Source organism: Pseudonocardia zijingensis (genome assembly GCF_042657305.1).
Classification (GTDB): domain Bacteria; phylum Actinomycetota; class Actinomycetes; order Mycobacteriales; family Pseudonocardiaceae; genus Pseudonocardia; species Pseudonocardia zijingensis.
Map to the genome: position 1 here is coordinate 339103 of NZ_JBHSKO010000004.1, position 57671 is coordinate 396773.

The window sequence follows — 57671 nt, forward strand, 5'->3', positions numbered from 1 at the left end:
CCGACGCCGAGCCGGTGCTCGGCCCGCAGCCCGGACACGAACTCCCGCACGGGCTCGGACAGCCCCGCGTAGGCGGCGGCGAGGTTGGCCCAGGTGGTGTCGCCGCCGTAGGGCGGCACGGCCTCGGCGCGCAGGATGCTCGCGGCGGGCGGGTCGACCCGGGCGCCGTGGTCGCAGTGCCAGCCGCGCAGCAGGGAGGAGCGGCGCCGCTGCAGCCACTCGTCGTGCTCCATCCCGTACCGCCCGCCCAGCTCCAACCGGTCGGCGGTGGTCTCGATCTCCGGGAAGCCGGCCGGGGACGCGCTGCCGCGCCGGGGCAGCACCACCGGCTGCCCGAACCGCCGCGCGAACGCCACCTGCCCCGCGTGCTCCAGCCGCTGCCCGCGGAAGAACACCACCTTCCAGCGCAGCACCGCCGCCCGGATCGCCGCGACCTGGTCGTCGTGCAGCTCCTCCGCGAGGTCGACCCCCGTGATCTCGGCACCGATGTGCCCGGCGACCGGCTCCACCCCGATCTGCGTCGCTGCCCGGTCCGTCGTCATGCGCCTCCGTTCGCAGTGCCTGCTCCACCGGGATCGTGGCAGCGTTCGCCGCGGACGGCGACATGCCCCGGAGTCCGCGGCCGACATGATCGGGACTATCGGTTGTCCATTGCTGTTGCCGCAGCCATGGACGACCGAAACTCGCCACCAGGTCGGATCAGGTCGCGGCGCCGCTGCGGGGGCGCGCCCAGCGGCGCAGCGCGTCGATCGTGGTGTCGGGTGAGGTGTTGAAGCAGAACCGGATGCCGGGCACGCGCTCGACGAGCAGGTTCACGGCCCGCTCGAAGAGCAGTGTGTGCTCCTCCGCCATCCGCAGGCCCGCGCCGATCACCACGACGGTCACGTCGTGCTCGGCGAGGCAGGCGCGGATGCGCTGCTCGCCGTCGTCGGGGTCGGCCGACATCAGCCGGCACGGCACGATGTCGAACCCGGCGTCGCGCAGGGCCTGCTCGCCCGCCTCGATGCGCTCCGCGAGCATCTGCTCGGTGATGCCCGGGTAGCGGCTGAAGTCGATCGCGCTCGGGTGCATCCCGAGCGAGAGGACCGTGTCGCCGTCGCTGGTCACGGACTCCCCTTCCGTGGTTTTCTTACACTCGTAAGATAACCGCGGCCCGGTGACCGGTCAAGGCGTCACCGGTCGCGCCACGAGTACCGGGGCACGTATCCGAGCTGCTCGGCGGCCTTGTCGATCGACAGCAACGTCTCGAACTCCCCCAGCTCCTTGCGCAGCGGCACACCCGGGAACCAGGCCGCCGCGAGCTCCGCGGACGGAATGGTCAGCCCGGTGTCCGCGGCCGAGACCGCGTAGACCTCGAAGCCCGGAGCGCCCTTCTCCAGCGCGAGCGCCACCGCGAGCGCGGCGTCGCGCGCGTCGACGTAGGAGCCGATCAGGTCGCGGCGGTAGTCCAGCTCCCCGGCCCGCTCGAACGAGCCGTACCCGTCCTCGGCCACGACGTTGGTGAAGCGCAGCGCGCTGATCGACAGCTCCGGGTCCCAGCGCACGAGCTGGCCCGCGATCGTCTCCTCCACGACCTTCCCCAGCCCGTACGTGTTGTTCGCGGCCGTGTAGCCCTCGTCGACCGGCAGGTACGGCGGCGGCTCGTCGAACGGGAACCCCATCGCGTTGATGCTCGAGGCGTAGACGATCTTCTTGATACCGGCCCGGTGGGCGCCGTGGAGGACGTTGAAGGTGACGGCCGTGTTGTGCTGGAACGTGGCGGCGTCGGGGACGAGCCCGTTGACGGGGATCGCGGCGAGGTGGACGAGCGCGTCGACGCCGTCGTGGCGGAAGGTGACGCCGAGGAGCGCATCGAGCGCCTGCCCGTAGTCGCTCAGGTCGACCCGGGTGAACGCGGGGCCGCGCGGTCCGTCGACGTCGAACCCGACCACGTCGTGCCCGTCGGCCTCCAGCCGTGCGGTGACGGCGCGCCCGATCTTGCCAGTGCTCCCGGTGACAGCGATGTGCATGAGCTGATCGTCGACCACGCGCGGGACGCACCACGGCGGATGTGACGGCCGGCACAGACCCCCGCCCTGGCCCAACGCGGGGCCCACCCGATCCCGTCTCCCCTGACATGGGGATTCGCCGGTGGTGCGCCGCGCTGGGACTGCTCGCCGTGCTCGCCGGGTGCGCCGATCCGGTCAGCCGGACGCCCGCGCCGCCCTACGACGCCGTCCCGGCCGGCGTCGTGGTGCTCGAGCTCCTCGACATGCGGACGACGCACGCGGACGCGGTGCTGGGCGACCGGCACGACGTCATCGCCTTCGCCGGGCGGCTCGTCACCTACGACCCCGAGGCCGCCGGCACCCTGCGCGAACAGGCCGACACCCACGACTTCGGCGCGACCACGCTGCTGGCGTTCCTCTCGGGCGTGGGGTGCGACGTCCCGCAGGACGCCCAGTTGACCCGGGCCCGTGGCGGCTCCGACTTCACGTTCCGGTTCCGGGACGTGACCGAGTACGACAACTGCACCGAGCCCAAGGGGTCCCTCGTGGTGTTCGCGCTCCCGAAGGAGGACGTGCCCCCGGACGTCACGCTCGGCGGCTACCCGCCGCGCCCGCCCGGGGCGGGCAGGCTCGTCGAGTTCGTGCCGCTCGGCACCCGCTCCCCCGCGCCGGAGGTGCTCGCGGCCGAGGTCAGCCAACCCGACCAGGCGCAGCGGTTCCTCGCGCAGTTCCCCGACCAGCTCCCCTCGCACCGCAGCGGGTGGGAACGGCCGTACGAGGGAAGGCTCTTCGCGTTCGTGCTGCCCGGCTGCCCCGAGGAGGAGGCCGTGGCGCTCGTCGTGGAACCCGAACGGCTGGCCGCCGAGCCGACCGAAGGCAGGCGCCCGGACTGCGGACCGGACGAGTACGTGCTCGCGGTGTTCGCGCTCGACGCCGGGGACGTCCCACCGCAGGCGCGCATCGGCGGCACCTGACGTGCGGATCAGCCGGGGTTGCCGAAATCCTCGGGCGAGGCGTTGTCGAGGAAGCGGCGGAACTGCTCCAGCTCCTCGTGCTCCGAGGACGTGTCCCCCGCATCGTCGTCCTCGTCGTCCGCCCCCACCATGCCGACCTCGGCCACCGCCGCCTCGTCGAGCACGGCGTCCTCGGCCTCGATCCGCGCGTCGACCTGCAGCGCCATCGCCACCGCGTCGCTCACGCGGGCCGACACCCGCACGTCGTCGTCGAACACGAGCTCGGCGTGGAACACGCTGTCGCGCAGCATCGTGATGCGCACGAGCTGCAACGTGCGGTTGAACGCGCGCACGACGTCGAGGATCAGCTGGTGGGTCTGCGGCCGGGGCAGCTCCACGCGGCGGCGTGCGAGCTCGATCGCCGTGGCCTCCGGCACGCCCACCCACACCGGCAGCACGCGGCGACGCCCGCCCGCCTCCTGCAGCAGCAGCACCGGCTGCACCGCCATCGGGTCCCTGCCGAGCGCGACCACCCGCATCTCCTGCACGGCGACCCCCTTCCGGCTCCCGCTCCCACGGTTCCGCGCCGGGCACGCTCCGTCAACCGAGTCGGGGGTATCCGCCGCATCTCAGCGAGCCACGACAGGCCGCGAATCCAGCGCCCGCTGTTTCCGGACCGCGAGCGCCATCAGCGCGAGCCGGTGCAACGCACACGGGTGCTTGGCCGCCGGGTAGCCGGTACCACCGCGGGTGCACCCGCGGCAGCGGCCACTCGCGTCCGCCCCGTGCGCGACCAGCAGGCGGGCGATCACGTCCGGCATCAGGGCCAGCTGCTCGGCCATCCGCTCGTACCGCCGGTGGGTCTCGGTGCTGATCGGTTGCACAGTCCACTCCTCGCTCGCCGATTCGGAGGCGACACCAGCCTATCGCGAACGATGCGACCGATGCGACATACGGGCCCGATCCGACGACCACCCGACCTAGCGTGCGGGTGTGGGCAACGAGGAGCCGCTGATCAGCTCCGGGGACGTGGCGCGCCGACTGGGCGTGACCACGCGCGCCGTCGGGCGGTGGGTCGCCCGCGGCATGCTCACGCCCGCAGTGACGACTCCGGGCGGGCGCTACCGGTTCCGCTGGTCCGAGGTGCAGGCGCAGCTGCGCGAACTCCGTCAGAAGGACGAGTAGCCGCTCACGCGGCAGCCGCGGCGCGGCGCAGGGCGCGGTAGAGCATCTTCGGCTCCCCCAGCCGCCTGCGCAGCTCGCGCTCCAGCCCGGCGATGGGGTAGAGGTTCTGCGGGGCGCGGGAGTCCTTGTACTCGGTGGAGGCGAAGCGCGGCAGGGTGGCCTGGCTGCGCGCGGCCTGCGCCACAGCCTCGGCGGGTGGGAGGTCGGCGCTGCACTCGACCCGCACGATGCCGGCCCACGGCGCGCCCGGCCGGCACGGCAGGCGCAGGTACCAGGTGTGGCGCTCCCACGAGCTGCCGAGCCGGAACACCGGGGTGCGTTGCCCCGTGCGCAGCGCCGACACGACGCCGCCGAGCTGCGGGGGCAGGTAGTCGCTGCGGTGGGTCTTCACGAAGCCGACGGCCCGGGGCAGGTGCTGGCGCCCGCGCAGGGGGCCGTCGACGACGAGGAGGTCGTCGGCCACGCCGTGCTCGCCGCGGGCGGCGGCCGCCGCGGCGAGTTCGGTGTCGGCGAGCTCGCGCTGCAGGGCGAGGCTGAGCAGCTGGGCCGGGGCGACGTCAGGGTGCGGCGCGGTGCGGGTGGCCCGGTAGGTGCCCGCGGTGGTGCGCACGTCCTCGGCGGCGTCGGCGGTGGTGAACATGCCCCGCCGGACGTCGGCCGCCACCAGGTGCGCTCCGCCGTCGCGGCAGCAGCAGATCACGCCGGCCGCGTACGACGCGCAGAGGGCAGGCGCGGCGTCGGGTGTGCCGTCCTCCAGCCACAGTTGCGCGTCGACCCGGCGCACGCCGTCGACGAACAGCACGGCCTCCGGCGCGACGGCGGCGGGATCGGCGTCGATCGGCTGCCATTCGGCCGAGGGCAGCTCGACGTCCAGCGCCACCTGGGCGGCCGACTCACCGCGCTCGGCGTCCAGGCTGGTGCCGTAGGAGGGGTCCCACGGGTCGACGGCGAACTTCACGGCGCCTCCCGGGTGACGCGCGAGGTGCGCTGGTCGCGGGTGACGGCGAAGCGCACCGGCACGCGCTCGGCGAGCGCCGGCACGTGCGTGACCACGCCGACCATGCGGTCGCCGCGGGTGGCGAGGTTCTCCAGGGTGCTCGCGACGACGTCGAGGTTGGCCTCGTCGAGGGTGCCGAAGCCCTCGTCCAGGAAGATCGACTCCAGGTGGGCGGCGCCCTCCGCGGCCAGGCCCGCCATCTGCGCCGACAGCGCCAGGGCGAGCGCAAGGCTCGCCTGGAACGTCTCGCCGCCGGACAGGGTCTTGACCGGCCGGCGCGCGTCGGCGTCGGCGTGGTCGATCACGAGGAACTCGCCGCCCTCGTGGGTGAGCGCGAACTGCCCGCCCGACAGCTCCGCGAGGCTCTCCGAGGCATCGGCCACCAGCGCGTCCAGCGCGGAGGCGACGAGCCAGCGCGGGAAGCCGTCGGAGCGCAGCAGCTGGCCGAGGAGCTTGGCGACCTGCTGGGCCGACTCGGCCTCGTCGCGGTCGGCCCGGATCCGCGCCGCGGCGGCCCGCCGCTCGGCCACCCGCTCCCGGGCCGCCCGCGCCCGTTCCAGCGCCGCAGCCACCGCTGCCGGGGCCGTCTCGCCGAGCGGGTCGGCGGCGGGCACCCGATGGGCGTCCAGGTCGTCGGCGATGCGGCGCTCGACGGCGGCACGGGCCGCGCGCGCGTCCCGTGCGGCGGTGGCCGCGTCCGCGAGGCGCCCGGCGCGGGCCTCGGCCTCCCGGTGGGCCCAGCCGGTGAGCTCCTGCCAGGCCGTGAGCAGCTCGTCGCCGCCGACGGCGGGGGCGCCGAGCGGCACCAGCGGGTCGCGGGCGGCGCGCAGCCCGTCCCACGCGGCGGTGACCTCGCGGGCCACCTCGTCGGCCGTGCGTTCCGCGGAACGCGCCTCCGTGCGGGCCGTGCGCAGCTGCGCGTCGGCCTGCCGGACGGCGGCCTCGAGCGCGTCGAGCCGTTCCAGCTCCGCGGCGGCGTCCTGGTCGGACGGCGCCCCGCGCAGTGCCTCGTGCAGCTGGGCGGCCCGCCGCTCGGCCGCGTCGACGGCGCTGCGGGCCTCCTGCTCGGCACGGGCGGCCGCGGTCTCGTCGCGGTGCCGTTCGGCGGCGGCGCGTTCGGCGGCCCGCCACGCCTGCTCGGCGGTGTGGCGCTCACGCTCGGCCGCGGCGACGGCCGCCCGGGCGGCGGGCAGGGTGCTCTCCCGCGTGGCCGCTTCGGCCCGGGCCCACCCGACTAACGCGGTCCAACCCGCGAGCACGTCGCTGCCGGCGGGCGCGGGGGCGCCGAAGGGCACGAGCGGGTCGCGCGCGGCGCGCAGCCCGGCCGCGGCCGCGTCGACCTCGGCGCGCAACTCCTCGACCGCTGCCGCGGCGGCGTCCCGGTGGCGACGCGCGGTGCGCACGGCCTCGGCGGCGGCCTCGGCCTCGGCGCCCAGGCGGTCGAGCTCGGCGAGCGCCGCGTCGAGCTCCGCCGCCTCCCCACCCCCCGTGAGTGGATACGAGTGCTGGAGCACTCGTATCCACTCACGGCTGGGAGCGGGCAGGGCCTCGGTGAGCGCCGCGCGGAGCCGGTCGCGCGCCGCGTCGAGCCGCTCCAGCTCGCCGCGGGCGCGTTCCCGCACGGAGATCGCGGTGGCCTCCTCCCGGCGCGCCTCGTCGTGGATGCGCCCGGCCTCGGCCACGGCCTCCTCGGCGGCGGCGAGATCGCCGCCCGGCGCGGCGGGCGGCGGCAGGGTGGCCACGGTCTGCGCGCACACGGGGCACGCGTCGCCCACGTCGAGGGCGGGCCGCAGCGTGGCCGCGAGGTCGGCGCGCAGGGCCAGCCGGTGGCGTTCCTGGGCGTGGTCGAGCCGGTGCCGCGCCTCCGCGACGGCCGCGGCTGCCGCCTGCACCGCCTCCTCGGCCCGGGTGACCTGCGTGGCAGCCGTGCCGCGCTCGACCTCGATCCGGTCGAGCTCGCGCCGGTCGCGCACGGCCTGCTCGAGCGGGCCACGGGCGGGGGCGGCGGCGAGTGCGGTGCGCGCGGCGGCGTCGGCGCTCTCCGAGCGTTCCAGTGCGGCCGTGGCCGCGGCCAGCGCGGTGTCGGCGGCGGCCCGGCGCTCCTGGAGCGCGTCCAGCCCGGCAGGCACGGCCAGCGCGGCGAGCGCGTCGCGCTCGGCCACCAGCCTGCGCACCGCCTCCTGTCGCTCGGCGAGCAGCGCGGAGGCGGCGTCGCGCGCGGTGCGGGCCTCCTCCATCCCCGCACGTGCGTCGGCGGCGTCGCCCGCGGCCGTGGTGTACGCCGCGGCGGCCTTCTCGTGGCGCTCCCGCGCCCCGGGCAGCTCCGCGGTGATCGTGGCGAGTTCGGCGTGGTCGCGGCGCGCCTGTTCGAGGGGTCCGCGGGCGGGCGCGGCGGCGAGCCGCTCCCGGGCGGCGGTGTCGGCGGCCTCGGCCGCGGCGGCCCGCTCGGCGGCGACCGCCCGCTGCTCGACGGCGGTGCGACGGCGGGCGTCGAGGTCCTCGAGGCCGTCCGGCACCGCGAGGGCGGCGAGCCGGGCCTGCTCCGCGCGCAGTTGCCCGGCCCCCGCCTCGGCCGACTCGAGCGCCGCCGACGCCGCGGCGAGCTCCGGCACGGCCGCGCCGACGCGGTCGGCCAGCTCCGCGAGCTCGGCCACCCGGGCTGCTGCCTCCTCCTCGGCCTCCTCGGTGGAGTCGGCGTAGGCGGACAGCTGCTCGGCCAGCACCTCGGCGCGCTGGCGCTGGGCCGCCGCCTCGCTGTTGGCCTCGCGGGCGATCACGTCGTAGACGCCGAGCCCGAGGATGCGCACCAGCTTCTCCTGGCGCTTGCGGGGCTCGGTGTGCAGGAACTCGGCGAACTCGCCCTGCGGCAGCACCACGCACGTGCAGAAGTCGCCGAAGGGCAGCCCGAGCAGCTCCTCCACGGCCTTGGTGACGGGGCCGGCGCCGTCGGCGAGCGGCTCGCTCTCCTCGTCGACACCCCCCGTGCCCGACGGGTCGCGCAGCCGCTCCAGCCGCGCGCCGCGCACGGACACGCTCCCGCTCGCCGCCCGCCGCAGCTCCCGCGCCACGACGTAGCGGGCGCCGCCGACGTCGAACACGAGGCGGACGGTGCCGCGGTTGACGGTGGGCGCGAGCGCGAGCGCCACGGTGCGGCTGTTGTCCCAGCGCGGCACCGACCCGTAGAGCGCGAACGTGAGGGCGTCGATCACGGTGGACTTGCCCGCGCCGGTGGGTCCGACGAAGGCGAAGTAGTCGGCGCCGGTGAAGTCGACGGTGGTGGGTTCGCGGAACGAGCCGAACCCGGCCATCTCCAGCAGGACCGGACGCATCAGCTCGCTCCCGTGACGCGGTCGTGCAGGCGGGCGAACAGCTGCTCGACCCGTGGGTCGGCCACCCCCCGGGTGCCGAGGTACTCGCGGAACAGCTCCGACGGGGAGCGCTCCGGGCCGGTGGCGGGCCGGGCGGTGGCCACGGGAGCGGCGAACTCCGGGTCGATCCGCACCTCGAGGGCGCCCGGGAGCAGCGCCACCACCTCCTCGCGCAGCCCGGCGCGCGCGGGCTCGCGCACCCAGACGCGCAGGTAGTCGTCCCCCGCCTGCTCGGCGAGCGCGGCCAGCTCGGCGACCGTGCCGCGGACGGTGCGCAGCCTGCGCCCGGACGTGATCGGGATGTCGGTGACCTTCGCGGGCGTGCCGGGCGAGGCCTCGACGAGGCAGACGACCGGGGTGTTGTCCTGCTCGCCGAAGTCGATGGCGAGCGGCGCCCCGCAGTAGTGCACCGGGCAGGGCGCGTCGATGCGCTGGCGGCGGTGCAGGTGCCCGAGGGCCACGTAGTGGGACTCGACGGGGAAGATCGTGGCGGGCACCGCGTACTCGAAGATCGACTGCGCGGCGCGCTCGCCACCGCCGAACACGCCGTTGAGCACGGTGAGGTGGGCCATCACGAGGTTGACCGCGTCGTCGCGGAACCCGGCGGTGAGGGCGCCGAGGATGTCGCGCAGGTGCTGGTCGTACTCGTTGGTGTTCTCGGCGGGCGTGTTGGCCACCAGCTCGGCGGCGCGCACCGCGTAGCGCTGCGAGAGGAACGGCAGCACGGCCACCGTGGCCCGCTCCCCCGTGGACCGCGCGGTGAACTCCACGACGCCGCCGCGCGCCGCCGTGCGCACGGTGCCGACCAGCGTGATACCCGCGGCGCCCGCGAGCGGCCGGTAGGCGTCGATGGCGGCGGGGTGGTCGTGGTTGCCCGCGATCGCGATGACCGCGGCGCCGTCGCGGGCGAGCCCCATCAGGGTGCGGACCACGAGCTGCTGGGCCTGCGCGGAGGGCGCCGCGGTGTCGTAGAGATCGCCGGCCACGAGCACCGCGTCGACCTCGTGCTCCCGCGCGATGCCCACGATCTCGCGGAGCACCTGCTCCTGCTCCTCGAGCCGGGAGCGGCCCTTGAGCGTCTTGCCGACGTGCCAGTCGGACGTGTGCAGCAGTCGCATCGAGCGGATCGTAAGGGTGGCACCCGACGGGTCCGGGGACGCGCGCCGGTGCGTCGGCCGAACAGACGTTCGCGTGCGCCGAGAGGCTCGGCTACTCCGGCGTGTTGGGCCCGCCGACGCGGTACGGCGTGCTGACGCCCTCGTACATCAGGTGCGCCAGCAGCCCCTCCACGGCGTGCGGCAGGTTGTGGCAGTGGTCGGTCCAGACCCCGGGGTTGTCGGCCACGAACGCGATCTCGTAGGTCTCGCCGTCGCCGACCTGCAGGGTGTCGACCCACCACGGGCTGCCGGTGGCGGGCACGCCGTCGCGCGAGAGCACCACGGCGTGGTGGCCGTGCAGGTGCATGGGGTGGCCGTCGCCGCTGCGGTTCTCCAGCCGCATCCGCACGACGTCGCCCTCGGCGACCGTGAACATCGGGACGTCCGGGTAGGTGTGGCCGTTGATCGTCCACCACATCCCCGGCACGCCGTCGAGGAAGCCGGGGCTGCGCCCGATCACGTACCGGAACGACCGGGAGGCGGCGGCCGGATCGACGCCCAGCGGGGCCGGGGTGCCGTAGGTGAGCAGGTCCAGCTCGGCGACCGGGCGCGGCGCCGGGGCCGGGACCCGCTCGCCCACCAGCACGGCCGCCCCGCCCAGCTCGACGCGCGCGGGTGCCACGACCTCCAGGTCGGCACGGGCGCCACCGGTGATCTCGACGGCGACGTCGCGGAGCTCGCCGGGCTCGTGCACGTCGGTACCGTCCACGGCCACCACCCGCACCGGCGAGCCGGGCACCCACGCCGACATCGGCGCGTTGTCGGTGTTGATCACGCGGACGCGTACCCGCTCGCCGTCCACCGCGTCCACGTGGGTCTCGCCGCCGCGCCCGTTCACGGTGCGGGTGCCGTCGTAGAGGTGCACGAGGGCGAGCTCGTCCCGCGTGCCCACCCCGCCCGGTGGCGTCACGACGAGAGCGCCGAGCAGACCCCGCCGCACCTGCTCGTGGGAGACCTGGTGGGAGTGGTACCAGAACGTGCCCGCCCGGTTCACCCGGAACCGGTAGGTGTGGGAGCCCCCGACCGGCACCGCGTCCTGGGTCACCCCGGCGACGCCGTCCTCGGCGTTCGGGACGTCGACGCCGTGCCAGTGCAGCGTGGTGCCGTCCGCCACCGACTCGTTGACCAGGCGCACCTGCACGAGCTGCCCGAGCTCGGCGCGGATCACCGGTCCCGGCGACGTGCCGTTGAGCGTGTAGCCCGCGGGGCCCTCGCGCACCACCAGCTCCACGTCGACGTCGGCGGGCTCCCCGACCGGCCCGGTGAGCGTCTCCACGCTGCGCCCGCCCGCGTGGACGCCGTGCCCGGCGTGCCCGGTGGAACCGCGCCCGTCGTCGGGGATCCCCATGTCCGTCACCGCGTAGGTGGCGGGCAGCAGGCTCGCCTGCCAGAGCCAGGCGAGCGGCACGAGCACGACGCCGGTGGCGAGGAGGGCGGCGAGCAGACGCCGCGCGGGCACCTACGCGACGCCCGCGGTGCCGGGCGCCACGACGTCGTCCGCTGCGCGCAGAGCGGTCTCGGACCGGCGGGCGGCGACCACCGCGAGCGAGAACAGCACGAGCGCCACGGCACCGTGCAGCAGCCCGAGCACGGGAGCGCCGTGACCGAAGATCCCCAGCAGCACCTGGACGACGACGGTCAGCAGTACCAGCCCGGCCCAGAGGACGCCGCCGGGGATCCCGGCGAAGAACGAGCTGAGCAGCAGGAGCAGCGCGATCAGCGGGAGGATCATCTGGCCGTTGATGCCGTGGACCATGAAGCCGGCCACGCCGGTGAACTCCGTCGACTCGCTCTCCATCGCGGCGGCGTCGAGCACCCCGCCCTGGCTGATCCAGGCGCCGAGCCCGGCGACGGCGAACGCGATCGCGGCGGCCTGGACGACGACCTCGAGCGCGACGAGGTAGGCGAGCACGCGGTAGACCGACTTCATGGCGATTCCTCCCGCCGCGGGGTGTCGGCGGGCAACTCGCCTGCGGCCGGTTCGCCGTTACCGCAGCTCTTCTGCCGTCGTGAGTGGATACGAGTGCTGGAGCACTCGTATCCACTCACGGCTCTACTCGGCCAGCCGGGCGAGCATGAGCATGGCGACGTCGTCGGCCGCCCGGTCGGGCCCGAGGAGCTGGAACATCACCTCGCCGCACACGAGCTCGGCCGACCCCGCCCGCACGGCGTCGCACAGCCTGTCGAACCCCTCGTCGAGCGACACACCCCGGCGCTCGACGAGGCCGTCGGTGTAGAGCAGCAGGCCCTGCCCGGGCGCCAGCGCGAGTTTCGTGGTGCGCCGGCGGCGTGCGGGCCCGACGCCCACCGGCAGGTCGGGCGGGAGGTCGACCAGCTCGGCCGGCCGGTCGGGCGCCACCGTGACGGGCGGAGGGTGGCCGGCGCAGGACATCACGACCTCGTCGCGCCGCGGGGACACGACGGCGCACAGGACCGTGGCCATCACCCCGGGCTCGAAGTGCCGGACGTGCTCGTCGAGGCGGTCGAGCAGGTCGGAGGGGTCGTCGGTCTGCAGGGCGAACGCGCGCAGCGCCGTACGGAGCCTGCCCATCGACACGGCGGCGCCTATTCCGCGCCCCGCCACGTCGCCGACCACCACGAAGATGCTCCCGGACGGCACCTCGAAGACGTCGTACCAGTCTCCGCCGACCTCGCCGCCGCCCCCGGGCACGTAGCGGGCGGCGAACTCCATCCCGGGCACGGTGGGCAGGCCCGCGGGCAGGAGGCTGCGCTGCAGCACTGCCGCGGCGGTGCGCGAGACGTACGTCTGCCGACTCTGGGTGGCGATGGCCACCCGGTCGCCGGCGAGCACGAGCAGGTCGACCTCCTCCTGCGTGAACCGGCGGGTGCTGAGGCTGCCGACGTGCATCACGCCGATCACCTCGCCCGCCGACAGCAGCGGCACGCCGAGCATCGAGCGGATGCCCTTCTCACGCAGGATCGGGTTGAGGACGTTGGTGTGGTCGACGCTCTCCAGCGTCACGGGCGCCTTCTCCGCGGCGATCCGGCCCGCGAAGCCCTTGCCGAGCGGGATCCGGACGCCCTGGCGCACCTCCTCCTCGATGCCGCGGGCGGCCGTCGCGACGAGGTACTGCCCGGACGGGTCCAGCAGGAGCACGGCGGCCGTGTCGACGTCGAGCAGTCCGATCACGCGGTCGAGCAGTTCCAACAGCAGCTCTTCGACGCTGAGGTGGCTGAGGCTGGAATCGGTGATCGCCTCGATGCGACGCATCCGCTCTTGCGGAACCGCAGTGCCCTTCACCATCCGCGGAGCCTATCCCCCCGACGGCCGATGCAGCGCGAGTCCGCCACCCGGGGCACGGGGCTGGTCAAGGTGGCACAGCAGGAGTAGAAGCGACCCACCCCACGGAAGGAGAGCGGGATGCATGGCGTCGTGCACTTCGAGATCCCCGCGGACGACGTCCCCCGGGCGAAGGAGTTCTACGGCTCGGTCTTCGGCTGGCAGCTGCAGGACATGCCCGAGATGGACTACACGATCGTCCACACGGCCGACGTCGACGAGCAGACCCAGATGCCCACCGCGCCGGGCGCGATCAACGGCGGGCTCATGCGCCGCACCGCGGAGACCCCGGCCCCGGTCCTCACGATCGACGTCGAGTCGATCGACGAGGCGCTCGCCCAGGTGGAGGCCGCGGGCGGGCGGGTGGTGCGCCCGCGCACCGAGATCCCGGGCATGGGTGCGTTCGCCTACTTCACCGACCCGGAGGGCAACACGCTGGGGCTGTGGGAGAACGCCTGATCCAAGGGCTGGGTCGGCCGGTCAGAAGGGGGCGTCGTCGTCCTCGTCGGGCGGGGCGGCCGGGAGCCGGGCGAACGGGTCGCGCGGCGCGTGGCCGTTGGCCGCGCCTGTGCTGCCGTTCGTGCCGTTCGCGCTCCCGTTCGGAGTCGTCGGCGGTCCGGCCGACTCCGACAGCCGGGTGGCCCACGCCGGGAACGGGAACTCGACGGCGAGCGGCACCGGGATCTCCGGCTGCGAGACGAACATCGTGCCGGGCTTGGCGAGCGTGGCCCGCTGGCGCTGCGAGGGCGGGAGGAAGCCGTACTCCGGCCGTCCGGCCTCCGCGGGGTCGAGCCTCCCGACGACCTTGACCGACGAGTTGGAGACGATCCGCCGCTCGACCTCGCTGGCCGTCTGCTGGGCCCCGATGAGGATGATGCCCAGCGACCGGCCGCGTTCGGCGATGTCGAGCAGCACCTCCTTGATCGGGCTGGAGCCCTCGCGGGGGGCGTACTTGTTCAGCTCGTCGATCATGGTGAAGAGCAGCCCGCCCGGACCGGCGGCTTCCTTCTTGCGGGTCTCGGCGGCCAGCACCACGCCCACGACGAACCGCTGCGCGCGCTCGGGGAGGTTGTGCAGGTCGACGACCGTGACCTGGTGGGCGTCGGTGCTCACCCGGCGCCCCGGCGAGTCGGTGAGGTCGCCGCGCACGATCGAGCGCAGCGGCCGCAGGCTGGAGCGCAGCCGCCGCAGGAACGCGTTGATCGTGCCGGTGCCGGTGACCGGGCCGGCCCAGTCGCGCCGCTCGTCCTCGTCGGTGAGGCGATCGGAGACGAACTCGATCAGGTCGTCGTAGGTGCGCAGCACCTTGCCCGCGACGACCACCGCCCCGTCCCCGACCGGCGTGGCCTCCCGCTTGAGGCGCGCGGCCACCTGGTGGATCACCATCGTGTACTGGTTGCGCTCGTCCTCGGCGTCGGCGAAGACGTAGGGCAGCAGCTCCTCGGCGCAGAACTCGGCGAGGGTCCACCAGAATGCGCTCACGCCGCTGGTGCGGCCGCTCACGAACGGCCGGCCGGACAGGTCGTCGGGCGTGGGCGGGGCGAAGAACCCGGCGGACGTGAACGGTCCCGCGGGCAGCCCGACCGTGGCGTAGGCCGCCACCAGGTCCTCGTCCAGCTTGGTGTTGGTGTGGTCGAGGAACAGCAGGTCCTCGCCCTTGACGCTGAAAACCAGGGCCTTCGCGTTCACCGACCGGCGCCCGAGCACCCCGCTGCGGAAGATCGAGTAGAGCAGGAAGAGCGCGAAGCTGGTCTTCGTCGCCACGCCGGAGATGCCGCTGATCGAGACGTGCCCGCCGCGCGTGCCGTCGAGGAACTCCAGGTTCACGTAGATCGGGTCGCCGTCGCGGCCGAGCCCGACCGGCACCTTGAGGTCCATCTTGTCGAAGTACAGCGCCTGCGCCCGTTCCTCGCCGGTGGCGCGGGAGGCGAGGGAGCCGGGTGTGGGCGGCACGTAGCACTCCGGCTCGACCCGCGTGGTGGTCACCTCGGCGATCTCCTGCACCTGGGCGGGCAGCACGCCGTCGGCGATCAGGAACACGTCCGACCCGAACGTCGCACCCTCGTGGCGGGCCCGCACCTCGGTGACGACACCCGCCGTCACCACGTCGCCGATGCCGGGCACCGGGCGCCGGGTGACCACGACGTCGTCCAGCTGCAGGTACTGCTCGGGCGCGAGCGCCACGCTGAACTGCAGCGGCGTGGAGTCCTCCGTGCCGACCACGCGGCCGACGGCGGAGGCGGATGCGTCGGACAGGGCTCCTCCAAAGTTCGGACGGCCGGGCCGACGATAGCGACAGGTGCGCCGGCGGACGTGGCAGGTCGTCCGGCGCGCCGGGCGACCTGCGAAAACGACCATGGACCACGACCTACCCCAGCCCGATCTCCGCGGGTAATGTTCCGATCACCTTGAGTGAGGAGCGCTGGATGTCGTCCGAGGAGCTCGAACGGCTCGTCGTCCGGCTGCTGGAACGGATGTGCCGGGTGATGTGGGGGTTCGCCCCGCGGATGATCCCGCACATCGTCCGGCGGCTGGGGCCGGGCCGCTCCGTGCTGTGGTTCGGCGTCAACATGCCGCGCCTGCTGTGGACGATGCACGTGTTCGGCCCGGTGCGCACCCACCTGGCCGCGGTGGCCGTCTCCCTCCACAACGGCTGCACCTACTGCGCCTACGGCCACGCGTTCGCCCTGGAGCTGATCTACCTGCGCGACCGCGGGCACCTGTTCCCGGTGGACGCCCGCACGCTCGCGAGCTGGCAGGGCCTGCCGCCGCGGGAGCTGGCCCGGCGGCTGAGGCAGGTGCTGCAGGAGGCGGGGCTGCACGCCGAGGTGCTCTGGGTCGACCGCACGCTGGCGCTGGCCGCGGGCGCCGCCCGGCCCGTCGACGCCGACGAGGCGCGGATCGCCCACCTGGTGCGCATGCTCGGCCGGATGAACCGGATCGCCGTCGAGGCGGGCGTGGAGCCGGACGAGGCGCAGAACCCGGTCAACAAGGACACCGGCCTCAAGCGGCGCTACGCGGAGCTGCGCGCCGCGAGCTGACCTCCAGAATCGGCGGATGGCCGACGACACCTGCGATCCGACCGTCCTCTACCGCGTGCGCGACGGCGCCTACGCCGCCGACCTGCTCATCGCGGCCGTCGCGGAGTTCGACCTGTTCACGTGGCTGGCGGCCCACGGCCCGGTGCCCGCCGCCGAGCTGTGCGCCGCGCTCGGCATGGCGGAGCGTCCGGCCGACGTCCTGCTGACCTACTGCGCGGCCCTCGGGCTCGTCGACCGCGACCTCGACGCCGGCGACCGGGTGGCGCTCGCCCCGCTGGGCCGCCACCTCGTCGCAGGCACGCCCCACGACCTGCGCGCCTACTACGGCTCCCTGGCCGAACGGCCCGCGGTGCGCGAGCTGGCCGGCGTGCTGCGCACCGGCACCCCGGCGGCGTGGGCGAGCGCCCGCCCGGGCGGCGAGCACGACCCGGACTGGTCCGGGCGGCTCGCCGACCCGTCCTTCGCCGGCCGGATCACGGCCGCCATGGACGCCCGCGGCGCGTTCCTCGCTCCGGCGCTCGCCAGGGCGATCGCCGACGTGCCGATCACCGCGCTGCTCGACGTCGCAGGCAGCTCGGGGATCTACGCGGGCGCCGTGCTGGCCGGGCGGCCGCAGGCGCGGGCTGCGGTGTTCGAACGGGCGCCGGTGGACATGGCGGCGCGGACGCTCGTGCGGGATCGTGGCCTCGCCGACCACGTCGAGGTGATCACCGGCGACATGTTCTCCGACCCGTTCCCCACCGGGTTCGACGCGCACCTGTACTCCCACGTCCTGCACGACTGGGACGCCCCGCGCGTGCAGCAACTCCTCGACTCGTCGTTCGCGGCGCTACCTCCCGGCGGCCTCCTGCTCGACCACGACACCCACGTCGACGCCGGCAAGCGCGGACCCCTGCCCGTGGCGGAGTACTCGGTGCTGCTGATGCACTCGACCCCCGGGAAGTGCTGGTCGGTGCGCGAGCTGGCCGAGATGGCCGGGCGCGCCGGGTTCGTCGACGTCGAGCACCGGCCGACGGCCGGCGACCGGGGCGTGCTGCTCGCCCGCAAGCCGGCCCGATGACCTGACGCGGACCGCTGGACGATCAGCGCCGGGCCGGCGTCAACTGCGGGCCAGCCGCTCCACGATCCGCTGGTAGAGGCCGTCCGCCGCCCAGAGCCGGTGCCGCTTCCACACGGTCTGCCACGGGCCGAACTCGGCGGGCAGGTCGCGCCACGAACACCCGGTGCGGTACCGCCAGAGGATGGCCTCGAGGGTCTGCCGGTGGTCGCGCCACGGGCGGCCCCGGCGCCCCTCGCTCGACGGGAGCTCCGGCTCGATGAGCTGCCAGAGCTCGTCGCTGATCGCCTCCGCGGGGTGACCCCGCGTATTTGAGAGACAGCTCGCTGTGGTGTGGAGCGTCGGCCCGGGCCCGGCGGGGGCGCACCCCCCGAACTCGACGAGCGCGTCGAACGTCACGGTGGCGGGCGGGAGCGCGGAGCCCGGGTGCGGCCGCAGGCCGTCGAGGACGAGCGCGAGGTGGCGCCGCCAGCCGTCGGGGGCGATCTGCGCGGCGGCAGGCACCACCTGCTGGAACGAGAACATCAGGAGCACGACGTCGGCCATCTCGACGTCGGCGCGCACCACGCCCTGGCGCTGGGCGCGCTCGAGGAGGGTGCCGACCAGCCGCAGGCCCTGTTCGCCGATCTCGTCGAGCGCGGGAGAGCGCGGCTTCCCGCGGGCCACGAGGTCGGCGAACGCCTGGTCAGCGGCGAATGTGGAGCAGATCTCGGTGAAGAAGCGCACCAACGCCTCCCACGCGTCCGGGATCTGCAGCACCTCGTCCCCGAGCTGCTGCAGCTCGGTGCCGTAGTCGGCGAAGACCGCCTCCCAGAGCGCCTCCCGGGTGGGGAAGTGGCGGTAGAGGGTGGCGTTGCCCACACCGGCGCGGCGGGCGATCTCCCCCAGCGAGGCGTCCAGCCCCTGCTCGCGCATGACGAGCTTGGCCGCGTCGAGCAGCCGCTGCCGGTTGCGCCGCGCATCGCTGCGCAGCGACGGCCTCACGTCGGGAGCCACGCCCATGGCCGGTTATTGTATCGACAAAACGTGGACGGCCCCCCGCTTCCGGCGGTACGCTGTCCGCAGTTTATCCGGGGAAGGATCCCCGCTTCCGTCGGCGCAGCGTCGCGCGGCACCACCTCCATTGGTCTCGAGGGGCACGTTCATGACCAAGTCGCTGGACGGCGAGCTCGCGCGCCCGGACACCGCCGTGGACGATCGGGGCCCGGGCGACGCCCGGCCGGCCCCGCCGCGCAGCGCTCCGCCGCCCCCGCCGGCACCCGAGTCACCTGCGGCTCCCCCGGCCACCGGGTGGGGCGTGCCGCTCGCCGTGCTGATCACGGGCATGTTCATGTCCGTCCTCGACCTGAGCATCGTCAACGTCGCGATCCCGTCGATCCGCCGCGACCTGGGCGCCAGCATCGAGAGCGTCCAGTGGATCAGCACGGCCTACAGCCTCACCGAGGGTGTCATGGTGCCGGCCAGCGCGTGGCTGGGCGCGCGGTTCGGGCTCAAGCGCCTCTACGTGGCGCTGATCGTGCTGTTCACGATCGCGTCCCTGCTCTGCGCGCTGTCCACCGGCCTCACCGCGCTGATCGGGTTCCGGATCCTGCAGGCGATCCCCGGTGGGGTCCTCCCCGTCACCTGCATGACGATCCTGTTCCGGATCGTGCCCAAGGAGAAGCTGGGCGCCGCCATGGGCATGTACGGGCTCGGCATCGTCGTCGCGCCCGGCATCGGCCCCACCCTCGGCGGCTACCTCGTGGAGCACACGAGCTGGCAGGTGATCTTCCTGATCAACGTGCCGGTCGGCATCCTCGGCGCGATCGCCGCCGCCATCTGGCTCACCAAATTCCCGGCCGAGCCGGGCCGGCCCTTCGACTTCATCGGCTTCGGCTTCATCGCCGCCAGCCTGTTCTCCCTGCTCCTCGCACTGGAGGAGGGCGACAACTGGGGCTGGGGCGACTACCGCACCGTGATGCTGTTCCTCGGCGCGGCCGTGTTCATGGCGCTGTTCATCGTGGTCGAGCTGCACGTCGAGCACCCGGTCCTCGACATCCGCGTCTTCAGGCACTGGCCGTTCGTCAACTCGCTCCTGCTGATCAGCACGATGTCGATCGGTCTGTTCGCGGTGCTGTTCTACGTCCCGTCGTTCCTGCAGGACGCCCAGGGCTGGACACCCCTGAACACCGGCATCACCCTGCTGCCGCAGGCCCTCGCGATGGCGCTGCTCATGCCGTTCGCCGGCGTGCTCTACGACAAGGTCGGCGCCCGCTGGCCCGCGGCGATCGGGTTGGCGCTGGTCGGCTCGGGCATCCTGTTGCTGTCCCGGATCAACGTCGACATCACGCGCGGGGAGCTGATCCTCGGCATGGTCGTCATGGCCACCGGGATGGCCCTGGGCATGATGCCGATCATGACGGGCGGGCTGTCGGTCCTCCCGCCCGCGATCACCGACAGCGGCAGCGCGGTCAACACGCTCATGCAGCGCGTGAGCTCGGCGCTGGGGCTGGCCATGATGACCGCGCTGGTCCAGGAGAACAGCGCGCAGTTCATGGCCGACCGGTCCAGCCTGATGGAGCCCGGCGCCAACACCGAGCTCACGCAGATGCAGCAGCAGGGCACCGAGGGCATGCTCCCGCTCTTCCAGGAGGTGTCCGGCCAGGTGCAGGCCGCCGCCTACAGCAGCGGGTTCTTCATCGCGGGCTCGCTCACGCTGATCGGCGTGGTCCTCGCCCTGTTCCTGCGCTCCGGCAAGCCCGCCGCGGGCGCGGAGAAGCCGATGGCCCACTGAACCACGGGTCGGGACCTCAGCAGACCGAGTCGGACGGCTTCGGGTTGGCCAGGCCGAACAGCGCCCGGGCCCGCAGGCCCACCCAGGTGCCCGCGAGGGCCGCGAGGCCCCAGATCCAGCCGGACAGGCTGCCCGACGCGATGCCGGCCAGGTAGGCGCCGATGTTGCAGCCGCTCGCCAGCCGTGCGCCGATCCCCAGGATGATCCCGCCGAGCACCGCGGCCAGCGCCGTGCGCCACGGGATGGAGCGGTGCATCACCCAGGCCCCGCCCGCGGTGGCGGCGAGGGCCGCCCCGATCATGATCCCGATGTTCGTGAGCGACGTCTTGTCGGCGAGCACGGGGCCGGCGAGGGCCTTGGCCTGCGACGGCTGCTGCCAGTAGGCCCACGTCTCCGGGTGCAGGCCCACCGCCTGCAGCGCCTTGGCGCCCCACAGCGCGAACGCGCTCGTGACGCCCCATGCGCCACCCGACACGACGAGAACGCCGGCGCCGAGCACGGCCAGCGCCACCGCGCCGACCCACAGCGGCCACGACCCGCGCAGCACCCGGGCCGCACCACGCGCCGTGGGTGGCACGCCGGTGGGCGGCGGGTTGCGGCGGGCCTGCACCACCCGGCTGATCGCGACGACGGCCAGCAGCGCGAGGATCGTCACCGCCCACGAGCCGAACCAGCCGATGTGCTCGGACAGGACGATCGGCGGCAGCGCCGGGAGGTCGGACACCAGCGGGAACGCCCACGTGTAGAGCACCGAGCCCGCGATGAACCCGAAGAGCGTGAGCACGATCGTGCTCTGGCCCGAGCCCACCGCGAACAGGGTGCCGGAGGCGCAGGCCCCACCCAGCTGCATCCCGAGCCCGAACAGGAACGCGCCGAGCAGCAGCCCCACGCCGAGCGGCCCGGCCGACGGTGCCGGTTGCGAGCCGAACAGGCCCGTGCCCGTGCCGATCACCAGCGCGAACAAGGTGGCCGTCGTGCCGAGCAGCAGGGCGTGTGCGCGCAGGCCCGCGCCGTTGCCGACGGCCACGAGCTGCCGCCACGCGGAGGTGAAGCCGAAGCGGGAGTGGAACAGGGCCACGCCGAGCCCGACGCCCAGCGCGAGCAGCACGGCCTGGCGGGCGCCGTGGGCGAGCCCGACGTAGGTGACGAGGGCGGCGCCGAGCACGCCGATCGAGGCGAGCGCGCGCCACTGCGGTGGAGCGGCCGGGTCGGGCACGGGCGGCGCGGCGCACGTGGGGGCGGGTGCGAAGAGGGAACGGGCGGGTGCGGTGGTCGTCACGACGGAACCTCGGGGACGCAGGTGGGCGGGCGGCGGTCGTCAGGGACGACAGGCGGCCGCGCGCTGCGTGCAGTGGTCGACGTGGCGCCGACGGGTGAGGGTCACTTCGCCAGGCTAACTTCTCATCCGCCGGTGGGCCTACCCTGAGACGGTGAGCCCGCTCTCCGTCGAGCGCTCCTTCGCCGCGTACGGCGCCTCCCACTGGCTCGTGCTCGGCGTGCTGGCCGCGGGCGTGCTGGCGCTCGCCCGGTTCGGCGGCCACTACCGGGGCACGAGCACCGTCCGGACGGCGGGCCGGGTGTTCGCCGCCGTCCTGGTGGCCTTCCACCTGCCGATCCTGGTCTACGACCTCACGCCGGCCCGGTTCGACGTCGAGCACTCGCTCCCGTTCCAGATCTCGGACCTCTCGTGGATGGCGGCCGCCTGGGCGTTGTGGACCCAGCAGCGGTGGGCCTACGCCCTCACCTACTACTGGGGCCTCACGCTGGTGCCCCAGGCGCTGCTCACGCCCGCCCTCGACGGCCCGGAGGCGCCGAGCATCGACTTCATCAGCTTCTGGGGCCAGCACCTCCTGGTGCTGTGGGCGGCGGTCTTCCTCACCTGGTGGGTCGGCCTGCGCCCGACGTGGCGGGACTTCGCGTTCGCCGCCGTGGTGACGGTGACCTGGGGGCTCGCGATGCTGGCGTTCAACGCCGTGGCCGGCACGAACTACCTGTTCGTCAGCAGGCGGCCGGACAACCCGTCGCTCTTGGACCTGATGGGGGAATGGCCCTGGTACCTCGGCGTCGAGCTCGTCGTCGGGCTGGCCGCCTGGGCCCTGCTGACGTGGCCGTGGACCCGGTCGCGGACGGTTGTCGCCTGATCCCGCGCCGCCCTCACCCGACCACCGGGGTCTCGGCGGGCGCGTGGCGCTGCTCGGGGATGGCGAGGTCGCAGCCCGGGCAGTGCCACCGCGCGTCCGCGGCGTCCCCGCGCCGGACCTCCATCGGCTCGCCGCACCGGTCGCACGGCCGCGGCTCCCCGGTCCACTCGGCCTGCAGCTCCGCGAGCAGCCGGTGGGCGAACGCCGCGCCCGGCACGGCCACCACCCGCTCCCCCGCGCCGAGCAGCGCGACCTGCTCGTCGACCACCACGAGCCCGCCGTGGCCGTGATCGGACCTGATGACCGTGCCCGCCCGCACCTCCTCGCCGGGGGCGGCGAACACCCGCACCCGCACCCCGCGGCGGGCGGCGGCCTCGAGGGCCGCATCGGCGTCGCCGGGCCAGGGCGTCCACACCCACACCGAGCGCCGCGCGTCGGCGGCGTGCCCCTCGAACGCCTCTTCTCCGTGGACGCCGGCCCGCAGCAGCTCGGCCACCTCGCCGAACGTCGCGTCGTCCGCGGGCGGTTCGGCCGCCCCGAGCAGGGCGGCGGCGCTCCACGTCCGGATGTCACCGCGCTCCACCGCCTCGCGCAGCGGCCCGTCCGCCACGCCGTCGGCGATGAGGTAGAGCCGATCGCGGGCCGGGGCGATCCCGGCCCCGAGCGCCTGCGGCCCACCGTCGCCCGCGACGAGATCGGCCACCACCGTCGCGAACTCGCGGCCCTGCAGCGCACGCACCGGGCCCACCGCGGTGGCGGCGACGAGGCCGCGGTCGCGGAACGCGGCGAGCGTGACGTCGGCCTGCACGACGTCCGGGGCGACGACGCCGACCGTCCCGTCGCGCCGGTGCCGTTCGGCCAGCGCGCAGGCCAGCACGGCACCTGCGGCGGACCATTTGCCTGCGACGGACCCCGGACGGGCCGCGGCGAGGCCGGGCACCGTGGAGACGTCGACCAGCACGATCTCGGTGCCCGCCTCAGCGGCCTCGCGCAGCTGCTCGTAGCCCGTGCCGAGCCCGGAGCGGCCGGTGAGTGCGAGGCACCCCTCGCGCGCGTCGACGTCGGCCGGATCGGCGATCCCCAGGTGCGAGAAGCAGGTGGCCCGCACCCAGCGCTGCACCTCCCGGGCCGGGTCGTCCGGCACCGCGGGCCCGAGCTGCCGGAAATCGCCGAACACCACGGCCGTGGTGCCGGCCCGCCGGAGCGCGAGCAGCACCTCGGCCAGCGGCACCGCGCCCGCGTCGTCGACGAGCACGACGTCGAACGTGGCGGCGGTGAGCGCGGGGTGCACGCGCGAGCGCAGGAGCGTGGTGGCCACCACGCGGGCGTCGCGGACCAGCCGCTCCTCCGCCTCCGCGCGCAACGTCCGGGCCCGGTCGGTCAGCTCGCGGTGCCGCTCCTCCAGCGCCGCCGCGTCCTTGCGGCGGTGGAGCAGCCCGTACAGGCGGGCGTGGCGCTCGGGGAGCCCGCGCAGCACGCTGTCGGTGACGAGCCGCCGGTCCTCGTCGGTGGCCGCTCCGCGCGTCTCGGCCGCGTCGACCTCCCCGCGCAGCCGGATCATCACCTCGCGCGCGCTGCGGTACCGCTCGTCGGCTGCGGCCACCGCCTCCTCGGCCTCGGCGGCGCGCCGGTCGGCGTCGGCGATCTCCGACCGGGTGTGCTCACCGATCACGGCCCGGGCGTGCAACTGCACGTCCAGCCAGCGCCGCCGGCCGGCCGCCGCCGCGGCCGCGAACCGGCGCAGCTCCGCACCGGCCTCGTCGAGCAGGCGGCGGTGCTGCCGCCGCGCACGCATGCCCTCCGGCTCCTGGCCGGCGAGCGCGTCGCGCTCCTCCTGCAGGGCGCGCTGCCGCGCCTCGAGCGCGGCGAGCCCCTCCACGGCGAGGCGCTGGTGCTCGAACGCGTCGCGCACGAGGCCGAGCACCCGCTGCGCCTCCAGCGCTTCCCCCAGCTCGGTGGCGGCGGCGACGAACGCCCGCCGCGCGGTCTCGGCAGCCGCCTCGGCCTCCCGCAGCCGCGGGCGCAGCTCGTCCAGGGTGTGCCCGGCCGTCACCCGGGCGGCGGCGATCCGGTACGCCGGCTCGTCGAAACCGTCCAGCTCGGCGCGCAGGTGCTCCACCTCGGGCGCGAGCGCCGCGATCTCCCGGAGCCGGGCCGCCACCGCGGCGCACTCCCCGTCCACCTCCTCCGACGCGGCCGCCACGGCGGGGTCGCGCCCCGCGCCGATGCGCACCACGACCCCCGGCTCCGGCGACATCCGCGCGACCGCGGCCTCCAGCACCTCGTCGACCGCCTCGTCGCGGGCCGCCACGAGCAGCACCCGCCTCCCCGCCCGCACCAGCGCCTCGACCGCGCAGGCCAGCACCTGGACCTTTCCGGTGCCCGGCGGTGCCCAGACCAGCCGCAACCCGGCGCTCAGGCAAGCCCGGAACGCCTCGAGCTGCTCCTCGGCGAGGCCGTCGGCCTGCGTCGCGGCCGTCGGGCTCCCGGCGAGCCGCTTCCGGGCGAGCGCCTTCGCCAGCGGCGCCGCGCCCGGGGCGCGCAGGCCCTCCAGGAGCGGCCCGACCACGGGCCCGACGCGCCCCCACAGGTGCCGGCACTCCGGCGGCCATCCCGCCTGCGGCCGGACGACGAGCACCCCGGCCTCGTCGCGCAGCTCCTCGACCGGGTGACCCGGCTCGTGGTCGGGCCCCCGCTCACCCGCGAGGCAGACGTCGAGGAACGCGACGCGCCGGTCGCGGGCGTCCACCACGAGCCGGCCGTCGTCGCGCGGCACCGCCGTGCCCAGGTCGACCCACGTCGACGCGCCGTCGGGGCCGTCCTCCGCGGCGGCCCAGCGCTCGACGCCGGCAACGGCCCCCGCCGACCACCGCGCAGCCATCCGACCCCCCGTTCGTGGTCACCCGGAGGATTGAACCAGCGAATGCCTCGTGACAGGGGGCAATCGAGGGGCGCGTCGGGCAGCCGGATACGCGTGGGACGAGCTGGGACCAGACCGTTAACGAGCAGACCTTCCCAATCCGAGCCTCCTGCACGATGATCCCGTGCGACCCGCCCGACGTGGGGAAGGACGACATCATGGGACGACGAGGACGTCGTGCTCAGCTCGCAGTGCTGCTGGTGATCGGAGCGTTGGCACTCGCCGCGTGCGGCATGCGCGGAGCGGGCGCAGGCGGTGGCGGCGACGCAGCGGGCGGCGAGAACTTCACCATCAAGTTCTCGCACGTCGTCGCGCCCGCCACGCCGAAGGGCCAGGCCGCGGAGAAGTTCAAGGAGCTCGTCGAGCAGCGCTCGGGCGGCCGCATCACCGTGGAGGTCTACCCGAACTCCGAACTCTACGGCGACAAGGACGAGCTGCAGGCGCTGCAGTCCAACAGCGTGCAGGTGCTCGCACCCGCCAGCGCCAAGTTCACGACGATCGCGCCGGCGCTGCAGGTGCTCGACCTGCCGTTCCTGTTCAACAGCGTCGAGGACATCCCGAAGGTCGCCTCCCCCGACTCCGCGGTGGGCAAGGCGATCTACGAGAACGAGGCCCTCGCGGCCAACAACATCAAGGTGATGGGCCTCTGGGACAACGGCCTCAAGCAGCTCTCGTCGAACACCGAGATGCGCACGCCGGAGTCGCTGGCCGGCCTCAGCTTCCGCATCCAGCCGTCCGACGTGCTGCGCACCCAGTTCGAGAAGTGGGGCGCCAGCGCCACCCCGATGGCGTTCTCCGAGGTCTACAACGCGCTCCAGCAGGGCGTGGTCAGCGGCCAGGAGAACCCGTACTCGAACATCGAGTCGCAGAACATGCACACGGTGCAGAGCCACATCACCGAGTCGAACCACGGCTACGTCGGGTACGTGCTCGTGATCAACAACGAGTTCTTCCAGAGCCTCCCGCCCGACCTGCAGACCGTGGTGCAGGAGTCCGCCGACGAGGCCAGCGCCTACAACCGCGAGGTGGCCGCCAAGCTCAACGCGGACGCGCGCACCACGATCGAGCAGGCGGGCACCACGACGATCACGGACCTGACCCCCGAGGAGCGCCAGGCGTTCAAGGACCGCGTGGTGCCCTCGGTCTGGGAGCAGTACGCCGACATCATCGGGCCGGAGCTCGTCAACGATCTGCTCGCCCAGCAGAACTCCCAGTAGGACCCGTTGGCCACCTTCGTTCAGCGCTTCGACCGGGTGCTGACGCGGATCGAGAACGTCCTCGCCGCGTCGGCGCTCGGCCTGGCAGCGATCATCGCGATCGGCGCCGTGCTGCTGCGCTACGTGTTCGGGATCTTCCTGTTCTGGTCCGAGGAAGCGATCATCTACTTGATCATCTATTCCACCTTCCTCGGTGCGGTCATCACGCTGCGGCACAACGAGCACGTCAACGTCGACGTCTTCGGGCCCTTCCTGAGGCCGCGCGGGAAGCGCGTGCTCGCCGTCATCGCCGCCGCGGTCACCGTGGTGTACCTCGTGTGCATCGGCTTCTTCGCGTGGCTGCTGCTGTTCGAACCGTTCTCCACGTCGACGATCACGCCGGCGCTCAAGCTGCCGCTGTGGGTCGTCGAGCTGGCGGTGCCGATCGGCCTGACCCTCATGCTGCTGCGCGCGCTGGAAATCCTCGTGCGCAACGCGCGGGGCGTGGAGGCCTTCGCCGAGGGCGACCGCTCGATCCTCGAGATCGAGGCGGAGGCGACGGGCCTCGACCTGCGTGACGTCGAGCAGACGAGCCGGCCCGACGACGACGAGGAGAAGGACCGGTGACCGAGGCCTCGATCGTTCTCGTCGTCACCCTGTTCGCGCTGCTGTTCTCCTCCGCACCGATCGCGGTGGCGCTGGGCCTGACGTCGTTCCTCTACTTCTTCTACTTCACCACGATCCCCCTCACCCAGGTGCCGGAACGGCTGTTCAACTCGCTGAACACGTTCCCGCTGATGGCGATCCCGTTCTTCGTGCTCGCGGCGAGCATCATGAGCCGCGGCGGGATCAGCAGACGGCTCATCGCCGCCTGCAACGCCGTGGTCGGTCAGTTCCGGGGCGGGCTGGCGATGACCGGCGTGCTCGCCTGCATGTTCTTCGCCGCGATCTCCGGGTCCAGCCCGGCCACCGTCGTCGCCGTCGGCACGCTGATCATCCCGGCGATGATCGCGAGCGGTTACCCCCGCCGCTTCTCCACCGGCCTGATCGCGACGTCGGGCTCGCTCGGCATTCTCATCCCCCCGTCGATCCCGCTGATCGTCTACGGCATCGCGACCGAGGAGTCGATCGGCGACCTGTTCCTCGCCGGCATCCTCCCGGGCCTCCTCGCCGGCTTCATGCTGCTCGCCCTCGTGTTCGTGACCTCCTACCGCCGCGGCTACGGCACCGGCGAGGACGCCATCACGATGACGGGGGCCGAGAAGGTGCGCGCCATGCGGGACGCGGTGCTGAGCCTCGCCCTGCCCGCCCTCGTGCTCGGCGGCATCTACGGCGGGGTGTTCACGCCCACGGAGGCGGCCGCGATGGCCGTGTTCTACGCGGTGATCGTGTCCGTGTTCGTCTACAAGGAGCTGACGTTCGCGGACCTGGGCGGCATCCTGCTGAGCTCCGCCCGCACCTCGGCGATGATCATGTTCATCATCGCCAACGGGATCCTGTTCTCGTTCGTGCTGACGTCGGAGCGGATCCCCGGCGAGATCACCGAGCTGCTCCTGAGCTACGAGCTGAACACCTTCACGTTCCTCCTGCTCGTCAACATCATCCTGCTCGTGGCCGGCTGCTTCATGGAGACCTCGAGCGCCATCCTGATCATCGCGCCGATCCTGCTGCCGATCGCGCTGGAGCTGGGCGTCAACCCGATCCACCTCGGGATCATCATGGTGATGAACCTGGAGATCGGCATGGTGACCCCGCCGCTGGGACTGAACCTGTTCGTGGCCAGCGGCATGTCGGGGATGTCGGTGCTGCAGGTGGCGCGGGCGGCGATCCCGACGGCCGTGGTGCTGCTGGCCGCGCTGTTCCTGGTGACCTACGTCCCCGCGATCTCCCTCGCGTTGATCGGCGGCGGGTAGCGCCGCGTGAGGGTGGCCGGCCTGCGCGGGCCGGCCACCCGCACGGCCGCGTCAGCCCGGCTCGGCGTCGTAGACGTTCAGCACCACCTCGCAGTCGCAGAAGCCGCCCCGCGCCTGCAGCTCACGGCGTAACCGCGACCAGCGGACGCCCGCGGTGGCCCGCGCCCACTCCTCCACGCCGCGCAGCGTGCCGTCGCAGGTGTTCCGTTCCTCGATCACGCGGGCCAGCTCCACCTGCTGCTCCGGCGTCAGGCTCAGCCGGGGCAGGGCGCGCCTCGGGTAGGCCGCCTCGTCGTCGTAGTCGTCCTCGTAGACGTCGTCGAACGGGTCGTCGAATGGCTTGTCCATGGCGTCGACGATGCCCGGGGACGCCGACGGCGACGGGTCACGCGGTGGGAGTTATCCACAAGTGGACCCGGCACGCCGACCGCCGCCCCCTCACACACCACTTCGCACGCTCACGCACCGACTGCAGTCGGTGTGCTGGCGCGACAACCGGTGTGCGAGGGCCGTCGCGGCCCGCCCGCCGGTTGTCCACACGTCATCTGCGGGCGGCCACCACCGCGTCGCGCCACGCGTCGAGCAACCGGGCCGCGGACCCGCCGACGGGCCCGACGGCCGCGGTCAGCGCGTCCGGCGCGAGCGGGCGGGCGCCGTCGACGGCGGGCACCGCGGCGGCCGGGTCGTCGATCACCGCGGAGCAGACGTCGCGCAGGTAGCCGGGGATGTCCAACGCCGGGTCGACGCACCCGACCAGCGACGTTCCGACGGCCGCGACCAGCGGGAAGACCGTGCCCGGGATCCCGATTGCGACCTCGGCCGCGGCGGAAGCCCGCACCGAGGGCACCGGGCTGATCTCGTACTCGGACCACAGCGCCCGGTCCTCCCGCGGGTGCAGGCCGACCACCACCCGTCGGCCCGCCTCGGCCAGCCGGCGCGCGGAGTCGAGGAGCAGCTGCGCGCCCGGAGCGGCGGCGCTGGTCGCGTCGGCACGCGTGACGCTGGTCAGGACCAGCACCGTGCCGGGCTCGGGCGAGCGGGCCGGCAGGTCGTCGGTCTGGGCCGAACCGACCACGGCGATGTCGCCGTCCAACCCGAGGTGCGCCCGGAACGACGTGGCCTCCGCCTGCGAGGACGCGGTGGCCGCCCCCACCCGCGCACGCACCTCCGCGGCCCGCGGCGCCTCCTGTGGCGCCAGGTACGCCAGCGACGAGGCGACGACCGGCAGGTCGGGCAGCTGCGCGAGGCAGTCGGCCGGCCAGTCACCCGCCCCGGTCACGACGAGCAGGTCCGCCTCGGGGAACTCCCCTGCCACCGCGACCGGCACCGGCTCGTCCGCGTCGATCTCGGTGCGGTCGGGCACGAGCTGGGTGAGCGTCCACCCCCGGCGCTGCGCCTCGGCCGGCAACGGCTCGGCGTGGTAGGTGCCCCACGGCTCGTTGGTGGCGATCAGCACCCGCAGCGCCCGCTCAGTCGGCGCCGTCGGCGGTGCGCCGCACGCGCTCACCGCTCCGGCGAGCAGCGCCGCCCCCAGCAACCGTCGCCGCGACAACCCGGCCACCGGATCTCCACGTTCTCCCACGACCCGGAACCGTAGAGATCGCGGAGGTCGGGGAGGTGAACGCGGGCTGACGCCTATGGCGCGTCCGCCAGGCCGAGCCGGACCGTCACCCGGTCACCGTCGTCGATGGGCTCCTCGTCCCGCACCGACTTCTTGACGGGCAGGACGTAGCTGCCGCTCGACTTCTCCGGGAACACCGACGTGGCCCACACCGTGTCGCCGATGCGCACGTGCACCCGCACCGACCCGAACCCCGGGCCGCCGCCGGCAGCGATCTCCCGGACCTCGTCGGCCACCTCCACCGGCAGCCGCAGGAAACGCCATGACGGCCCGTCGTTCTCCCAGGCGAAGACGTCCGCACCGAAGGTCCACTCCACGAGCGCCGACAGTAGCCCGCCCCTCCGTCAGAGCCGGCCCCACAGCTCCGCGTTCGCGCCCTCGACCTGGCGGTAGTGCTCCTCCATCGCCTGCAGGGAGTCGCGGATCCGGAGCAGCTCGGCCTCGAACGCCACCATCGCGGCGTACGAGCCGTCGGCGGCGTCCATCACCTGGCGGTTGTAGGCGCTCGCGGTCCCGGCGCTCACGGGGTCGCCCATCCAGGGTTCGGGGATGTAGGCCCGTTGGCGAAGCCGACGGAGATGTGCGGTGAGCTCCTGGAGGCCCTCGTCGAAAGCGGCGCGGACCGCGGGGATGGCGGAAGGTTCGATTCTCAGCGCGGCGGGTGAGAACTGGCCTGGCATACGCACTCCCTCGGTTCGATGGCGCGACATCGAACGGTAGAGCTGCGCCCCGGAATCGGCGGCGTGTCAGCGGCGATCGTGTGCGATCGCGAACGCTCCCGGCCGCCTCAGTCCCCGAGCAAGGTCGTCATCACCGCGTCGGCGACAGCTTCAGCGTCGCGGCACAGCTGCGGCTGCGGGATGGAGGGCTGCCGCCCGCCGGTCGCGAACTGCACGTCCAACAGCTGCCCCGGTGCGACGTCGACGACCACGGTGCAGTAATCCGTGAACCGTGTCGGGACCGCTACCAGGGCGGGGAAACCCTGCACATTCGTCGGACGCAGCTCTGCCGCTAGCTCGGCTGACGTGTACCGCTCGATTCCGGTGGTCGTCACGAGGCTGATGCCGGTCGTCACCGCCCGAGGCTCGAATCCCCGGATGTCACACGCCGGCACGTCCGCCCCGGGGTACAGCGCCACCGCCGCCTGGGAGAAGACCGGCCGCCCGTCCAACCCCAGCTCCGCCCGCTGGGCCTCGGTCAGCAGGGAGCACGGGTCCACGCCGTCGAGCCGCACCTCCCGCGGCCGCGGCGGCAGCGGTTCCGGCGCCGCCGGTCCGGCCACACCCTGGACGGTGCACGCCGACACCAGCATCACCGCCAGTGCCGCCCCCACCACCCGTCGCACGAAGAGCACCGTAGCCGCACCCTCATTCGTCGGTCACCTTTGACGCTGGGCCCGTCCACCCGCGACCTGCGTTCACAGGTGCACACGATTCGAGGCAGAACGGCCCTCCGTCGGGGCCTCCTTCCGCATGATGCCCACGGTGCGTGCGTAACCGGCGCGAAGCGCCCTCGCTCAAGGAGCCCTGAACGATGCGCCTGCCCGGCCCGCTCATCCTGCTCGCCGGTTTCGTCATTCTTGGCGCGATAGCCGCCGCCCCGCGTGCGACCGCCGACCCGATCCCTGGATTCTCGTTCGATCCCGCGAAGCTCGAGGTCCGCATGAGTTCATGCATGGAGTACCGAGTGGGACCGAGCGAGGTTCTCATGGGATGGCTAAACATCCGCACCGGTGATCAACGTCAGTGGCGGTGCAGCTCGCTGCGGCACATGCTCCTCGATGATGAGGGCCGACCCGCGCATGATCCGTACGAGAACATCCCGGACTTCATGCGCTGCGTCGACAAGGTTGTGAGCTACGGGTTCCCCCGGAAAGGAGATCCGGGAAACACTCGTCTCATCTACCAGTACAACGGGACGAGTCGCCGAGCTGAAGTCGTGGTCAACGACGCGACTGGGCACATAGTCACGATCTACACCTCCGTGAGCAACGACTGGACCGGATGTGCGAACGCCCTATAGTTCTGGTGTGCGACCGGCGGGTATACGACAGCGCGTGCGGGAACTCCAGGACCGGGAGTGGGACCTGGTGCACTCGTGGCTGGACCGCGCTCTGCGGGTGCACCTCACGAGCTTCGTGAACCTGTGCGCCCGCCAGTACCACCACGACCACCCGATGACCACCGTGCTGCGCCGCTACCGCGAGGTCGTGACATTCCTCGACGACCCCCGGCAGATCCGCACCGGAAGCGACTTCGAGACCCGCTCCCTCACGTGCATCGAGCAGCTCCGTCCCCTCATCGGGGAGCTCGCCGAGCGGGATGCCACCTTCGAGGAAGAGGAGCGTGCCCGCGACCCGCTGCTGTGGATCCCGCCGATGACGATCCTCGGCGAAGCAGGCCCCGGCTGGCCCTTCCACCTGGTGTGCTGGAACACGGCGAATGCGCTCGCAGAAGGGGTCGAGACGCCGTACCGCGCCGCCCGGCACATCGCGAACGAGGCGTTCCACGAACCCGACGACCCGTTCGGACTCATCGCGCCGATGACGGAACTCGCCGAGCGTTACGAGGACCATCCACACCTACGGGAGCAGACTGCCGACCAGGTACGGGCGACGCTCTTCGATTTCGTCGACCGCGCACCCTGGCCCCTGGCCGCGAGCTAGTCCTGCGAGTAGGGCCGCACCAATGCGAACTGCGCCCAGCAGCGTGGTCCGCGGCCGCTACTCCCATCGAGCCGCACCTACTGCAGCCGTGTGGGGAGCGGTTCCGGTGGCCACCGGCCCGGCCATGCCCTGGATGGTGCACGCCGACACCAGCATCACCGCCAGCGCCGCCCCCACCACCCGTCGCACGAGGAGAACCGTAGCCGCACGATCACCCACCGGTCACCGCTTTGGCAGAGGTCCTACGGTGGGCGCGTGCAACGCCCTGGTACCCCGAACGGTCAGCCCGACGACGCCGAGCTGCTGAGGCAGTTCCAAGCCGTGCTCGCCGGCATGGATCCGGGCGACGAGCAGGAGATCCTGCAGCAGCTGCTGAACGCCCCTGCGCCGTCGCAGCGGCGCGAACGCCGTGCGGACGTGGTGACCTACCGCGTGCGGGTCGATCTCCTGGAGACCCAGCCGCCGCTGTGGCGTCGCCTCGAAATCACGTCGGACATGTTCCTCGACGAGCTGCACGAGGTCCTGCAGGCGGCGTTCGGGTGGACCGACAGCCACCTGCACCGGTTCACCGATGGCGTCGAGCAGTTCCTCTGCCCGTTCGAGATGGAGGAGCGTGAGGTGGGGACGCCTGAGCACGAGGTCCGGCTCGACGAGGTGCTGGTCGAGCCCGGCGACACCCTCCTCTACATCTACGACTTCGGCGACGACTGGCAGCACGAGGTCCGGCTCGAAGCCGTGCTGCCCCGCGACGAGGGTGCGCCACGCGCGGTCTGCACCACCGGGCGCCGCCCGGGTCCGCCGGAGGACTGCGGCGGTGTCGGTGGCTACGAGCTGCTCGTCGCGGGCACCGACCCGGCTCATCCTGACCACACGGCTGCGCGTGCCGAGTTCGACCGCGTGTACGGCCTCGACGTGCTGGACGGAGGCCTCGCGCCCACACCGTTCGTCATCGACGAGATCAACGTGGCCCTGGCAGCACTCCCGGGGCCCCTGCCCGAGCCGCTCGCGAGTCTCGTGCGCGCCGTGCTCGATCCCGAGGAGCAAGCGCGCGTGCGTGCGCTCGTCGACGCGGCCTCGATCGACCAGCCGACGGCGATCGACGCGGAGACCGCGGCGTGGATGGTCCGCCCGTTCACGTGGCTGCTGGACCGGGTCGGCGAGGACGGCATCACGCTCACCGGCGCCGGCTTCCTGCCGCCGGTTCACGTGGAGGCCGCGATGACCGAACTCGGCATGGCGGACGAGTGGATCGGCAAGCACAACCGCGAGGCCCAGACCATCCCGGTGCTGGAGCTGCGCGAGACCGCGCAGAAGATGGGGCTGCTCCGCAAGAACCGCGGGAGGCTGCTGGTCACGGCGACGGGGCACAAGCTGCGCACCGACCCGGTCGCGCTCTGGCGGCACATCGCGGCGCGGGTACCGCCGAAGTCCTCCGACCCCGGTGAGATCCAGGCCGGTCTGACCCTGCTGCTCGCGGTGGCCGCCGGCAAGACCGGCGACCTCGACGCCATCGTCGCGTGGACCTTGCACGCGATCGGCTGGGTCTGCACCGACGGCGAACCGATCGACAGCGGGCTCGCCGGCCGCATCGCGCAGCCCACCGAAGCGGTGCTCCGGCGGCTGGGTGCCCTGACCGGCGAGTTCTACCGAGGCGACGTCCGGCCGTGGCCGGGTGGGATCGAGTTCGCCCGAGAGGCGCTGCGCACCACGGCATGACCGCAGCGCCGCGTTCAGCTGAACGCGGCCACGACGCCGGTCGGCGGCTGACGCGCCGACGGCGGCTCAGCTCGTGACGAGCGCGCGGCTGAGCGTGCCGAGGACGCGCAGCACCGCGTCCTCCTGCTCCCGCCGCACCCCGGCCGGCCACGGGAGCGTGACCAGCAGCTCGTCTTGCGTCTCGGCGAGCTCGCCGAGCCGGTCGGTGAGCCCTGTCTCGTCGCCAGCGACGACGAGTGCGTCGATCAGCGCGGGCGTCGGCTCGTTGTCCCCGCCCACGGGGAGCCCTGCCGCGGCGAACATCGCGGTGTACTGGGGGTTCGCGGTGAACGGCAGCAGGGCGGCGCGGCCCGCAGCGAGGTGCTCCATCCGATCGGTGGCCACCAGCGCGTTCAGGTGGGTGATGACCTTCGGCGTCGGACGGTCCACGGTCGCTGCGCCGCGGGCCATGGCAGCCCGAGCGACCGCGTCCAGGTGTTCGACCGGCACGTTCCAGGACATGGCGGCGTCGGCCACCGCACCCGCGGCCTCGAACATCCGCGGTCCGAGCGCAGCCAGGGAGATCTCGACCTGCGCCGGGTGCGGCAGTGTCGCGTCGACGGTGTGGAACTCCCCCGCCCGCCGGACCTCACCGTCGGCGACCGCCGTGCGGACGATGTCGACGTACTCGCGCACGCGTGCGGCGGGGCGGCTGACGGGTGTGCCGAAGCCGTTCGCCATCACCCCGAGGTTGCCGGTGCCGATCCCGAGGCGGAACCTGCCGGGCGCCAGCTCGTCGAGGGCGATCGCCTGGGTGGCCAGGTTGAGCGGGTGGCGGGTGAACGCGGGGACGATCGACGTCCCGACCCTGATCCGCGCGGTGCGGGCGAGCGCGGCCGCGGCGATCGTCGTCGTGTCCTGCCCGAGCGGTGGCATCACGAGCCACGCCGTGTCCACGCCGGCGCGTTCGGCCCGCTCGACGAGGTCGAGCGCAGCGGGAGCGTCGTTCAGGAAGAAGCCGATGCCGATCGTGGCGGGGCGGTTCTGCGAGGTCATGACGATCACCTTGGCGCCGCTCGAGCGGGGGTTCGAGTGGCCCGAGTGCCACAATGCGCGAAGATTGGGCCATGCCGACCGCGCGACCGCACCGCATCGCCGTCCTCGCGCTGCCCGCCGTGCTCCCGTTCGAGCTGAGCATCCCGGGACGGGTGTTCGGGGCGGCGACCACTCGCTCGGGAGAGCCGCTCTACGACGTGGTCACCTGCTCGATCGACGGCGCCCCGGTGCCCAGCGCCGAGGACTTCGCCGTGGTCGTCCGGCACGGCCTCGACGCGCTCCGCGAGGCCGACACCGTGATCGTCGCGCCCGTCGAGATCGCCGACGCGGACGAGCACGCGCTCACCGTCGCCGCGGCCGCACTTCGCGACACGGGCGGCCGGCCGCGGATCGCGTCGATCTGCACCGGCGCCGACGTCCTCGCCGCGGCCGGCCTGCTCGACGGCCGCCGCGCCACGACGCACTGGAAGCACACCGCCGACTTCCGCCGCGACCACCCGTCGGTCCAGCTCGACCCGGACGTCCTCTTCGTCGACGAGGGCACGATCCTCACCTCGGCGGGCGCGGCGTCGGGCATCGACCTCTGCCTGCACATCATCCGCCGCGACCATGGCGCCGAGGTCGCCAACCGGGCGGCGCGGGTGTGCGTCGTCCCGCCCCACCGCGACGGCGGTCAGGCGCAGTTCATCGAGCACCCGGTACCCGTGGAGACCACGGCGTCGACCGCCGCCACCCGGGCCTGGGCGCTGGAAAACATCGACCGCCCGCTGACCCTCGCCGACCTCGCCCGCCACGCCTCGATGAGCAGGCGTACGTTCACCCGCCACTTCCGCGACGAGGTGGGGATGAGCCCCAACCGCTGGCTCACCCAGCAGCGCATCGACCTGGCACGACGACTTCTCGAGACCACCGACCTCCTGATCGACCAGGTGGCGGCCCGGGTGGGCATCGGCAGCGCCTCATCGCTCCGGCTCCACCTGAGCTCCGCGCTCGGCGTCGCGCCCAGCACCTACCGCCGGACCTTCCGGTCCCGGGAGGAACGCGTCGGCTCCTGACGTCAACCCGCCGCACGGAAGGCGGCGTACCGCTCCTCCAGCAGATCGCGGTCCGGTCGCTCGGCACGAATCCGAGGGAGCGCCATCAGCGCCTGACCGTGCCTGCCCTTGAGACCGTGCTCGAGCATCGGCCCGTCGATCTCCTCCAGCAGGTCGGCCCGGATCTCGACGACGAGATCCGGGCGGATGCCGAGCACGAGGCAGTCGTACGCGGCGTGGTGGATCTTGCACAGGGCGAGCCCGTTGCGGACTGCCGCGATCCCCGCTTCCTCGCGGTCCGGGATGATGTGCGCGGCGTCGAGGAGTTGCTCGTGACGCAGCGCGCACACCGCGCAGCGCTTCTCGTAGGCCCGCAGCACGGTGGCGCGGAACACCGGCTGGTGCAGCCGGTGCCTGGTCTCGCGCAGGATGTAGCGCCGCACGTGCTCCTCGACCGTGTCGCCGGGAGAGACGATCCCCCGTGCGACGTCGGGATCGATGACGAACTGCTGGTGCTCGGGTTCCTCCCACAGCAGGTAGATCGGGTAGATCGGCTTGTACACCCCCTGCGCGATGCCGAAGAACCAGATCAGCGGGACGCCCTGGCGCATCGCCTCGCGCAGCGCGCGGTTCTCCGCGTGGTTCGGGTCGTCGCCGCGCCACTTGTAGCGGAGCAGGCCGTCGCTGCCCACCTCGTCGGCGTACGGCCGACTGTCGGCGTCCGCCGAATACACGGTGCGGATGGACAGCGCCGAGGTCAGCTGACGAGGCTTGCGGATGCCGCGTTGGGCGTCCATGAGGCGGAACGGGTTGCCGTCGATCGAGAAGTCGAGCAGCTCGTCCGAGGAGATCGGTGTCTGCCCGTCGTTCGTGCGCACGGTGAGCCAGCGCTGGGCCTCTTGCCGGAGAGCGGCATCGAAGTCGTCAGCGCCGGTCATCCGTCAAGCCCCAGCCGGTACCGCTCCGCCGCCAACACCCGCTGCGCCACCGGCACCGACTCGTCGTCGAGCACCTCGGGCCGGTGGTCGGCGGTGTCCACGGCCCTGCGGTCGGCTTCCTTGGCCTCGCTCTTGCGCGCGAACTCGTCGAACAGCAGCCGCTTCCCCTGCTGGATCTCCCGGATCCGCTCGTCGATGCAGTCCTTGGCCAGGAGCCGGTGCACCTGCACCGTGCGCACCTGTCCCATCCGGTGTGCACGGGCGATGGCCTGCTCCTCGGTGCTCGGCTTCCACTGCGGCTCGGTGATGATCACGACGGACGCCGCCTGCATGTTGATCCCCACCCCGCCGGCCTCGATCTGGCTGAGCAGCACGGCGTGCCCGGGTCGCCTCGTGAACTCGTCGACGATCTGCTGCCGGGCCGCCGGGGACACGGAGCCCGTGATCGTCCCGACCACGGCGTCGCCGAGCGTCTCGTGCACCAGCCCCAACGTGTCGAGGAAGTAGGAGAAGACGAGCACCTTCATGCCGTCCTGCTCGGCTTCCTCCACGAGGTCGCGCAGCCGTTCGAGCTTCGCCGAGCTCGGCGTGACGAACGGTGCCCGGCGCATCGCCATCAGGTTCCGCTCCGACACGGCCGCCTCGTAGCGCGCCTGATCGGTGTCGCTGAGCTGCACCCACGACTCGACCTCGATCTTGTCCGGCAGCTCGGTGAGCACGTCCTCCTGGTTGCGCCGCAGGTAGACGGGCGCGACAGCCCGGCGGAACGCCTTCGCGCCGGCGACCGCGTCCGTCGCGTTCACGCTGCGCGCGACCCTCGGCTGCAGGTACCCGACGAGCGTGCGGAACTCCTCCACCCGGTTCTCCATCGGGGTGCCGGTGAGGAAGAACGTCCGCTGCGACCGTCCCACCGCCGCCTGCACCGCCCGGGATCGCGCGGTGTCCGGGTTCTTGACGTAGTGCGCCTCGTCGACGACGAGCATCGCCACGTCGGCCTCGCGCACGTCGTCGGGCAGCCGCGCGAGCGTCCCGAACGTCGTGACGGCCACCCCACCCTCCCGCAGCCAGCGTCGCCCCGCCGCGTCACGGTCGGCGCCGTGGAGGCTGTGCGCGGCGAGGTCGGTGTGCTTCGCCGTCTCGTTCAGCCAGTTGATCTGCACGCTCGCCGGGCAGATGACGAGGAAGCGCCGCTGCCCCTTCGCGGCGAGGTGGGCGAACACGGCGAGCGCCTGGATCGTCTTCCCGAGCCCCATCTCGTCGCCGAGGATCGACCGCTCCTGGTGGATCGCGTACTGCGCACCGAAGACCTGGTAGCCGCGCAGCGTCGAGGTCAGCCGCGACGTGTCCAGCGGCACCGCGCTGATCTTCTGCCGCAGCTCCTCCGGAACGAAGCCGCGGGCTGCCTCCTCGTCCTCGACGCCTCCCCCGACGGTCGAGAGCACCGCGTTCGCGGACGCGGCGTCGGACAGGTAGTCGCGCCACAGCTGGTCCGGTGCGTAGTTGCGCGGGTCGACGGCCTGCTCGCGCGTCCGCACCGTCTCCTGCAGCGCGCGGACGCGCGGGTCGGCGAGGATCGCGTCGAGCTGGGCGAGCGCGTCGAGCGCCGCGTTCTTCTTCGCGCCCCAGGTGACGGCCATCCGCCACCGGCTCCCGGCGCGCTCCGCGTCGGCGAGCAGCGGCGCGACCTGCGTCCGGAACGCCTGCAGCGGAACGTGCAACGCGTTCGCGGCGGCGTCGGCCGCGCGAACCGCGGCGAGGGTGGCGAGCAGCTGGGTCTCGGTGGGGTCGCGACGATCCGGGTCGAAGCGGAACCGGATGTCCTGGTGGACGCTCGCCGCCACCGTGCGCGCGGCCCGCCGCACCTCCTGCACCGTGGCCTGCCCGACCCCGGGCACCTGCTGGAGCCGGTGGTCGGGGGCGTTCAGGATGTCGGCGACGGTCCGGTAGCCGGCCTGCTCGAGCGCTCCGTACCGGACGCCGCGCCCGGCCACCTGCTTGAGCGCGTCGAGCGGCAGCTCCCGCAACCGGCCCGCGACCCGGTCACCGTTGAGGATCTCGACCTGGTGCCGAGCGCTGTCGCGGAGCACCTGCGGCGCCGCCAGCAAGGCCGCGGCCCGCTCTCCGAAGTCACGGGCGGCAGCGATCGTCGCCCTGGCCGCCGAACCGACCTTGCCGCGCACGGCGTCCCGTTGCTCCATCGCTCCGTCCCGTTGATCCGCAAGAAGGTCGGGGATCACCAGGAGATCGTTAACGAATGATCGGGTGCAAGCGACGTGGCTGCTCGTGACCCAGTACACGCCGCAGTACCCGCCGCCCGGCCCCGGGTACTACCTGTGATCTTGCCGAGCGCAGCATCTTGACGAAGGCAGCAAGCGCGGCCGATCGTCCTCTACGGTCAGCTAAGGACGCGACGGCGATGACCAGGGAGCGGTGAGTGGACGCGAGCTCGAGTCGTTGGCACGAGATCACCCCTTCGTCGTTTGCGCACGAGCAAGCAGCACTGCGCTACGTCCGCGACCTCCTCCCCGACCGCACCCCCTATCAGGCCTGGTCGAACTTCTACTTCATCTCGGACCAGGGGCACGTCCGCGAGGTCGACCTTCTGGTCGCGGCGCCGACTGGGCTCTTCCTCATCGAGATCAAGAACTTCAGGGGGCGGCTGAGCAACGACGGTGCGCTGTGGACCCATAAGAATCGCACTTTCGACAACCCGCTCCCGCTCGCCGACTTGAAGGCGAAGGAACTCAAAACGCTTCTTGGCCGGGCAGCGTCCAAGGACCGAGGCATCAAGATCCCGTTCCTGCGCGGGTGCATCTTCCTGGCCGAGCCGCAGATGCAGTGCGACTTGGATGAGGGCCAGCGTGCCCACCTCTACGTTCCCGATGATGCGCGGTCGGCCGACAAGCTGCGAAGGCTCGGCGCCGACCTCCTCCTCGGCCCGGTCAGACATGCGCCACCGCAGCCCGAATTCCTGCGTGCGCTGCCCCGACTACTACAGAAGGTCGGCATCCATCGGACCCGCCGGAGCGTGATGGTCGGGCCGTGGCAGATCGAGCCCAGCCCGTACGACAGCGGCCCGACCTGGCAGGACCATCACGCGACCCGCGAGGATCTGCCGGGCGCCTACCGGCGCATCCGCGTCTACCACTACGAACGCCAGGCCGACGAGGAGTCGCGCGAGTCGGTCCGCCACGCCGCGCAACGCGAGTTCCTCGCGACGCAAGGCATCGAGCATCCCGGCCTCCTCGTGCCACGAGAGCTCCTCCAGCACGAGCTGGGCCCGGCCCTCGTCATCGAGCAGCACAGGAACGCGAAGCGCCTCGACCACTTCATGGCCGACGACGGCGCCGCGCTCGACCTGCCGCAGCGGCTCGGCCTCGTCCGTCAGCTCGCCGAGGCCGTCGGCTACGCCCACGATCGGCGGCTCGTGCACCGGGCCCTGTCCCCGCGGGCCGTGATCGTCGAGCCGGGCCCTGGCGGCTGGGCCGAGCCCCGGCTGCGGGTCGGCGAGTGGCAGTCCGCGGCGCGCGGGCTGTCGTCGACGCACACGACCCACCGGGTGGAGGTCACGACCCACGCCGGGCGGCACGTGGAAGCGGCCGCAGCGGCGTACCTCGCGCCCGAGTTCACCCAAGACGCGGACGGCACGGTCGCCATCGACGTCTTCGGGCTCGGGAGCACCGCCTACCTCATCCTCACCGGGAAGGCACCCGCGAGCAGCCGCGTGGAGCTGGCCGAACGGCTCACGACGGTTGACGGGCTCCATCCCGCCGAGGTGGTCGAGTCGATCCCGTCCGACATCGACGATCTCGTCTTCGAGGCCACCCGCCCCCGCGTCACCGAGCGGATCCCGGACGTCGAGTTCTTCCTCGGTCTTCTCGATGACGCACTCGGGGCATCCGCTCAGCCCGACGAGACCGTCGTCGACCCGTGGGACGCCCAGGCCGGCACCGAGCTGCCCGACGGCTACAAGGTCAAGCGGGTGCTGGGCACCGGTGCGACGGCACGGGCGTTTCTCGTCGAGCGGGACGGCCACCACTCCGTCCTCAAGGTCGGACGGACGGCGGAGGCCGAGGAGCGCCTGGGCGACGAGGCCGTGGTCCTCGAAGGCCTGCGCCACGACCACCTCGTCGTTCTCAAACGCGGTGTCTTCGCGTTGGGCTCCCGGCACGCGATCGAGATCGACTACGCGGGCGAGCAGACCCTCGCCCGCCTGCTGCGCGACGAGGGCGCCCAGCTCCCGGATCAGCTGCAGCGCTTCGGCGACCAGCTCCTCGACGCCGTCGGCTACCTCGAGGCGCACGAGGTGTTCCACCGCGACATCAAGCCGGACAACCTCGGTGTCCGCCGTCATCCCAAGCGCGGCCCCGCACTCGTCCTGTTCGACTTCTCGCTCGCGGGTGCGGCGACGACCGACATCGCGGCCGGGACGCGCGGCTACCGCGACCCCTTCCTCGGCACAGCCCGCCGGCCGACGTACGACAGGGCTGCCGAGCTGTACGCGGTCGCGGTCACGCTGCACGAGATGGCCAGCCTGGAGCTACCGACCTGGGGCGTCGACGGCACCGACCCGCAGTTCGTCGACGAGGTGACGATCTCCTCGGAGATCTTCGACGCCGGCCTGCGCGAACCGCTCACTGCCTTCTTCCGCACGGCCCTGCATCGCGACGCGGACTCCCGCTTCCCTACCGCAGGTGCGATGCGGCAGGCCTGGAACCGCGTCTTCACCGCGATGGACGAGCAGGGGCCGGCCCGCACGTCACACACGCCCACCGACGACCCGGAGGAGCAGCGCGACGAGGCCGCAGCCGCGGCAACCGCGAGCACTGCACTCGACGCGGCCGGTCTCTCCCTGCGCGCGGTGGCCGTCGCGCAGCGGCTCGGCGCCGACACGGTCGGCGAGTTGGTGGCGATCCCGACGCGAGCGCTGTGGCGGGCCCGGGGGCTCTCCCGTGCCACCCGCCTGGAGCTGGTCAAGCGGGCGAGCGAGTGGCGCCGGACGTTGCCGGTGTCCGAGTCCGCGCCACCGGCGCCCTCGGTCGACGCGAGCGCGCAGTCCGGCCTGGACACTCTCGCAGCGCGCCTGCTTCCGCCTGCCACGAGGCGAGGCGCCGACCAACGGACGATCACGCGCTCGCTGCTCGGGCTGCCCGACGAGAACGGCGCACTACCCAGCACCCGCTGGCCGAGCCTCACCGAGCTGGGAGCCGCGCACGGGCTCACCCGCGCCCGGATCAGCCAGCTGACCCAGAAGCGGCGGCTGGAGTGGTCCTCCGACGCGACGCTGGGCGAGATCCGGGACGAGATCGCGGGGACGCTGCGCGGTCTCAACCGGGTGGCGGCCGCGAGCGAGCTCGTCGAGCAGCTCCTCATCTCCCGGGGCTGTGATCGGGAGGAGGACCCGGAGCGACGACGCGCATGCGCCTACGCGGTGCTCCGCGCCGTCGTCGAGGCGGACAGCAACCTAGAGGAGCCGCTGTTCGCCACACGCCGGCATCACGACCGGGTTCTCGTCGCCCTGCAGGTCGGCGACGACGAGTCGTACGACACCCCGAACGACGCCGAGCTCCTCGATATGACGGTCGCGCTCGCCGACGAGGCCGTCCGGCTCGCAGGGAGCGACCCGCTCCCGACCCCGGTCGCCGTCGTGCGGGCGCTGGAGGCCATCGCCAGGCGACACGACCTGGTGCCGGGTGAGCAGCGGCTCGTCCAGCTCGCCGCCGCCGCGACCGGCACCGTGCTCGCCAACGCGCGGCTCGAGCTGTACCCCCGCGACCTCGATCCGATCCGGGCGTTGCGGCTCTCGCAGGCGGGCGCTGGAGTCCCGCCGGAGGGTCTGGCCCCGGAGGCACTCGTCCGGCGAGTCACGGCGCGCTTCCCGGGACTGAACGGCTTCCCCGACGGGCCCGACCTCGCCAGGATGCTCCGCGACGCCAGCTTCGACCTGCGCTGGGACGGCCACCGGCTCCGGCCGATGACGACCGCGGCTGCGTCGAGCACGTCGTTGTCGCACACGTCCGCGGGCGGCATGCAGGCGCAGGCGCAGCCGGCCGCCGAAGGGCCCGATGCGCGCCTGGCGTACGCGCTCCGCCACGGCGGTGTCCGGGTGGTCACCTTCCGGCGGTCACGCTGGCCGGCGACCCGCGCGCACGTCAGTGCGCTGGCCGAAGTGGACGCCGTCGACGCCTCGGCCGCGTTCGTCGAGGCGCTGCGCGCGGTCGCACGGGAGCGGAAGATCGCGAGCTTCGACGTCGTCCTGCGCGCCGACGCTCCGGACGCCGACTCCCGGGCCCGCACCAACCTCCAGCTGGTGGTCGGCGAGGCATGGGCACGCCTGGATGACGCGTGGTCGGGCGCCGACGTCCTCGTGCTCGACGCACTGACGCCGTTCGGCCGATACCCGGGCGGAATGGCGCTGCTCGACCGCGGGCTCGACGCCGCCCGCCGCGGCGGACGCAACCGCGGCCCGCGGACGGTGATCCTGCTCTGCGCCGCGCAGGACGAGCACGAGGCGCCCCGCATCGGAACGCAGGCTGTGGGGCTCGAGACGTCCGAGGAATGGGTCATCGCGCCATCGAGCTGGTCGCGGGCCACGACGACCGTCGCGTGACTCCGGTACCGAGGGCAGGCCGGTGCTGCGCACAGTGAGCAACCTGTAACGATCGGCCCGCTTCACCACGAACGGGGCGGTGAACGCGAGGGGAGCACGATGATCGACTCGAAGGGCCTGCTGGCGAACCTGCAGAAGCAGGTGCGGCTGCTGGAGGCCGATATTGCCGAGCAGCTCAAGGCCCTGCCCGGCGCCGAGGGGATCCTCAAGGAGGAGCACAGGGACGAGCGCAAGGCCCGCCGCACAGCGGCCGAGTGGCCCGAATGGCGCGACGCCCAAGTCACCCAGATCGCCGTCGCGTGGGTGCTAGGCACGGTGTTCCTGCGGTGGTCGGAGGACAACCGCCTGATCGACCCCGTGCTCTCCGGCCCCGGCGACCGCCTCGCCGCCGCCGAGGACGCGCAGGTCGAGCACTACCGCCGCCACCCCGAGCACAACGACGGCGACTGGCTGGCCGAGCAGTTCGAGGTACTCAAGAACACCGACGCCGGAAAGCTCCTCTTCCACGAGGAGCACAACCCGATGTACTGGGTGCCGATCTCGCACGACGCAGCGAAGGAGCTCGTCGCGTTCTGGCGCAGCACCGACGGGCACCGGTTGCAGCACGACTTCACCGACCCGGACTGGGACACACGCTTCCTCGGCGACCTCTACCAGGACCTCTCCGAGGACGCGAAAAAGCGCTACGCCCTCCTGCAGACCCCGCGGTTCGTCGAGCGCTTCATCCTCGACCGCACCCTCACCCCCGCGATCGACGAGTTCGGCCTCGACGGCCTGCGCCTGATCGACCCCGCCTGCGGCAGCGGCCACTTCCTGCTCGGTGCGTTCGAGCGGCTGGTCGAGGCGTGGCGGGAGGAGAAGCTGGGACTCGACGCCTACGAGGTCGTGCGTCGGGCGCTGGACTCGGTGCACGGGACTGACATGAACCCGTTCGCGGTCGCGATCGCCCGGTTCCGGCTGCTCGTCGCCGCGCTGAAAGCGGCAGGGGTGAGCACTCTCGCGCAGGCGTCCGGCCAGAGCTGGCGCCCGATCGTGGGCTGCACCGACTCGTTGCATGTCCCCGAGCGCGAGCAGTCCTTCGCCGAGATCGACATCCAGGTCGGTCGCGCCCGCTGGGAGGACGTCGACGACTTCGCGGACGCGCGCCTACTCGTGTCCGGTAGCTATCACGCGGTGGTGACCAACCCCCCGTACATCACGGTGAAGGACCAGACCCAGAACGCCTCCTATCGCAGGCAGTGGTCGGCGTGCCATCGCCAGTTCCAGCTGACAGTCCCGTTCGCGCAGCGCATCTTCGACCTGGCCCGCCGCGCTGGCGAGGACGGCCTCGGCGCCGGCTACACCGGGCAGATCACCTCGAACGCGTTCATGAAGCGCGAGTTCGGCACGAAGCTGGTCGAGGAGTTCTTCCCGAGAGTCGAACTCAACTATGTGGTCGACACCTCCGGCGCCTACATCCCCGGCCACGGCACGCCGACTGTGATCCTCATCGGCCGACGGGCCGCACCCAGCCGGCGGAACGCCGTGCGTGCGGTGCTCGGGGTGCGAGGGGAGCCTGACCAGCCCGCCGACCCTGAGAAGGGGCTGGTGTGGAGCGCGATCGAAGCTCAGGTCGACCATCCGGCGAGCGAATCGGACTGGGTGAGTGTGGTGGACATGCGGCGGTCGCGGCTCGCCCGGCACCCGTGGTCACTGTCGGGGGGCGGCACCGATACGGTCCTTGAGGCGATCAATGATTGCCCCCGGCAACTCGCGCAGATCGTCAATTCAATTGGTCGAACCACGGTCGTTGGCGAAGATGACGCTTGGTACTACTCCTCAGCTTCAGCCGCGCACCGAGGCGATGCTCACTGCCGTGTTCGGCGGTTCGTGATAGGTGACGCAGTACGGGACTTCTCGATATGGAACAAAGACGTCGTCTTGAATCCCTACCTCGATGACGTCAACAGCGTTCCGGTCCCGCAAAATGACCCAATTGTTCGCCGACTTTACCCATTGCGGACCCTGCTACGAGGTCGAATCGTCTTCGGCAAGACATTTACTGATCGCGGCCTGCCGTGGTGGGTGCACCTGGAGAGCTATAGCGCGAAACTGAGAACATCGCTGTCGATTGCGTTCGCGTTCGTAGCGACGCATAACCACTTCGTACTGGACCGGGGCGGTAAGGTGTTCAAGCAGTCTGCCCCCGTGATCAAATTGCCGGAAGAGGCGAGTGAGGACGACCACCTGGCACTCCTCGGGGTACTGAACTCCTCGACGGCGTGCTTCTGGCTGAAGCAAGTTAGCCAAGACAAGGGAAACCGCGGCGGAGAACGCTCGACTGGGCGATACGCCTGGGAGAGCTACTACGAGTTCACCGGTACGAAGCTAGAGCAATTCCCACTTCCTGTCGACCTCCCGCTCGCGGCCGGAACCCACCTGGATTCCCTCGCCCAGCAACTCGCTGCCACGACTCCGGCCGCGATCGCCGATAACGCCTCCCCGACCCGCGATCGCCTGGCCACCGCCCAGGACGACTACGACCGTATCCGCGCCGAGATGATCTCTACTCAGGAGGACCTGGACTGGGACGTCTACCACCGCTACGGCTTGCTCTCCGATTCCGAGGGAGCCGAGGCCGTGTGGTCCGGCGACCCAGTTCCGATTCGACTGGGCGAGCGGGCGTTCGAAATCCTCATAGCCCGGAAAGGGACAGTCGACGAGGCTGAGATCCAGTGGTTCTCCCGCCACGGCTCCACCCCGATCACCGAGTTGCCCGCGCACTGGCCCGACGACTACCGCCGCTGCGTCGAGGCGCGGATCGCGCTGATCGAGAAGCGCCGCGATCTCGCGCTGATCGAGCGGCCGGAGTGCAAGCGGCGTTGGGCCACCGAGAGCTGGGAGAAGCAGCAGGAGCACGCGCTGCGCACCTGGCTGCTCGACCGCCTGGAAGCCCGCGACCTCTGGTTCGCCATCGACATGAACGGCCAGGAGCAACCCGCACCGCAGACCGTGCGGTCGCTCGCCGACCGGGTCCGCGGCGACACGGACTTCGTCGCCGTCGCCTCGCTGTGGGCCGGGGACGCGCTCGGGCGCCCGGATGCGGAACTGGCCGAGGTCGTCGGCGCCCTCGTCGACGACGAGCACGTCCCGTTCCTCGCCGCCTACCGCTACAAGCCGGCGGGCCTGGCGAAGCGCGCGCAGTGGGAGCACACCTGGTCGCTGGAGCGGCAGGAGGACACGATCGCCGACCGGATGGGCCACGACGACGTCACTCATCCCGAGGTCCGCAAGGCGATTGCGACGGAGATCGGCGTCGTCCCGGTCCCGCCCAAGTACGGCTCCGGCGACTTCCTCCGCGGCAGCTACTGGTCCCAGCGCGGCAAGCTCGACGTCCCCAAGGAGCGGTTCATCTCCTACCCTGCCGCGAGCCGGGACGGCGACGGCAGCCTGCTGCTCGGCTGGGCCGGCTGGGACCACCGCGAGAAGGCCCAGGCCCTCGCGGTGCTCATCGGGCAGCGCCGCGGCGAGGACGGGTGGCCTGGCGAGCGAGTGCAACCCCTGCTGGCCGGCCTGCTGGAGGTGCTGCCGTGGGTGCACCAGTGGCACTCCGAGATCGACACCGTCTACGGCACCGCCCCCGGCGACGCCTATGACGGATTCCTCGACTCCCAGCTCGGAGAACTGCACCTCAGCCGCCAGCAGCTCGCGGAATGGCGCCCCAGCGGTCGCGTCGACGTCGCCCCCCTGCCCCGGCGGTCGGCACCTCGCCAACGCAACGGTGATGGCGCCGCAGCGAGGCCGCGCCGTCCACGATCCGCTCCCGATCCGGCTCACCTTGATGCCGTGGTCACCGCGGCGGCGAGCGGACCGCTGTCGAACGAGCAGATCCGCGACCTGACCGGCCTCGACGCCGCCGGATCCCGTGCCGTCGCCCAGCACCTCGTCGCCGAAGGCCGGCTCGTCACCACCGGCCAGCGGCGCGGCATGCGCTACCTCTTGCCCTGACCTGTCACGAAAGGTTTGACCGTGGCCGAGAAGTCGTTCGACCGGATCGACGTTCGCCTGGACGAGGTGAACCTCTCGCTGCTGGGTTACGACATAGTCGATGCGCAGGCGAGACTTGTCTACGAGTACGACAAGTGGGGCAAAGAGTACGAGTACGAGATCCACTGGTCGATCCGAGGCCGATACGACCCGGAGGAGTGGCGGGACCGCTTCTCGCGCGACTGGGCTCCCCGACTGGCCCCGATCCTAAGAGTACCCGAACTGGGATCGGCGGATGTCGTCTACTACATCGGCAAACTCAATCGATCCGACAAGGTCGTCAAGATCTCGGATCGTCACAGACTCTGCGTGAGGAAGAAGTGGATCGATCCCGGCGGTGTCACTGCGACCCTCACCGCTTACGACGTAGCTAATGTGGACTATGATCTCGTGCCACTCGTTCTTGGCTCAAGGGCGGTCTCCATCGAGACGGTGGTCGAGCCGTCGAGCTGCGGATGTCAACCCCGGGTGAACCAGGCCCACGCATCGATCGGTAATGAGCCTGATAGGAAGGATCCGTTTCTGCAGTTGTTCCTGTCGGGATCGATGGAGCTGTGTGAAATGAGGAAGGCGCGACAAGAGTATCAAGACGGGCTGAGATATCAGCGGGACCGTTCCTATCGCTACTACGAGGAGCACCGGCTCCCGCGCCTCGGCATCGAAGTCCTCGACGAGACCGGATTTCTGCTCGAGGAGGATGATGACGTCATCGATCTCGAGGCGCAGATCGATCGAGCCGACGGGCCGCCGATGCGGCAGCCCCGGTGGATTTCAACCGAGCGTTGGGATCTGGACCGCTTCTCGGCGCCGCCGGCCCGAGTGATCGTCCGCTTTCGCGGTGGTGACCACGACTGATGGTGATGGGTGCAGTTCGCGAGCTTCAGTCCAAGTTGGTCGCAGAGTTCCACACCTCACCCGATCTCTTCGAAGAGATCGCGCGGATTGAGGCTCTCCTGGCCGAAACCTACCGGGATCGATTTCTCTACGAGCTCTTGCAGAACTCAGACGACGCAGGTTCCACGGAAGTCCGAGTCGACCACTCGTCCGCCACCTCGCTCACCTGGGAGAACGACGGCCGTCCCTTCACCTCGGCTGATATCGAGTCGCTGTGTCGCAGCGCGCGGTCCACCAAGGAGCGCGGCGGCGGCACCATCGGCTATCGAGGGATCGGGTTCAAGTCGCTCGCAGCGGTCGCGGACTCGATCGAAGTCGCATCCAGCGGAGTGCGCTTCCACTTCGACCGGCGCCGATCCTCCCATCTGGTGGGCGGTACGAGCACCATGCCGCTGATCAGGATACCGGTCGACATAGCAGGAAGCGACGTGACGCGAGGTGCTCGCTTCACGCTCGCCCTGCGGCCCGACGCTCATGTCGACGTCGACAGCATTGATCCGCTCGCGTTGCTGTTCCTCCGCAACGTCCGACAGCTCACCCTCGTGGATGTTGCAGGCCGGCAGGCCGTGATCGGCACGCGCCGCGACAACAACCGCGTCACGCTGTATCGAGACGGCCACCCCGACGCGGCCTTCGAGGTTCGCGACATCGGCGCCGGTGCGCAGCTAGCCGTGCCCCTCGACGCGGCAGCACTCACCCTGGCCGGAGCAGGCGGACGGCTGAGCTGTTTCCTTCCGCTTGCCGATGCCCTCGGGGTTCCGTGCGTCGCCTCCGGCATGGTCGTGACCGATCCCTCGCGCACCCACGCGGTCGTCGGAGACCCCGCAACGATCACAGTGGTCGAGGCAGCCGCCCGCGCCGTGTTCGGCATCCTCGGTGATTCGGCTGACCCGTTGTTCGACCGGATGTGGGAGCTCTGCCTGACGGCCGAGGACCCGCGCGCGACCCTGAGCGCGCCAGCAACATCCGTGAGCCACCGTTTCTGGTCCAGGCTGCGCGATGCAGCCAACACCGACCCGCTGACGATTCGGTACTCCCCGGTCGGCTACACGAACGCGGAAGCCGATCTCGTGCGGCCCCATGGCGCCCCCCGCGCTCTGTATGCCGAGCAGCATCGCGGTGCGGCCCGAGCACTCAAGGCCGTGTTCGGGTTGGCGTCGGCCGACGTCGCGGCCGACGCCGGTCGAAACTTCAGCCGGCTGTCGCCGGACACCCGAAAGCGGGCGGCCGAGCACATCCGGTCGACTGCCGACGCCTTCGGTCGATCCTTGACCCCGGCCGAGCGCCACCTCGTCGAACAGGTCGAGCCTGAGGCCGAGATCGCTTCTCCCGAACCGGTCCCTGTCGCGTCGAGAGCCGGCTCACCGTCATCCACGATGGCGGATCACATGCACATGTGGCGGGCTGCTGAGAAATCGACGATGACGTACCTCAACGATCGCGGGTGGGACCTCGACGATGTGAGCCAGCAGAACCTCGGCTACGACCTGACCGGTCGCGACCCGGACGGGCACCCGGCGTTCGTCGAGGTCAAGAAGGTGGACAGCCCCGACTCGCGATTCGCGGTGACCAGCAACGAGATGTCGTTCCTGCAGTCGCGACCGGACTCTTACTGGTTCGCAATGGTTGTGGGGCAGGGGCGCGGGACCCTGCTCTACATGATTCGGGCAGGAACAGCCGATCTCCCCTTCGAGCGTGTGTGCCGGCGTTGGGACTGGGAGTGTGCGGACTGGTCTCGCTCAGGAGTAGTGATCTGACGCCGACAGGAAGCGGGCCCGCCCGCCCCCGGACGGGGATGATCAGAGCTGGTACCGGCGGCAAGACGCGATGTGATTTCGAGGAGAGAGCGTGGACAAGAAGTTCACCAGCAATGACATGCCGCTGAGCGACCTGCTCAACCGGGCGCACAGCGGCGCCCTCCAGCTGCCTGACTTCCAGCGCGGCTGGGTCTGGGACGACAACCACATCTCGAGCCTCCTGGCCTCCGTGTCGCTCTCCTACCCGATCGGTGCGGTGATGACGCTGCGGACCGGAAATCCCGAGGTGAAGTTCAAGCCGAGGCTCCTGGAAGGCGTCGCCAGGGCGACCCTCGACGAGCCGGAGTTCCTGCTCCTGGACGGGCAGCAGCGCACGACCTCTCTCTACCTGGCGCTGCGCTCCGGTGAGGCGGTCCCGACCCGCGATGCGCGCAAGAATTCGATGACGCGCCGCTACTTCGCCGACATCCGCGCCTGCATCGATCCCTTCAAGGATCGCGAGGAGGCCATCCGCTCGATCCCCGCCGACGGGCTGGTTCGGAACTTCCGCGGTGAGACCGAGCTCGACCTCTCGACTCGGGAGGCCCAGGTCGCGGCGCAGATGTTCCCACTCGACATCGTCCTCGATCCCACCGCCACGATGAGGTGGCAGCAGGACTTCCTCGCGCCGGACCCGGGGGAGCGGTTCCAGACGTGGGCCGCGTTCCACGAAGCCGTTATCGCGCCGTTCCTGCAGTACCGGGTCCCCACCATCGAGCTCACGCGCGAGACGCCCAAGGAAGCGGTCTGCCAGGTCTTCGAGAAGGTCAACACCGGTGGTGTCTCGCTGACCGTCTTCGAGCTGCTGACGGCGACCTACGCGGCCGACAACTTCAACCTCCGCGACGACTGGGAGAAGCGCAAGGCGGCCTTCGGTGCCTTCAGCCTGCTCGACGAGTTCCCCGAGACCGACTTCCTGCAGGTCGTCACCCTCCTCGCCACGAGGGACCGCCGGGCGCGGTACGTCGCCGAGCATGCCTCCGACGACCGTGCGCCAGCAGTGTCGTGTAAACGCCGGGACGTCCTGAAGCTCGAACTCAGTGACTACCTCCGGTGGGCGGAGGAGGCGACCCCGGTGTTGTCCCGGGTGGTCCGCTTCCTGCACGGCGAGCGGATCTTCACCGCGCGCGACCTCCCTTACGCCAGTCAGCTCGTCCCGCTGACAGCGATCATGACCGCGCTGGGGGACCGTGCCGAGAGCCACGGCGTCGTCCAGCGGCTCCGGCAGTGGTTCTGGTGCGGTGTGTTCGGCGAGATGTACGGCGGCTCCACGGAAACGCGCTTCGCCTACGACCTGCAGGACGTCGTGGCGTGGATCGACGGCGGCGACGAGCCGCGGACGGTGAAGGAGTCGCAGTTCCAGGCGGACCGGCTGATGACCCTGCGTACCCGCAACAGCGCGGCGTACAAGGGCCTCTATGCCCAGCAGATGAAGCGGGGTGGGCGGGACTTCCGCACCGGATCCACGATCGACCTGCACACCTACGTCGACGACGCGGTCGACATCCACCACATCTTCCCGAGGTCCTGGGCGGCCCAAAACGGCATTTCCGAGTCGATCGCCAACAGCATCGTCAACAAGACGACCATCGACGCGCGGACGAACCGCCGCATCGGCGGCGCATCGCCGAGCCGGTACCTCGCGCGGATCGAGTCGAGCGAAGGCACCAGCCCGGAGGACCTCGACACCATCCTGCGGTCCCATGACATCGACCCGCTCGCACTGCGCGCCGACGACTTCGCCGCGTTCTTCACGGCCCGCTTCGAGCGCCTGCTGAAGCAGATCGAGGAAGCCACCGGCAAACCCGTGAACCGCTCGGCCGACGGGTCCGACAACCCGTTCGCCGCTGCGGAGAACGCGTCGAAGAACGTCACCGATGAGATCAGGCGAGTCATCGCCGCGGGCGAGAGCAAGGTCGTCGAGTTCAAGTCCACCGGCCGCAAGAATCTCCGCACGGGTGAGAAGGACCCGGCGATGGAGTACGCCGTCCTGAAGTCGGTCGCCGGTTTCATGAACACCCACGGTGGGACGCTCCTCGTCGGCGTCGCAGACGACGGCGCGATCGTCGGGATCGAGGAGGACTTCCCCTTCCAGGGGAACAAGCGGAACGTCGACGGCTGGGACCTGTGGCTTACAGACATGCTCGCCGCGTCACTGGGCAAGGCTGCGGCCACTGACGTCTCCATGAGCTACGCGACAATTGACGACCGCACCGTCGCGAAGATCGTCGTCGGCCCGGCCGCTCAACCGGTGTTCGCGACTGCGACCAAGGGTGAGCGCAAGCCGGTCTTCCTGGTCCGGATCAACAGCTCCACACGCGAGCTTCTGGGGCAGGAGGCTCACGACTACCAGCGGAAGCGCTGGCCGTCGTAGGTGCATGCGCCGAGGAACTACCCTGGCGCAACATTGCGAGGAGGGAACTCTACGTCGTGACGACGCCCGCGCAGGCGGAGCAGCCGCTGCTCCGCGAGCTCATCGACATCCCGGAGCGGATCCATCAGGGCGACTTCGTCCTACGGCTCACCGAGGGCGTGCAGCAGACGAAGGCCACGCTCGACACCTACGTCATCACGCCGCAGCTTCGCGTCGCGTTCGACGAGGCCCTCGGGCTGATCGGTGCGGCGCTCGCCGACGGCCGCTCGCGGGCCAGCTACCTACACGGATCGTTCGGCTCCGGCAAGAGCCACTTCATGGCGGTCCTGCACGCGCTGCTGCGGGGCGAGCTCGATGCTCGCTCGCGTACGGAGCTCGCCGACGCGCTGGCCCGGCACACCTGGCTGGGTGAGAAGAGCTTCCTGCTGGTGCCCTACCACCTCATCGGCGCGGAGAGCCTCGAGGCGGCGATCCTCTCCGGCTACGTCTCCCATGTTCGCGAGGCACGCCCCGAGGCGCCGCTTCCTGCGGTCTACCGAGCCCAGGGGCTGCTGGACGACGCGCGGGAGATCCGCAAGCGGATGGGCGCGGAGGCGTTCCGGGCAGGGCTGCCCGGAACGCAGAGCGAGTGGGGCGAGGTCGAGAGCTCGTGGACCGAGGACGCCATCGAGGAGGCGTTCGCGGCCGCCCCGAGCTCCCCGAAGGCGCAGCGGCTGATCAGCGACGTCGTGAAGGCCTTCATGCCCAGCTATGTCGACTCGGTCGTGGGAGCAACCAACGCGTTCGTCCCGCTCGATCAGGGCCTCGCAGCGATGAGCTCGCACGCGAAGTCCCTCGGCTACGACGGCATCGTGCTCTTCCTCGACGAGTTGGTGCTATGGCTCGCCGGCAAGATCGGTGACCCTTCCTTCGTCGCGCGCGAGACGGAGAAGGTGGCCAAGCTCGTCGAGTCCTCCGACGCCTCGCGGGCTGTGCCGATCGTCAGCTTCATCGCGCGGCAGCGCGACCTGCGTGAGCTGATCGGCACCAACCGCACCGGCGCGGAGAGCCTGTCCTTCCAAGACCAGCTGTCCTACTGGGACGGCCGCTTCTTCACGGTCACCCTCGAGGACCGCAACCTCGAGATGATCGCCGAGAAGCGGATCCTCAAACCCGTCGACGACGCCGCCGCGCGCCGGATCGACGAGGCGTTCCGGCGGACCGACGCCCTGCCCGGGGCCACCCGGGACATCCTGCTGACCGACGGTGACGGCGACGGGTTCCGGCGCACCTATCCGTTCAGCCCAGCGTTCATGCAGACACTCGTGCACGTGTCGTCCGCGCTGCAGCGCGAACGGACCGCGTTGAAGCTGATGCAGCAGATCTTGGTCGAGCGCCGGGACGACCTGCGGCTAGGCCAGCTAGTGCCGCTGGGGGATCTGTTCGACGCGATCGCCGACGGCAACGACCAGCCGTTCACCGAGAAGCTGAAGCACGAGTTCGACCGCGCCCGCACGCTCTACCGCCGCACACTGCGCCCGCTACTGCTGGAGCAGCGGAAGCTGACCGAGGACCAGGCGGCGGGCCGGGCGGAGGCGCCACTCGCGGTGCTGGCCGCGTTCCGCGCCGATGACCGCATCGCCAAGACCCTGCTGCTCTCGGCCCTCGCTCCCGAGGTGCCTGCGCTGCGCGGCCTGACCGCCCGCAAGATCGCAGCGCTCAACCATGGCTTGGTGCGCTCGATGATCCCCGGCCAGGAGGTGGCCGAGGTGACCCGGCGCCTGCGCAGCTGGGCAACCCGGGTGCCGGAGCTGAAGGTCGGGCAGGAGGACGACCCGAGCGTGCGGCTGCAGCTCGTCGGCGTCGATACCGGTCAGATCCTCGAGCTCGTCGCGCACGTCGACAACGACGCGGCACACCGCAAGCTGTTCCGTGAGCTGCTGCTCGGCGAGCTCGGCGTCCGCGACGACGGAGCGTTCGAGCTGGAGCACTCGATCGTCTGGCGAGGCAGCAGGCGGACCATCGAGATCGTCTACGGCAACATCCGCGACCGTGACGAGCTTCGCGACGAGGTCTTCGAGCCGGCGCAGGAAGGACGCTGGCGGCTCGTCATCGACTATCCGTTCGACTCGACCAACTTCTCCGCCGCCGAGGACCGCAACCGGCTCCAAGGGCTGAAGGCCGGCGGCCCGCGGCGCTGCCTCGCCTGGCTGCCGGCGTTCGTCACGCGGGACGTGCTCACGAAGGTCGGCACGCTCGTCCGGATCGACTTCCTGCTCACCGGGAGCCGCCTCGACGAGAACGCCACCCGGCTCGGGGCCGATGACCGGCAGCGCGCCCGCGACCTCCTGCGTAACCAGGGTGAGAGCCTCCGCGCAGAGCTTCGGGGCATCCTGAAGCAGGCCTACGGGCTGGCCAAGCCGGAGGAGCAGAACGTCCTCGACTGGTCCGACCACCTGATCAGCCTCGACCCCGCGCTCAACCCGAAGCTGGACGTCGGCCGGTCCTTCCCCGACGCGCTGACCTCGCTCGTGGAGCAGTGCTACGCGGCGACCTACCCCGACCACCCCAACCTCGACCCCCACCGCAAGGGTCAGCCGGTCTCGCCCGCCGAGGTGCGGACGGTCCTCGGCGTCGTCCGTCGCGCGATCGACGAGGAGGGCGGCCGGACCGAGACCGACAAGCCGGAGCGCCCCGCGCTGCAGCGACTCGCCCACCCGCTGAAGCTCGGCGAGGAGCACGGAGGCCCCTTCGTGCTCGGCCGCCACTGGGAGACAGAGTTCGAGCGCCACGCCGCCCGGCTTCCGGGTGGCGACGTCCCGGTCCGCTCGGTCCGCGCGTGGCTCGCGGACCTCGGCCTGGAGACCCGCATCGAGAACCTGGTGATCGCCACCTACGCCGAGCTGAGCAAGCGGGCGTGGGTGCGGGCGAACCAGGTCGTCGACCCACCCGCCACGGCGGACGAGATCCGCGACGACATGCTCCTGCGCCGTCAGCCCATGCCGTCCTCGCAGGACTGGGAGGTCGCTGTCGAACGGGCGGGAGCACTGTTTGGCGAGAACGTCGATGCCCGGGTCATCTCGCCGCGCTCGCTCGCCCGTTTCGGCCGGGTGGCCGCGCGCGCCGACCAGCTCCGGGCACCTGCCGCCGACCTGGCGGCGGTGCTCGAGGAGATGCTGCCCCGGCTCGGCGTGAACCTCGAGGAGCGTCCGGCCCGGATCCACACCGCCGATGTCGCGCAGCGGCTGCTGGCGGCGCTGCGGCACGCGGACGGGCCGGTGGCGCTCGTCTCCGCCCTGGCGCGCCAGGAGATCGACGTTCCGCTCGTCACCGTAGGCAAGTCGCTGACCTCCGCGGCGCACGTCGCCCAGGCCCTGCGGGACGCCGACTGGCCGTTGCTCGACCGGCTCACGTCACTACCGGGCGAGGCGGCCGAGGAGGTGCGCCGCACGCTCCGGCTCGGTGCGGCCGCGAACGAGGACGCCTCGCCGCTCGCCAGGGTGCTGCGCACGGCCCGGGACGGTGTCCTGGCGGTGATCGCGGACACCACTCGGGAACAGCAGCCGCGCACCACCGAGGTGCCCGGCCAGCGATCCGGCCAGGCTGCCGTCGACGTGGGCGACCGCGAGGGGGACCGGCCAGCGATCGGGACACGGACGTACGTCGGCCGCCGCAGCAAGGTCGTCTCCGAGATCACCGCGGCGGTCCCGGAAGACGTCGAGATCGAGGTGACCCTGCGGGTACTGGGCAATGGCCACCGCTGAGATCAGCTCCGCCCGGGAGCGAGCCGTCCTCGGCCGGGTGCGGGGTCAGCTCGGCAAGCACGGCGGCTACCGGGTGATCGGCATCCGCTCGCCCGACGTGCCGCAGTGGCACGGCCCGCACCAGGTGGAGCTCGACGGCACGCGGGTGCGCATCGCGCCGTGCCGGTCCGTCCTCGCCGTGCTCGACGCGCTCGCCGATGCCGACGACCACGAGGTCCTGGTGCTGCTGACCGACCTCCCCGAGAGCGAGCTCGGGGACGCCGTGCTGGCCCGTCTGCATCGCGGGAAGCTCCTCGAGGCCGACCGCTACACCGAGCTCGAAGACCTCCTCGACGCACGAAGCGTCGACCCGCGAATCCGCCGGGAGACCTGGCTGGTCGACGCCCTGGTCGGCCTCGCGGGCGCGGGCCGGCTCCCGTCGACCACGGGCGAGGTGCTCAGCCTGCAACGGGCCATCGCGCTCGTCGCAGGGGCCCGGCTCGGCGTCGATCCGGAACAGGCCGATCTACCCGCGCTCGTCGCGGCCTTCGACGACACCCGGGTGCGCGCCGACTGGCGCATGCTCTCCGACGCCGAACGGTCCGGGCTGGTCGAGCACCTTGGCAGGCGGCACGGCCCCGGTGTCGCCGTCGTTGCCGCCCTGTCCGAGCGGCACGACAACGTCCTCGCCGAGCTGCTCGTCGCACAGGTGATCACCGCGGCTCCCGAGCCGGACACGCGAGCCGCCCGGGCTTTCGGCGGCTTCACCCAGTCGCGGTTCTCGCTGCCGCGCCCGACCCGCGCCGACCTGGCGGCCGCGGCCGGCGCCGCCGTCGTGCACGCTCGGGAGGCACCGACGGTGCGGCTGAACCAGCAGATCCGGCACGCCGAAGCGGCGCTGGACGAGCTTTCCGCGCTCGAACTGGCGGCGTTCAGCCCGATCCTCTCCCGAAGCTTCGTCGAGCGGCTGGCCGCAGCGGCCGAGCGCCTGGACGATGCGGCCTTCGCCGAGCTAGACGACCACGCACAGGCCCGCGTCGACGCCCACCGCGTCGAACGGGTTCGCGCCGCCCGACGCGTACAACGCTGGTTGGACAGCAACCCGCAGCGTTCCTGCGCCTCGGTCACCGAGGGCCTCGCCCGTCACTCGCGCGACCTCGCCTGGCTCGACCGCGCCCTCACCCAGATCCGGGCCGGAGACGCCGAACCTCGCGTCGCCGCCGTGCTCCGCCGCCTCGCCGAACGGGCCT

General features: G+C 72.0%; 44 protein-coding genes (2 of these 44 only partly in view). 21 read left to right on the forward strand and 23 right to left on the reverse strand.

The window, feature by feature from the left end; translation table 11 throughout:
• The 3 genes from ACFPL3_RS11525 to ACFPL3_RS11535 all read right to left on the reverse strand — a co-directional run.
• Window positions 1–542, reverse strand: partial view of a TauD/TfdA dioxygenase family protein gene (locus ACFPL3_RS11525; RefSeq protein WP_343947146.1) — the 5' portion only. It extends 412 nt beyond the left edge of the window; 542 of the gene's 954 nt are visible here — the first part of the coding sequence; the start codon lies at window positions 540–542; its stop codon lies off the left edge, out of view.
• 157 nt (window positions 543–699) lie between these two features.
• Window positions 700–1107 carry a hypothetical protein gene (locus ACFPL3_RS11530; RefSeq protein WP_343947145.1) on the reverse strand — a complete coding sequence of 136 codons (408 nt, stop codon included), beginning with the start codon at window positions 1105–1107 and terminating at the stop codon, window positions 700–702.
• 65 nt (window positions 1108–1172) lie between these two features.
• Window positions 1173–2009: an NAD-dependent epimerase/dehydratase family protein gene (locus tag ACFPL3_RS11535; RefSeq protein ID WP_343947144.1), complete on the reverse strand. Its 837-nt coding sequence runs from the start codon at window positions 2007–2009 to the stop codon at window positions 1173–1175.
• Window positions 2010–2116: 107 nt separating this feature from the next.
• Between ACFPL3_RS11535 and ACFPL3_RS11540 the strand changes: the two genes are divergently transcribed.
• Window positions 2117–2962, forward strand: a complete 846-nt coding sequence (locus ACFPL3_RS11540) for a hypothetical protein (protein ID WP_343947142.1) — start codon at window positions 2117–2119, stop codon at window positions 2960–2962.
• An 8-nt stretch (window positions 2963–2970) separates the two neighbouring features.
• Here ACFPL3_RS11540 and ACFPL3_RS11545 read toward each other — a convergent pair whose 3' ends face one another.
• A complete protein-coding gene (locus tag ACFPL3_RS11545; protein WP_343947140.1) occupies window positions 2971–3489 on the reverse strand; it encodes a bifunctional nuclease family protein in 519 nt (172 codons plus the stop codon).
• 81 nt (window positions 3490–3570) lie between these two features.
• The gene (locus ACFPL3_RS11550) at window positions 3571–3825 is read right to left on the reverse strand and encodes a hypothetical protein (protein ID WP_343947139.1); all 255 of its coding nucleotides are present in this window, start codon (window positions 3823–3825) and stop codon (window positions 3571–3573) included.
• Window positions 3826–3934: 109 nt separating this feature from the next.
• On the opposite strand from ACFPL3_RS11550, the gene ACFPL3_RS11555 reads away from it, so the two are divergent.
• Window positions 3935–4126 carry a MerR family DNA-binding transcriptional regulator gene (locus ACFPL3_RS11555; RefSeq protein WP_343947138.1) on the forward strand — a complete coding sequence of 64 codons (192 nt, stop codon included), beginning with the start codon at window positions 3935–3937 and terminating at the stop codon, window positions 4124–4126.
• Window positions 4127–4130: 4 nt separating this feature from the next.
• Here ACFPL3_RS11555 and ACFPL3_RS11560 read toward each other — a convergent pair whose 3' ends face one another.
• The 6 genes from ACFPL3_RS11560 to ACFPL3_RS11585 all read right to left on the reverse strand — a co-directional run bounded on the left by ACFPL3_RS11560 (window position 4131) and on the right by ACFPL3_RS11585 (window position 12913).
• Window positions 4131–5084 carry a hypothetical protein gene (locus tag ACFPL3_RS11560; protein ID WP_343947137.1) on the reverse strand — a complete coding sequence of 318 codons (954 nt, stop codon included), beginning with the start codon at window positions 5082–5084 and terminating at the stop codon, window positions 4131–4133.
• On the reverse strand, window positions 5081–8452 hold the full coding sequence (locus tag ACFPL3_RS11565; RefSeq protein WP_379588888.1) for an AAA family ATPase: 3372 nt from the start codon (window positions 8450–8452) through the stop codon (window positions 5081–5083). Before ACFPL3_RS11565 ends, ACFPL3_RS11560 begins: the two co-directional genes overlap by 4 nt.
• A complete protein-coding gene (locus tag ACFPL3_RS11570) occupies window positions 8452–9609 on the reverse strand; it encodes a metallophosphoesterase family protein (protein WP_343939755.1) in 1158 nt (385 codons plus the stop codon). Before ACFPL3_RS11570 ends, ACFPL3_RS11565 begins: the two co-directional genes overlap by 1 nt.
• A 91-nt stretch (window positions 9610–9700) precedes the next feature.
• Entirely contained in the window at window positions 9701–11107 is a 1407-nt protein-coding gene (locus ACFPL3_RS11575; protein WP_343939757.1) for a multicopper oxidase family protein, read from the reverse strand.
• The gene (locus ACFPL3_RS11580; protein WP_343939759.1) at window positions 11108–11578 is read right to left on the reverse strand and encodes a hypothetical protein; all 471 of its coding nucleotides are present in this window, start codon (window positions 11576–11578) and stop codon (window positions 11108–11110) included.
• A 123-nt stretch (window positions 11579–11701) separates the two neighbouring features.
• Window positions 11702–12913 (reverse strand): PP2C family protein-serine/threonine phosphatase, encoded by a 1212-nt coding sequence (locus ACFPL3_RS11585; protein ID WP_343939761.1) that lies wholly within the window; start codon window positions 12911–12913, stop codon window positions 11702–11704.
• Between the two features lie 117 nt (window positions 12914–13030).
• On the opposite strand from ACFPL3_RS11585, the gene ACFPL3_RS11590 reads away from it, so the two are divergent.
• Window positions 13031–13408 (forward strand): VOC family protein, encoded by a 378-nt coding sequence (locus ACFPL3_RS11590; protein WP_343939762.1) that lies wholly within the window; start codon window positions 13031–13033, stop codon window positions 13406–13408.
• A gap of 21 nt (window positions 13409–13429) precedes the next feature.
• On the opposite strand, the gene ACFPL3_RS11595 is transcribed toward ACFPL3_RS11590, so the two are convergent.
• The gene (locus tag ACFPL3_RS11595) at window positions 13430–15172 is read right to left on the reverse strand and encodes an ATP-binding protein (protein WP_343939764.1); all 1743 of its coding nucleotides are present in this window, start codon (window positions 15170–15172) and stop codon (window positions 13430–13432) included.
• A 203-nt stretch (window positions 15173–15375) separates the two neighbouring features.
• Here ACFPL3_RS11595 and ACFPL3_RS11600 point away from each other — a divergent pair, with 203 nt between their 5' ends.
• Complete coding sequence (locus tag ACFPL3_RS11600; protein ID WP_343939766.1) at window positions 15376–15990, forward strand: carboxymuconolactone decarboxylase family protein; 615 nt, start codon at window positions 15376–15378, stop codon at window positions 15988–15990.
• Between the two features lie 16 nt (window positions 15991–16006).
• The gene (locus tag ACFPL3_RS11605; RefSeq protein ID WP_343939768.1) at window positions 16007–17050 is read left to right on the forward strand and encodes a methyltransferase; all 1044 of its coding nucleotides are present in this window, start codon (window positions 16007–16009) and stop codon (window positions 17048–17050) included.
• Between the two features lie 39 nt (window positions 17051–17089).
• Here the strand turns inward: ACFPL3_RS11605 and ACFPL3_RS11610 are convergent, their stop codons facing one another.
• On the reverse strand, window positions 17090–18049 hold the full coding sequence (locus ACFPL3_RS11610) for a transposase (protein WP_379588892.1): 960 nt from the start codon (window positions 18047–18049) through the stop codon (window positions 17090–17092).
• Between the two features lie 142 nt (window positions 18050–18191).
• On the opposite strand from ACFPL3_RS11610, the gene ACFPL3_RS11615 reads away from it, so the two are divergent.
• Window positions 18192–19820: an MDR family MFS transporter gene (locus tag ACFPL3_RS11615; protein ID WP_343939770.1), complete on the forward strand. Its 1629-nt coding sequence runs from the start codon at window positions 18192–18194 to the stop codon at window positions 19818–19820.
• Between the two features lie 16 nt (window positions 19821–19836).
• On the opposite strand, the gene ACFPL3_RS11620 is transcribed toward ACFPL3_RS11615, so the two are convergent.
• Window positions 19837–21099 carry a YeeE/YedE family protein gene (locus tag ACFPL3_RS11620; protein ID WP_379588894.1) on the reverse strand — a complete coding sequence of 421 codons (1263 nt, stop codon included), beginning with the start codon at window positions 21097–21099 and terminating at the stop codon, window positions 19837–19839.
• A gap of 151 nt (window positions 21100–21250) precedes the next feature.
• On the opposite strand from ACFPL3_RS11620, the gene ACFPL3_RS11625 reads away from it, so the two are divergent.
• Window positions 21251–21961, forward strand: a complete 711-nt coding sequence (locus ACFPL3_RS11625; RefSeq protein WP_343939772.1) for a YwaF family protein — start codon at window positions 21251–21253, stop codon at window positions 21959–21961.
• Between the two features lie 13 nt (window positions 21962–21974).
• On the opposite strand, the gene ACFPL3_RS11630 is transcribed toward ACFPL3_RS11625, so the two are convergent.
• Window positions 21975–24842, reverse strand: a complete 2868-nt coding sequence (locus ACFPL3_RS11630) for an AAA domain-containing protein (protein ID WP_379588896.1) — start codon at window positions 24840–24842, stop codon at window positions 21975–21977.
• 197 nt (window positions 24843–25039) lie between these two features.
• Here ACFPL3_RS11630 and ACFPL3_RS11635 point away from each other — a divergent pair, with 197 nt between their 5' ends.
• From ACFPL3_RS11635 to ACFPL3_RS11645, 3 genes are read left to right on the forward strand one after another with little or no spacing between them, the layout of a single operon-like run.
• The gene (locus ACFPL3_RS11635; RefSeq protein ID WP_379588898.1) at window positions 25040–26098 is read left to right on the forward strand and encodes a DctP family TRAP transporter solute-binding subunit; all 1059 of its coding nucleotides are present in this window, start codon (window positions 25040–25042) and stop codon (window positions 26096–26098) included.
• A 6-nt stretch (window positions 26099–26104) separates the two neighbouring features.
• Complete coding sequence (locus ACFPL3_RS11640; protein ID WP_343939780.1) at window positions 26105–26704, forward strand: TRAP transporter small permease; 600 nt, start codon at window positions 26105–26107, stop codon at window positions 26702–26704.
• Window positions 26701–27990, forward strand: coding sequence for a TRAP transporter large permease (locus ACFPL3_RS11645; RefSeq protein ID WP_343939782.1), 1290 nt, complete (start codon window positions 26701–26703; stop codon window positions 27988–27990). Before ACFPL3_RS11640 ends, ACFPL3_RS11645 begins: the two co-directional genes overlap by 4 nt.
• Before the next feature lie 51 nt (window positions 27991–28041).
• Here the strand turns inward: ACFPL3_RS11645 and ACFPL3_RS11650 are convergent, their stop codons facing one another.
• From ACFPL3_RS11650 to ACFPL3_RS11670, 5 genes are all read right to left on the reverse strand, one after another.
• Window positions 28042–28338 carry a DUF2695 domain-containing protein gene (locus ACFPL3_RS11650; protein ID WP_343939784.1) on the reverse strand — a complete coding sequence of 99 codons (297 nt, stop codon included), beginning with the start codon at window positions 28336–28338 and terminating at the stop codon, window positions 28042–28044.
• A gap of 193 nt (window positions 28339–28531) precedes the next feature.
• Window positions 28532–29572: a hypothetical protein gene (locus tag ACFPL3_RS11655; protein WP_343939786.1), complete on the reverse strand. Its 1041-nt coding sequence runs from the start codon at window positions 29570–29572 to the stop codon at window positions 28532–28534.
• A 53-nt stretch (window positions 29573–29625) separates the two neighbouring features.
• Window positions 29626–29928: a DUF1905 domain-containing protein gene (locus ACFPL3_RS11660; protein ID WP_343939788.1), complete on the reverse strand. Its 303-nt coding sequence runs from the start codon at window positions 29926–29928 to the stop codon at window positions 29626–29628.
• A 27-nt stretch (window positions 29929–29955) separates the two neighbouring features.
• Window positions 29956–30135: a hypothetical protein gene (locus ACFPL3_RS11665; RefSeq protein ID WP_343939790.1), complete on the reverse strand. Its 180-nt coding sequence runs from the start codon at window positions 30133–30135 to the stop codon at window positions 29956–29958.
• A 263-nt stretch (window positions 30136–30398) separates the two neighbouring features.
• A complete protein-coding gene (locus ACFPL3_RS11670; RefSeq protein WP_343939792.1) occupies window positions 30399–30956 on the reverse strand; it encodes a DUF3558 domain-containing protein in 558 nt (185 codons plus the stop codon).
• Window positions 30957–31144: 188 nt separating this feature from the next.
• On the opposite strand from ACFPL3_RS11670, the gene ACFPL3_RS11675 reads away from it, so the two are divergent.
• The 3 genes from ACFPL3_RS11675 to ACFPL3_RS11685 all read left to right on the forward strand — a co-directional run bounded on the left by ACFPL3_RS11675 (window position 31145) and on the right by ACFPL3_RS11685 (window position 33992).
• The gene (locus ACFPL3_RS11675; RefSeq protein ID WP_343939794.1) at window positions 31145–31633 is read left to right on the forward strand and encodes a hypothetical protein; all 489 of its coding nucleotides are present in this window, start codon (window positions 31145–31147) and stop codon (window positions 31631–31633) included.
• Window positions 31634–31667: 34 nt separating this feature from the next.
• On the forward strand, window positions 31668–32276 hold the full coding sequence (locus tag ACFPL3_RS11680) for a hypothetical protein (protein WP_343939797.1): 609 nt from the start codon (window positions 31668–31670) through the stop codon (window positions 32274–32276).
• Between the two features lie 255 nt (window positions 32277–32531).
• Window positions 32532–33992, forward strand: coding sequence for an IS1096 element passenger TnpR family protein (locus ACFPL3_RS11685; protein ID WP_343939799.1), 1461 nt, complete (start codon window positions 32532–32534; stop codon window positions 33990–33992).
• A gap of 66 nt (window positions 33993–34058) precedes the next feature.
• On the opposite strand, the gene ACFPL3_RS11690 is transcribed toward ACFPL3_RS11685, so the two are convergent.
• Window positions 34059–35027 (reverse strand): LLM class flavin-dependent oxidoreductase, encoded by a 969-nt coding sequence (locus tag ACFPL3_RS11690; protein ID WP_343939801.1) that lies wholly within the window; start codon window positions 35025–35027, stop codon window positions 34059–34061.
• 71 nt (window positions 35028–35098) lie between these two features.
• Here ACFPL3_RS11690 and ACFPL3_RS11695 point away from each other — a divergent pair, with 71 nt between their 5' ends.
• On the forward strand, window positions 35099–36082 hold the full coding sequence (locus ACFPL3_RS11695; protein WP_343939803.1) for a GlxA family transcriptional regulator: 984 nt from the start codon (window positions 35099–35101) through the stop codon (window positions 36080–36082).
• A gap of 2 nt (window positions 36083–36084) precedes the next feature.
• Here the strand turns inward: ACFPL3_RS11695 and ACFPL3_RS11700 are convergent, their stop codons facing one another.
• Both ACFPL3_RS11700 and ACFPL3_RS11705 read right to left on the reverse strand, forming a co-directional pair.
• Window positions 36085–36999: an HNH endonuclease gene (locus tag ACFPL3_RS11700; protein ID WP_343939805.1), complete on the reverse strand. Its 915-nt coding sequence runs from the start codon at window positions 36997–36999 to the stop codon at window positions 36085–36087.
• Window positions 36996–39197, reverse strand: a complete 2202-nt coding sequence (locus tag ACFPL3_RS11705; RefSeq protein WP_343939807.1) for a DEAD/DEAH box helicase — start codon at window positions 39195–39197, stop codon at window positions 36996–36998. The genes ACFPL3_RS11700 and ACFPL3_RS11705 overlap by 4 nt, the downstream gene beginning before the upstream one ends.
• Window positions 39198–39433: 236 nt before the next feature.
• On the opposite strand from ACFPL3_RS11705, the gene pglW reads away from it, so the two are divergent.
• From pglW to pglZ, 7 genes are all read left to right on the forward strand, one after another.
• Window positions 39434–43609, forward strand: coding sequence for a BREX system serine/threonine kinase PglW (pglW, locus tag ACFPL3_RS11710; protein ID WP_343939809.1), 4176 nt, complete (start codon window positions 39434–39436; stop codon window positions 43607–43609).
• 99 nt (window positions 43610–43708) lie between these two features.
• Window positions 43709–47596 carry a BREX-2 system adenine-specific DNA-methyltransferase PglX gene (gene pglX / locus ACFPL3_RS11715; RefSeq protein ID WP_343939811.1) on the forward strand — a complete coding sequence of 1296 codons (3888 nt, stop codon included), beginning with the start codon at window positions 43709–43711 and terminating at the stop codon, window positions 47594–47596.
• 21 nt (window positions 47597–47617) lie between these two features.
• Window positions 47618–48490, forward strand: coding sequence for a hypothetical protein (locus ACFPL3_RS11720; RefSeq protein WP_343939813.1), 873 nt, complete (start codon window positions 47618–47620; stop codon window positions 48488–48490).
• Window positions 48490–50286: a protein NO VEIN domain-containing protein gene (locus ACFPL3_RS11725; RefSeq protein WP_343939815.1), complete on the forward strand. Its 1797-nt coding sequence runs from the start codon at window positions 48490–48492 to the stop codon at window positions 50284–50286. The genes ACFPL3_RS11720 and ACFPL3_RS11725 overlap by 1 nt, the downstream gene beginning before the upstream one ends.
• 91 nt (window positions 50287–50377) lie before the next feature.
• The gene (locus tag ACFPL3_RS11730) at window positions 50378–52699 is read left to right on the forward strand and encodes a GmrSD restriction endonuclease domain-containing protein (protein WP_343939817.1); all 2322 of its coding nucleotides are present in this window, start codon (window positions 50378–50380) and stop codon (window positions 52697–52699) included.
• A 56-nt stretch (window positions 52700–52755) separates the two neighbouring features.
• The gene (locus ACFPL3_RS11735; RefSeq protein WP_343939819.1) at window positions 52756–56442 is read left to right on the forward strand and encodes a BREX-2 system ATPase PglY family protein; all 3687 of its coding nucleotides are present in this window, start codon (window positions 52756–52758) and stop codon (window positions 56440–56442) included.
• Window positions 56429–57671, forward strand: the start of a protein-coding gene (gene pglZ, locus ACFPL3_RS11740; protein WP_343939820.1) for a BREX-2 system phosphatase PglZ. The gene runs 1367 nt beyond the window's last position; only the first 1243 of its 2610 coding nucleotides appear in the window; its start codon is at window positions 56429–56431; its stop codon lies beyond the right edge, outside the window. The genes ACFPL3_RS11735 and pglZ overlap by 14 nt, the downstream gene beginning before the upstream one ends.

Coding starts and splice junctions, on each gene's coding strand:
- ACFPL3_RS11590 (WP_343939762.1), top strand. CDS start 13,031: ATGCATGGCGTCGTGCACTTCGAGATCCCCGCGGACGACGTCCCCCGG.
- ACFPL3_RS11570 (WP_343939755.1), bottom strand. CDS start 9,609: ATGCGACTGCTGCACACGTCCGACTGGCACGTCGGCAAGACGCTCAAG.
- ACFPL3_RS11650 (WP_343939784.1), bottom strand. CDS start 28,338: ATGGACAAGCCATTCGACGACCCGTTCGACGACGTCTACGAGGACGAC.
- ACFPL3_RS11540 (WP_343947142.1), top strand. CDS start 2,117: ATGGGGATTCGCCGGTGGTGCGCCGCGCTGGGACTGCTCGCCGTGCTC.
- ACFPL3_RS11600 (WP_343939766.1), top strand. CDS start 15,376: ATGTCGTCCGAGGAGCTCGAACGGCTCGTCGTCCGGCTGCTGGAACGG.
- ACFPL3_RS11580 (WP_343939759.1), bottom strand. CDS start 11,578: ATGAAGTCGGTCTACCGCGTGCTCGCCTACCTCGTCGCGCTCGAGGTC.
- ACFPL3_RS11610 (WP_379588892.1), bottom strand. CDS start 18,049: ATGGGCGTGGCTCCCGACGTGAGGCCGTCGCTGCGCAGCGATGCGCGG.
- ACFPL3_RS11635 (WP_379588898.1), top strand. CDS start 25,040: ATGGGACGACGAGGACGTCGTGCTCAGCTCGCAGTGCTGCTGGTGATC.
- ACFPL3_RS11605 (WP_343939768.1), top strand. CDS start 16,007: ATGGCCGACGACACCTGCGATCCGACCGTCCTCTACCGCGTGCGCGAC.
- pglX (WP_343939811.1), top strand. CDS start 43,709: ATGATCGACTCGAAGGGCCTGCTGGCGAACCTGCAGAAGCAGGTGCGG.
- ACFPL3_RS11690 (WP_343939801.1), bottom strand. CDS start 35,027: ATGACCTCGCAGAACCGCCCCGCCACGATCGGCATCGGCTTCTTCCTG.
- ACFPL3_RS11675 (WP_343939794.1), top strand. CDS start 31,145: ATGCGCCTGCCCGGCCCGCTCATCCTGCTCGCCGGTTTCGTCATTCTT.
- ACFPL3_RS11705 (WP_343939807.1), bottom strand. CDS start 39,197: ATGGAGCAACGGGACGCCGTGCGCGGCAAGGTCGGTTCGGCGGCCAGG.
- ACFPL3_RS11535 (WP_343947144.1), bottom strand. CDS start 2,009: ATGCACATCGCTGTCACCGGGAGCACTGGCAAGATCGGGCGCGCCGTC.
- ACFPL3_RS11695 (WP_343939803.1), top strand. CDS start 35,099: ATGCCGACCGCGCGACCGCACCGCATCGCCGTCCTCGCGCTGCCCGCC.
- ACFPL3_RS11565 (WP_379588888.1), bottom strand. CDS start 8,452: ATGCGTCCGGTCCTGCTGGAGATGGCCGGGTTCGGCTCGTTCCGCGAA.
- ACFPL3_RS11585 (WP_343939761.1), bottom strand. CDS start 12,913: ATGGTGAAGGGCACTGCGGTTCCGCAAGAGCGGATGCGTCGCATCGAG.
- ACFPL3_RS11700 (WP_343939805.1), bottom strand. CDS start 36,999: ATGACCGGCGCTGACGACTTCGATGCCGCTCTCCGGCAAGAGGCCCAG.
- ACFPL3_RS11630 (WP_379588896.1), bottom strand. CDS start 24,842: ATGGCTGCGCGGTGGTCGGCGGGGGCCGTTGCCGGCGTCGAGCGCTGG.
- ACFPL3_RS11615 (WP_343939770.1), top strand. CDS start 18,192: ATGACCAAGTCGCTGGACGGCGAGCTCGCGCGCCCGGACACCGCCGTG.
- ACFPL3_RS11725 (WP_343939815.1), top strand. CDS start 48,490: ATGGTGATGGGTGCAGTTCGCGAGCTTCAGTCCAAGTTGGTCGCAGAG.